The organism is Desulfobulbaceae bacterium DB1, from assembly GCA_001914235.1.
GTDB lineage: Bacteria > Desulfobacterota > Desulfobulbia > Desulfobulbales > SURF-16 > DB1.
This window is the reverse complement of record MQUF01000006.1, coordinates 346,029-397,490: the sequence shown is the minus strand read 5'-3', so window position 1 is coordinate 397,490 and position 51,462 is coordinate 346,029. Positions and strand designations below refer to the sequence as shown.

Genomic DNA, 51,462 nt, shown 5'->3' with positions numbered 1-51,462 from the left:
ATCATGCTGCTTTACGCTGATTTCCGGCGTTTTTCGGGCGCAGGAGTCCCGTCCCGGTGCAATCCGGCTTGTGTCCTCGGCAAGTTCACGGCTTTCGTTTACATACCCGATGCCTCCGGCTCGTCTATTGCCGTAACGGAGCGGCCATGGCCGGTGGCCGGGCGATCATTGTCGCGGCGATCACCATGGCGGCCCCGCAGGCCGGGCAGATGATAGCCGGCCGTTGCTTCAGGTTGCGGACAAGGGCGCGCCATGGCGCGACCCGCAGCACCAGCTGCAGGAAGCGGAGCAGCTTTTTGCTGCATGCATGGAGAAAACCATACGACCTTGCCCGTCGAAACCCTCGGGGCAGCACATGGAGCATAAGCAGGTAGAGGAAGTACTCGCCCTTGACGGTTCGGGTCCGGTCTTCTCCGCTTTTGGCATGGCGATACCGGAAGGTGACCATGCCGTCCCGGCAGTGCAGGATGTCTTTTTCCCGGATAACACCCCGGTACAGATAACGGCCAAGATAGATAAGGGCCTTCTCGCCGTTGCCCGCGTCCTTGCAGTCAACCACCCACTGATCGGGGCAATCATGGGGAACCGGCAGCTTGTTTTCGACCAGGGTCTGGAGCAGCTTCGCCCGAAAGACCTTGGCCATGGCCTTGTGGCTGAAGAGATATTTCCCGGATTTTTCCTTCCACAGCCCGGTTTGCGGGTTGATGCTTGCTCCGGGCATGACAACGTGGATGTGCGGATGATAGTCCAGGGTTCTGGAATGGGTGTGGAGGATGGCGGTGAATCCCGCTGATCCGCCGAGTTTTTTGTCGTTATTGGTGAAGGATTTCAGGAGGTCCTGTACTGCCCTGAACATCAGGGCGTAAACGGTTTTCTGGTGTTTCCACGCCAGATCCCGCATCTGCCCGGGCAGCGTGAAGGTGATCAGGTAGTATTGACACGGCAGTCGTTTGTCAAGCTGGCTTTCCAGCCACTGCCGGCTCTCATGGTTCTGGCAATGGGGGCAGTTTCTGTGGCCGCAGGAATGGGGAATATAGATCCGTTCGCCGCACCGGTGGTCCGAACAACGGGCCAGCATGTGCGGTCCATGCTCGTATCTGCATCGGGCCATGGACTCCAGAGCCTTGATGTGGCCTGACAGGAGATTTTTGTTGTAGGTGCGGAAGAAGCTGTCCCTGAACTTGTTGATGATCGTGGAGAGCAGCATTATTTACGCCCTCCCCATCTGATGTCCAGGGAGTTGACCAGGGAATTGACGGCCAGTCTCGCATTGTTGGCCGTGGTGGAGGTCAGGTGGGTGTATCTGGCGGTGGTCAGGATGCTGACATGGCCAAGGATCTGCTGCAGCTCAAGCAGATCAACCCCGGCCTCCAGCATGTGGGTGGCATAGCTGTGACGCAGGGAGTGGCATGAGATTTTTTTTTATGCCGAGTTGCCGGACAACGGTCTGCATGGTGGTTTGAATGCCGCCCCTGTCCAGGGGCAAATCAACCAGGTGGGCATTTTTCAGACCTCTTTTCCTGCTGGGGAAGAGGAACCGGGGATGCTTGTGCATGGCCCAGAACTCCCGCAGCACCCGCAAGGTCTTGTCTGGCAGCGGCACCAGCCGGTCCTTGTTACCCTTGGCATCACGAATATGGACCCGCATGTTGCCTGCGTCGATGTCGCCGACTGTGAGTCGAATGCCTTCGCCAAGGCGCAGGCCCATGCTGTAGCAGGTAAAAAAGAAGACCTTGTAGCTCAAGGTTTTGGTTGCGGCAAATAGTTGCCCCGTCTGCTCGACGGACAGGATGTCAGGGATTCTGGATGTCTTGGGAGGCTTGATCAGGGGGATATCTTCCCAGGGTTTGTTCAGTACCCCGGAATAGAAGAACTTCAGGCCGTAGAGGTCGAGCTTGACCGCGCTCCAGGAATGCGTGTCCAGGAGTTCCGTGAAATAGTCGAGCAACTGGCCGGAGTTGAGGTTGTCAATCCTGCAATCGAAATAGTTGCCGATACGCCGGATCGCCCTGGCGTAGGCGTCGATGGTCTTGGGCTGCAGACCGCCCAGTTTGAGGCATTTCAGGTGTTTCTGATACTGCTTGTTGAAGAGGGAATCTTGTGGCATGGTGGTGTTCATTGTAACCTCCTTGGTAATAGTTGATGCGGCGGCCTCGCCTTTGCTCCGCCACTCTCTACTTATTACCGTATGCCGTGAGATTACAACATGTTAATGATGGATAAACAAGCTCGCTCGTGACTCGTCTGCCGCGTAGCGGCTTCGTCCAACCAGCTCTTCAAGATGGTTTTGGTAGTTTTCAAGCTCTTCTTCCGCCTTTTCCCGCTCCCCTATTTCCTGACGGAGCCGGGTGTTTGCCGCCTGGAATTGCTGCTGTTTTTCCTCAATGACGCCCAGCATGCTGTTTAATGTGTTCCCAAGATCAGACAGTTCCGAGATGTTGTTTCCGGCGGTAAAGGCTTTGTTGAAACCTTCTTCGGCAATGTCTTTTGCCTGCCGGACAAGGGTGCGAATCGGAGCTGTTACCGACCTGCCTGCCCAATATATCAGTCCGGCCAGAAGACAGGAACAGATAGCGATGAATTTCAACTGACGAGAAAGAAAAGAATGTTCCTTGGCGCGGATTCCCTCTATGGGCAGGCTGTGCTCGACGAACAGGTAGCCGCAAATTTCTCCTTTCTCCAGCAGTGAGTCGCTGTTGTTGTCGTCTCCGATAACGGCCAGGGTAAGATGCCTGTTTTCCTTTACTTCGGAGTTGATCCGTTCTGCGGTGGGAAAGGAGGGGATGGAGATGGGAGAGAGAAAGGGGTTGTCAGGCGGACGCATTTCTCGGGAAACAATAGTGTTGCCGTGCGCATCAAGCAGGGCGATATGGATAAGGGTCGGTTCGAGCTCCTTGCCGCCATGCATGACCCGGCTGAAAAGTTTGACTACTTCCTGGCGGTTGATCTCCGCCTCCGGTTTGAGATCATATTGGATGTTGTCGAAATAAGAGCGGAATATGGGATTGTCCGTCAGCAGCTTTATTTCCCGAATATTGGCGGCAACGGTCTGTTCCGTAACGTCCTTGAGACGATCCGTGAAGATATTCAGGTTGTAGAAAACAATTCCTGAAATGATAACCGCTATCGGCACCAGAGTAACCACATAAAAGCGAGAGGCCAATTTCATTTTTTATTTCTCCAGCCGGTAAGCAGCCTGGGAAAAATCGTACGCGCCATAGACCATCCAGATGAGATCAGGTCTGACGGCGTAATAAGTGTCTTTGACCACCAGCCCGGCAATCGAAAGGCGATCAAGTTCATAGGCGGTGATCTCCTGCCACTTGCGATTGGCCGCGTCTTCACCGTAACTGTGCAGCGCGTCCGCGAACATGATTTTGGTGTTTTGTGCATCCGGATAGTCTTCATCCACCAATGAGACAAAGGATTCCAGGGAAAAGGTATGCAGGTGTGATACATAGTTATGGGGCATACCCCACCCAAAGTCTCCTATCATGAAATCATACTTTTTGAGCAGATGATTGTAAGGGGAGTCGGGCTTGCGGCGTGATTCGAGAATACCGTTGTTGGTGGCCTCGTCGACACGATCAATATTGACCGTTATGCCGATCCGGGCAAGACTGCTTTTGACTATTTTGGCCTCATCAAGGGAGACATCGTCACAGTACATATTAAGGCTGAAAGGTTTCCCGTAACCCGATTCCGTCAAGAGTTTCCTGGCAAGTTCCGGGTTGTAATCGTAATTTCCTAATTCTTCCACCGAACCGGGCAGACCGGGAAAGGCCCATTGATGGTTGACTCGCGCTCGGTCTCGATAGACGATTTTGAGAATCTTTTCATAGTCAATGGCATGCAAAACGGCGCGGCGAACTTTATTGGACCAGATGGGGGTATCCCGTTTATAACCGGTCAGATTAAAGTAGATCCAGCTGATAAGTCCCTGCCCTTTTTTACGAACATCAAAACCCGCTTTTTTGGCGGAGAGAATCTGGCGGATGGGGAGATCGGCAATGGCGTCAAGTTTTCCTGCCAGCAGCTGTTTCAGGCTTTCCTGCTGGTTAAGTCCGAAATGAAAGTCAAGACGATCGATCTTCGGCAGCCTTGCATCCCAGTAGCGCGGGTTTTTTATCATGCGGATCAGGCTGACGTTTCCATGGTTGTCGTACTCAATGCTGTCAACGGCAAAGGGGCCGGTGCCCACCGGATGATGCATGAATGCCTCATCTCCCTGCGCCCGGAGAAGTCCCGGCGGCAGCATGACAAAAAAACGGCTGGAGATGAGGAATATGGAATTGTGTTTCTTGAAATGGATGCGGACCCGGTGGGGATTAAGGATTTCCACCCGTCGGTATTCGGGGATAATCGCCTTGATCCAGTTAAATCCTTCGGTAACCGCAGCCATCCGTTCAAAGGAAAAACGAACGGCTTCGGCATCAAAGGGTTCACCGTTGTGGAAGAAAACGTTTTTGCGCAGGGAAAATTCTATTGTTTGCGGATTGATCCATTGCCACGCGGTGGCAAGCGCTGGAATTAATTCCCCTGTTGCGGCATCTGTTTTCAACAGGCCCTCAAAAAGATTCGGGTTGAGATGAAGCTCCAGATCGCCCTGCACACGATGGGGATCAAGCAGGGGGCCGCCGAGCCGTGATAGGGAAAAACGTACGGGAGGCGTGGGTTTTTCCTGGATTCCGTGGGCGCTCAGGGGGGACAGGAAGATCAGCAACGGCAGGAAATGAGAGAAAAAAAGAAAGAGGACGGAGTTGTAGAGTCGCTTCTTTCTCCCTCGATGGCGGCGAAGCTCGATGTCTGGCAGCAGCTGGGGCATTGGGTTTTCAAATCCTTTTTCTGTCGAGTTGTTTTCAGATTACCAGAAAAAAAATGCCCATGCCAAGGAAATAGAAATGTTCATGAATTGCGGTGGTTGGAATGTTCAGGTGTGCTTGGCTGCCGCAATGCTTTTTGCGGCTGTTTTTCCCCAAGCTCAGGCGCCGGAGTGCCGCTCAGGACATCCAGTTCCTCTTTCTGCAGCCCTTCCGCGGGGGGTTGCTGTTTAGGCGGCGGGGTGAGACGCAGACTGCTTATTTTGCTCATGGTCAATTCCCAGCTTCACGCCTGTTTCCGTCATCAGGGCACCGGTTATCCTCCTTTGGTTGCCGCTTACCGCCTCCAGAAAACCGTTATAGAGTATCCGGTTGATTTCCCTGGGAATGCCGCCGCTGATCCGGTGCACGACGGCAAAAGCATCCCCGGTCAGCAGGTCGGGGGAGGCCCCGCATTTGAGCAGCCGGTATTTGACGAACTGTTCCGTTTCTTCCCGCTTGAGGGGATCAAGCCGGACGGCAAAGGTGATGCGGCCCCGCAGCGAGGCGTAGGAGGGATTCGTCAGCCGGCGTGACAGGCTTTTTTCCGCGACGAGAAGCACGGTCACCAGTTTTTCCTGTTCCGTTTCCAGATTGGACAGGGTGCGCAGGATATGGAGGGCGTCGGCTTTCAGGAAATGGGCCTCGTCAATGACGACAACCAGCCGCTTGCCGTGCTCGTGGAGTGCAAGCGCTGTTTCCTGGAGCTGGGTAAGCCGTTCGTGGGCGCATCTTCCCTGTTTCCGCTCCGGGTCCGCTTCGCAGATAATCCGGCCGAGCAGCATCGCCTTGCCCATGTCCGGGGAGACCGGCACAATCACCGGTTTGAAGCGGGAGGGGTCCAGGTCGCGCACTGCAAGTTGTGACACCAGGGTTTTACCGGTTCCGGAAGCGCCGCTGAGCAGGATGAGGGCGTGGCAGTCCTCGATGCCGATGCGGATTTTGACCAGCGCCTCTTCATGCTGCCTGGTTCGGTAAAAGAGATCGGCATCAAGGGTGTCCTTGAAGGGATTGCGGAAGAAACCGAATTTTTCCGCCCAGCCGGAGGAGCTCATGCCGTTTTCCTCTGCGCTTGCGGGGCCTGTTCCCGGGCCGCGCGGATGAGGTTCAGGTAGCGGCCGAAGGAGGAGCTGCCCTGTCCGTTGGCGCTGCCTCCCTGAAGAAGATTCTGGGCGATGGTTCTGGTGTTTTTGCTCACCCTTGCCTCCGGTCGGTAGACAGAGTGGGGGGTGCGGCGCGCCGCGGCCAGGGAAACGGTGGAGTCTCGCAGGACATAGCCGCCATTGATGACGGTACGGCCGAGAAAATCCCGGGCGCAGGCAACAAAGCGCTGGGCGACGTCCGCCGCCTGCTTGAGATTGCCGGCCATATTGACCACCAGATAAAGCGGGCGTTCGGGCATCTTTTCCTGGTGCAGCACCTTCAACAGTCCGTAGGCGTCGGCAAGGGAGGTGATGTCCGGGGTGATGACAAAGAGAAGTTCATCGGCTGCCATGAGAAAATCCCGCACCGCCCGTCCCATTCCGGCGCCGGTGTCCACGACAATGATGTCGGCCGCTTTTTCAAGCTGCATCAGGGATTCGATAATGCGGGAGCGATCCTGCCGGCTGCTGTCGGCCAGGGCGAGAATGCCGCTGCCGCCGGCAATAATGCCGATGCCTTCAGGCCCGGCTTCGATGACCTCCGCCATCCCCACCTTGCCCCGAACGAGATCCGTCAGGCTGTGACGCGGGGTGATGCCGGCCAGCAGGTGCACATTGGCCAGACCCATGTCGCCGTCAAGCACCACCGTCATTTTGCCCTGCCGTTGAAATTCGATGGCCAGATTGAGGGCAAGGTTGGTTTTCCCTACCCCGCCCTTGCCGGAGGTCACGGCAATGACCCTGGCAAAGCGAACTGCCGGCAAGGGCCGTTCGCTGTTGCCCGACTGGTGGCGGGCGTGGATGGCGGCAAAGGCAGCCTCGCTGGCCGGGGGAAAGAACAGCACTCCTCCCTGCAGAATTTTGGCAGGCAGTTCATCGCCATGCTCGGATTCATAATAACGCAGCAGGCTTTCTTCCAGGCCGGTCCGGCGGACGAGATCGTCTATGGACAACAAGCGGGAGTCCATCACGCCGGTTTTGTCGGAGGGCTTTCCTGGGCCTTTATTGCCCGGGCGATGGTATCCAGCATTTTGTCCAGCATGAAAGGCTTTTTCAGGCAGGCAAATGCTCCTTTTTCCGCCGTTTCCTGGATTTCCGCCATGGAGGCATGGCCGGTTATGATGACCACCGCTATTTCCGGATATTCCTGTTTGATAAATTTCAGCACGGAAAAGCCGTCTTTGCGCGGCATGCGGAGATCAAGCAGGACGGCATGATATTTGTCGTTTCGCAGTTTTTCCACCCCTTCCACCCCGTCATAGGCGCCTTCGGCGCTGTAGCCTGCGGCCTGCAGGGTTTCGCGAACAACGGAGTTCAGCGATTCTTCGTCGTCCACCACGAGAATCCTGTATTTGTTTTCTTCTTCGCTGTTTTCTTCCTTTTTTCTGGTTTTCAGGATTTTTTTCATCTGGCGGAGTCGGTCACTTTTGTCCAAAGGAAGTCGCACCAGAAAGGTCGTGCCCCGCCCTTCAACGCTTTCCACCCGAAGGGTCCCTTTATTGTGTTCCATGATGGTATGGCACACGGCAAGGCCGAGTCCGGTCCCCTCACCTTCCAGTTTGGTGGTGAAAAAAGGATCAAAAACTTTGCCCAGATCTTTCCGGGCAATGCCGTGGCCGGTGTCGCGAACAGACACATCGATGAAGTCCTGGTCGCCGGCGGCCTGGATGGTCAGGGTGCCGCCGTCGGGCATGGCCTGGCAGCTGTTGATGAAAAGATTGAGGAAAACCTGCTCGATCTGCTGCGGATCGACGAGAACCGCGGCAAGTTTGGCGGGCAGCTGGTTGTCAATGGTGATATTGGCAAGGGATTCTCGCGATTCCATCATGCTCAGGGCTTTTTTAATGACATCGACAACATTGATCGGGTCGAATTTCGGCTCAGTGGGCTTGGCAAAACTCATGAGATTGGTAACAACGCTTGCGATGCGCTCCACCTGACCTGAAATTATGTCCAGTCGCTTGGCCGGCTCGGGTTTGTCCGCCATTGACTGTTTCAGCATTCGTTTCAGTAACTGGAGATTCAGCGAAATAACCGTGAGAGGATTGTTGATCTCGTGGGCGGTGCCATAGGCAAGATGGCCCACCGTGGCCAGGCGGTGTGAATGAAAAAGCTGCTGCTGTTTCTGTTCCATTTTGCGGGACGTCTCAGCAAGTTTCCTGGCCTGACGGTTGACGGCCTGCTGGAGGAGAAGACGTTCGATGGCGGTGCCGGCGGCAGCGGCAAAGGCCTCGAAATTCTGCTGCAGTTCGCCGACGCCGTTGCGGATGAAATCCGGACCGCTGCTGAAATCGACCAGCAGCTGGCCGAGCAGCGGCTCCTTGCGCCATCTGGAATTCTTATCCGCCACAAAAAAGGTGGCGAGAAATTTCGATCCGGACATGATGCTGAACATGCGGGACTCGTCGATTCTGCCGTGCACCAGATCATGGGTTGCCTGCTCAAGCCGGTTGGCCGCCTCGATCTCGATGTCGCTTGTCGCATATTTTTTACGCTTGGTCATGTCGGCAAGGGTGGTGGGCAGCTCGATATCGTGAAAGGCATGGGATTCAGCCAGGGAGCCGACAAAGCGATGGGCCTTGGGATCGCGGATCAGGCAAAGACTGCGCTCCACCTCAAAGGCCCGGCAAACGGAATCACAAATGATTTCCGCCGCTTCTTTCAGGGAGAGTTCGGTGTGCAGCCGTTTGTGCATTTCGCAGGTGGCGGCGAGCACCTGGTTGGTGGCAGATAAAACCTGGTTGTTTTCGTCGAGCTGCAGACTCATGCGGCCGAGGCTGGCATTGGCTGAGCGCAGCAGTTGCTGGTATTTTTCTTTGTCCCAGAACCCGAGAATTTTACACACCTCTTCCACCCGGTGATGCACATTCTCCATGATTTCATTGAGATCCCGGGAGGTCAGATGGTGGAGGCGGGCCAGATTTTCCAGGGCGAAATGGAAGTTTTCGTGGCAGACCGGCTGAGAGGTCAGGAAATAGCTGGAACCGACGTTGTGGGTGACGCAGAGGACATCGGCAAAGCGGATGAGCTGGGGCAGGTTATCGTTTTCCGGGGCAATGGTTTCGATAACCGGTTGATGATGCAGCCACATGGAGCGGGTCAGCATGTCCGGGAACCCGTAGCGTTCGCCGATAATCTTGCCGGCATCGACATGATTGAAGCCGGCGATGGCTTGCTCGACATCAAGCGGCAGCAGCTCATTGTCCATGGTGAAGGACGGGTGCTCAATTTCCCGGCATATGCGGGCAAAGCTGTCCGGGAACTGTTGATAGCAGACCAGCTTCCCCAGGTCGTGGATCAGGCCGCAGAGGTAGGCTTCGTCCGGAGAGGGAAAGTCGAGATGATGGGCCAGGGTTTCGGCGGTGGCTGCCACACCGATGGAGTGCAGCCAGAAACGGACAAGTTTATCCTGTTCTTTTGCCGTGGCAGCGGAAAAGCTGTCAAAAATCGATACGGACAGGATAATACTGCGCACCGCATTGAAGCCCGCCGCCGAGATGGCCTGGGGAATGGTGGTAATTTCCCGCCGGGCTCCCACGTGGGCGGAATTGGCATAACGCAGGATCTTGCCGGTAAGCACCTGGTCGTTTTTCAGCAATTCCGCCAGGGAGTCAAATGTAGAACTCTGGCCTTCCATGAGGCGGATCGCTTCCATGGCCACGGAAGGCAGGGTGGGAAGACTGTCGAGGTTGAAAGCGCGTTCCAAAAGGTTTTCCGGCATAATGGACTGGTCAGCTTATCTCAAGAAAAATAAATCAGATGACGATGCCGTCTTCCCTGTCGGCATCGTCAAATTAGTGCTCCACCGACGGTGAAACTATCGCCCGATGCTTCATCCGCCGGCGCATGACTGGTCCTGTTTGCCGCCGGCCGCACCGGCTGCACCGAGGATATACTGGCGGGAAACCTTTACCCGGATATTGTCGGCGATTTCCAGGGTGACCACCGTATCGGTCAGGCCGGTGATCTTGCCGTGCAGGCCGCCGCCGGTGACGACTTCATCGCCTTTTTTCAGGTTGGCGAGAAATTCCTGCTGGGCTTTTGCCTTTTTCTGCTGGGGGCGGATGAGCAGGAAATAAAAGACGACAAAGATGAGGATCATCGGCAGAAAGCCCGTCAGGGCGCTTCCGGCCGGAGGTGCCGCATCGGCAGCATAGGCGAGTGAGGTCATGTGTTACTCCTTCGTTTTTATTATGAAAGCCCGTCCTGGTCCGGAAATTGCCGATGCCGGAGGAGCGGAGTTTCATGGTTCGTTGCAGCCGGCCGGGGTGGGCCGGCTTTGCTGGTTAGGTGAGGGGAAGCGGCTGCTCCCTCCTTTCATAGAACTCTTTTCTGAAAATTTCAAAACGATCATCGCGGATCGCCTTGCGCATATCGGCCATGAGATTGACATAATAATGCAGATTATGGATGGTGTTCAGCAGCGAGGCCGTTATTTCCCGTGCCATGTACAGATGGCGCAGATAGGCGCGGGAATAGTTCCGGCAGGTGTAACAGTCGCAATTTTCATCCACGGGTTTCGGGTCATTATAATAACATGAATTTTTTATAACAAGCTTGCCATGAGATGTAAAGAGCATTCCGTTTCGGGCGTTGCGGGTGGGCATGACGCAGTCAAACATGTCGATGCCCCGATAGACGCATTCCACCAGATCCTCCGGGGTGCCTACTCCCATTACGTATTTTGCCTGATCGTCCGGCAGCAGCGCGGCGGTCTGCCCGGTCATGTCGTACATCACTTCCCGTGGCTCGCCGACACTGAGGCCGCCCAGGGCATAGCCGTCAAAGCCGATGGCGACGATTTCATCCACCGCCCGGGCCCGCAGGTCCGGATACATGCCGCCTTGGATAATGCCGAAAAGAAGCCGGTCCGGTTGTTTCTGCGCCTGCCGGCATCTTTTCGCCCAGCGGCCGGTCAGTTCCGTCGCGGCCTGGGCCTCCTCGCGGGTGGCGGGGTAGGGAATGCAGGTGTCAAGGCACATCATGATGTCCGAACCCAGGGTTTCCTGGACCTCCACCGCTCCTTCCGGGCTGAGAAAATGGGTGGTGCCGTCCAGGTGGGATTTGAAGGTTGCCCCGTCCTCGGTGATGCGGGCCAGTTCCTTCAGGCTGTATATCTGAAAGCCGCCGCTGTCGGTGAGGATCGGTTTGTTCCAGTGCATGAAGGAGTGAAGGCCGCCGAGCCGGCCGATCAGCTCATGGCCGGGCCGGATCAGCAGATGGTAGGTGTTGGCCAGGATGATTTGGGCGCCGATCTCGTGCAGATTTTCCGGGGTCATGCCTTTGACGGTGGCCTGGGTGCCCACCGGCATGAAAACCGGGGTCCTGATAATGCCGTGCGCAGTGCGGAGCTCACCGCAGCGGGCCGGACATTGCGAAGATTGTTCCTTGCGGGTGAATGGTGCGTTCATTGGTGCGCCTGCCACAGTCCGAGCAGTTCCTTGATGCCTTTTTCCGCAAGGTCGGCCAGTCGGTTGAAATCCTCCCGGCTGAAAGCTTTGCCTTCGGCGGTACTCTGGGCCTCGACCCAGCGGCCGTCGCCGGTCATGATGAAATTGGCGTCTGCTTCAGCCCGGGAATCCTCGTGATAATTGAGATCAAGGAGCGGCATTCCGGCGACGATTCCGGCGCTGACCGCGGCCATGGGCAGGATGTCGGGCATTTCTTCCAGTTCCCCGCTTTCCTGCAGCTTGATGATCGCATCCCGCACCACCAGGGATGCCCCGGTGATGGATGCGGTTCTGGTGCCGCCGTCGGCATTGATGACGTCGCAATCCACCCGGATGGTTCGTTCCCCTATTTTGCTCAGGTCAAGCATCATGCGCAGGGAGCGGCCGATGAGGCGCTGGATTTCATGGGTCCTGCCGGATCGTCCCTTGGCTGCCTCGCGCATCATGCGGGTGTTGGTGGAGCAGGGCAGCATGCCGTATTCCGCGGTGATCCAGCCGGTGCCCTTGTCCTTTAAAAAGGGAGGGACGGAATTTTCAATGGTGGCGGCGCAGATCACGTGGGTATTGCCGATTTTAATGAGAAGCGATGCATCCGCCTGGGGCTGGATGTTTCTTTCAATGGAAAACGAGCGGAGCTGGTCCGGGGCACGGTTGTCTATGCGCATTTTTCTTGTTTTTAATTTGTCCTGGTTACAATCAGGAATCGATCCTGATTGCATAAAACGTGATTTATGATAGGGTGCGGCTATTCTATTGAAAGGGAGATTGAAAAATTCCGTTTCCCGCAAGCCGCCAAAAATTTTTGCCAATGTAACCCAAATTGAAAATGAATACGATGAAATCATTCAAATACTGGAAAAGGTATGAGCGTGACGGGCTGGCGATCTTTGTCGACCCCCTGAAACCCGACTGGTTTGTCGCGGGCCGGAAGGCCGACGCGCTGCTTTCCGGCGTGACCGACGAAACGGACCGCAACCGGGATGAACTCACGCGCTCACGGCTTATTTCCTTTGCCGACCGACCCGCAGCCGATGCATACAGGGGGCGGGAGGACGGCCTGAAACTCTCCGCCTTGAAGGAGTGCTGGTTTCACCTCACCAACTCCTGCAACCTGGCCTGCAGCCATTGCCTTTTCAGCGCCTCGCCGGCTGCGCGTCAATCACTTGACTCCGCTGATCTCGCCCGCGGCATCACGGAAGCGCGCGCCCTGGGCTGCACCATTTTCTATTTCACCGGCGGCGAGCCCTTTGTCTATCCGCAATTTGCCTCCATTCTCGCTTCGCTGCTGGAGGATCGGGAGGTGCATGCCGTGGTGTTGACCAACGGTCTGCTCCTGCATGAGCAGGGAGATCTGTTCGACCGCCTTCCCTTGGCAAGGCTGCACTTGCAGATCAGTCTGGACGGCCTGGAAAATAGCCACGATGCCTTGCGCGGCAAGGGCACGTTTGCCCGGCTTTGTTCAACTCTCGCCTTGCTTCGTTGCAAGGAAATATATCCCACCTTGTCGGTTGCGGTCAATCGGGGCAATGTCGGCGATCTTTCCGCCATCATCACTTTTGCGCGCGACACGGGCATTCGCAATATGCACCTGCTTTGGCATTTTGTCCGGGGCAAGGGGAGCCGCGACCAGTTTGTTTCCGCCGGGGAGATCTGGGGCCATCTGCGCCCGGCGTTGGAGCTCGCCGAACGAATCGGCATGACAGTGGATAATGTCGAGGCCCTCAAGAGTCAGGTTTTCGCTTCGCCGGGAACCCGCCATGATCTGAGCAACAGCGGCTGGGAGTCCATTGCCGTGGGGCCTGACGGAGCTATTTATCCCTCTCCCGCCCTGGTCGGGCTTGAGGAGTTGCGCTGCGGGTTTCTCGGCCAAGGGCTTGCTAAGGTGTGGCGGGAAAGTCCTGTTCTCAAAAAGCTGCGGCAGGCCACCCTGGCAGGCAGCGCCTATGAGGAAAATCCCCTTGCATTTTTGGTGGGCGGCGGGGATATTGATCACAGCTACCTGAGCGGCGTGGCTTTCACCGGCCATGATCCCTATGTGGAATTATACAACGAAATGGTCCTCTGGCTCATAGCCCGCCAGGCCCGGCGGTATCCGACGGGGCCGGAGGGAGAGATTCTGCTGAAAATGGGTGATGTCCGTTATGATTGCCCTGACCGGGGCAGCGAGGTGTCGCTCACTCATTGCAATTGTGTCGTTTCCCTGGGTGATGACCGGGGGCATGCCGCGGTGCGGGAGTTCTACGGACGGGCCGCAACCGAAGCCAATGATGATATCGTCAATCCCTTTGCCGCGCAACAGGCGGAGGCGGATTTTATTCCGGCGGTTTCCCGGCAGCGATCTTACGGCTGCGGCAGTCCTGTCCGCGATGCGCTGCTCAAGAAAGGGGACATTGTGGTTGATCTCGGCAGCGGCAGCGGCGTCGAGTGCTTTCAGGCGGCTGAAATGGTGGGAGAAAGCGGCCGGGTGTACGGCATCGACATGACCGATGCAATGCTCGCCCTTGCCCGGGATTCGCAAAAACAGGTGGCCGGCAGTCTTGGCTATGACAATATCGAATTTAAAAAGGGCTTTCTTGAGGCAATCCCCCTTGAAGATGGGATAGCCGATGCGGTTATTTCGAATTGCGTTATCAATTTAAGTCCGGATAAGCGGCAGACGCTGCATGAGGCCTTCCGCATTCTGCGGCCAGGCGGGCGTCTGGTGGTTTCCGATATTGTCACCGATGAACAGATTCCGGTGCGGATTAAAAATGATGACAAGCTGCGGGGCGAATGTCTGGGGGGGGCCATGCAGCAGGAAGATCTGATGGCCATGCTGCGCGCCGCCGGATTTACCGCAATCAGGCTGATCAAACGCTTTCCCTATCGGGTGATCGATGACACCCGTTTTTACTCTCTGACTTTTATCGCATACAAACCGGCGATGGTCGCGGAGGTTGACGTCATTTATCGCGGCCCCTTTGGCGCGGTCTATACGGAGAGCGGGGCCTTGCTGCTCAAGGGTAAGAAATGCCGGGTTGCCTTAGGCGACGTCTTTGCCCTGGATGACTCGGTTTTTATTGTCGATGAGCAGGGTGCGGTTGTCAACATCCGTCAGTCGGGGGGGTGCTGCGATCTGCCGCCGGAAAGTTCCGCGGCGGCTGCCGGCTCATGTTGCCTTCCGACAACCATCGACACGCCAAGGCAGCACAGCGACTGCATGGTCTGCGGCAGCGAGTTGCGCTATTTCACCAGGGAGCGGACCGCCACCTGTCATTATTGCGGTGAACAGAAGGAGGCCAATGCCACCTGTTTCAACGGTCATTTCGTTTGCGACGGTTGCCATCAGGACAAGGGCCTTGCGGTGATCACGAAGATATGCACCGAATCGGCGGTGGAAGACATGATCATCCTGCTGAAGAAAATCAGAGCGCAGTCGGCCATCTCCATGCATGGACCGGAGCATCATGCCATGGTTCCCGGCATTATCCTTTCCGCCTATCGGGCGCGGGGAGGAAAGGTGGGGAAAAATGAAATTCGTACCGCCATAGAGCGGGGGAGCAGGGTGCCGGGCGGGGTTTGCGGTTTCTGGGGCGGGTGCGGCGCGGCGATCGGCGTCGGCATTGCCTTTTCCGTCATCCTGGAGGCCACCCCCCTGACCCCGGCAAAACGGCAAAAGGCCCAGCAGGCGACAGCGAAGATCCTGGAAAAAATTGCGGCATTTCGGGCTGGACGCTGTTGTCAGCGGGAAAGCGTCATTGCCCTGACCGAGGCGGCGCGTCTGTCCGAAGATGTTTTGCCGGTATCGCTTTTGGCCGCGGATACGGTGCAGTGCCGTCAGTATGCAATGAATCGTGAGTGTGTCCGCAAGGCATGTCTGCTTTGGGAAAGCCGGGATACAAGCGCGGAGGCGGGGCCGTTTTTTGCCCTGGTGGGCTGATTATGCCGGAACTGCCCGAAGTCGAGGTCATTCGTCAGGGGCTGCTGCCCCATGTGATCGGTCGTACCGTGCTTTCCATTGCCTGTTCGGACAAAAAGCTGCGGCTGCCCCTGCCCACATCATTATTGCAGCAGTGGGTCCAGGGCGCCGCAATCAACGGTATCGCTCGGCGCGGAAAATATCTGCTGTTTTCCTTTGACAACCGGGCGGCAATGATCGTTCATCTGGGCATGAGCGGCAAACTGGGGATTTTCCCGGCAACGCTCCCCGGCGCCCTGCACGACCACGTTGTTTTCTGTTTTGCCGGCAACATGCAGATGCGCTACAATGATACCCGGCGTTTCGGCTGCATCCAGGTGCTGCCGCCCGGTCGCCTCGAAACATCGGACCCTTTTGCCGCCCTCGGGCGCGAACCGCTCAACGATGATTTCGACGGCGCCTATCTCAAGGAGAAGGCGGCAAAGCGTCTGCAGCCGGTGAAGAATTTTCTCATGGACAGCCGCATGGTTGCCGGCATCGGCAATATTTACGCCAATGAAATACTTTTTTATTGCGGGATTCATCCGACAACACCGGTGGGCTCCATCAGCCGCAAAACGTGGGATGCAATCGCCGAGGCAAGCCGGGCGGTGCTGACCCGCGCCATTGCCCGCGGCGGCAGCACCATCAGTGATTTTGTCAACAGTTCAGGGCAGCAGGGCTATTTCCAGCTGGAGTTGATGGTTTACGGGCGTGACGGGGAAAGGTGCAAGCGCTGTGCGGCGCTCATCGGCCGGCAGGTGATCGGCGGCAGAAGTACTTTTTTCTGCCCCGTCTGCCAGAAATAGTGTGGTAACCGGTTCAGCTGCCGGAAAGGATGTCCGCCAGCAGCGCTGCCGTGTGCTCCAGGGCATCATCCTGCAGGTGAAGGGTGATGGAAAAACGGAGCCGGGATGTTCCTTCCGGGACGGTGGGCGGTCGCACGGCAGTGGCGAAGACCCCTTTGTCGCGCAGTGTTGTCGCGATGTGCATCGCTTTGCCGCTGTCGCCGATCAGCACAGGCATGATCTGGGATGCGCCGATATTTTCAATGTTGTGCCGCCGGAGTGCCTGCCGGAATTTTTCAACCTTGGCAAAGAGGCGGCGGCGCAGCTCCGGCTGCTCCCGGACAATGCGCACGGCGGCAAGGGAAGCGCCGATCACCGCCGGGGGGAGGCCGGTGGAATAGATGAAACTGCGAGCCCGGTTGACGAGAAAATCTTTCATCTCCCCGGAGGTTGCCGCATAGGCCCCGTAGCTGCCCAAGGCTTTGCCGAAGGTGCCCATGGCCACGTCCACTTCCGCGGCCAGGCCCTCTTCCTGAATGATTCCCCCGCCGTTTGCCCCATAGATCCCGGTGGCATGGGCCTCATCGATCATAAGCAGGCACTGGTGCCTGTTTTTCAGTGCAACCAGATCCCTCAAGGGACAACAATCGCCGTCCATGGAATAAAGAGATTCGGCGACAATTAATGCCTCGCCCGTGCCCCGGTGGTGACGGAGGAGGTCTGCCAGGTGGTCCATGTCATTGTGGTGAAAGCGGACGAGCTTTGCCCGGGAAAGACGGCAGCCGTCGTAGATGCTGGCATGGTTGAGCCGGTCGGAGAAAATGACGTCGTTGCGGCCGACAAGGGCCGGGATGATGCCGCAATTGGCCAGATAGCCGCTGCCGAAGAGCAGAGCGGCTTCGCGGCCCTTTAATAATGCCACTTCTTCTTCCAGTTGATGGTGCATGACGAGATCGCCGCTCATCAGACGGGAAGCGCCGGTGCCGCAACCTCCTTGTTCAAGAAAATTCCGACTTGTGGCGAGAACAAGCGGATGGCAGGAAAGGGCGAGATAATCGTTTGACGAGAAATCAAGCACGGGCTGATTCCCTTGACCGGCAAGAGAAACACTGCCGTCCGCTGCCCGCAGCACAGGGGTCAGCCGGCGAAGTTGCCCTTTTTCTCGCCGGTCACCCAGCCAGGCTTTTCTGTTCATATCACCCCCATAAGCGGCGGACGGCGTCAATGAAGAGACGGTCTGTTTCCGGACTGCGTCCCCGCTGGGTGAGATAGCCGCCCACCATCATGCCGTCCGCCCCTGCCATAAAGGCGGTGCCGAGGAAGTCCCCCAAGGCCGACTCCCTTCCCGCAGCCAGCCTCAGGGGTATGTTCGGTAATATCAGGCGGAACAGGGCGATTGCCCGCAGAATTTCATTGATTGACAGGGGGGCAATTTTCTCCATGGGGGTGCCTGGCAGGGGCAGGAGGATATTGAGGGGCACCGAATCGACTCCCAGTTCGGCAAGGGTCCGGGCCATGGAAAGCCGGTCGTCCTCGTTTTCTCCCAGCCCGATAATGCCGCCGGCGCACACCTCGAGACCGGATTCCTGCGCCGCTTTGATGGTATCGACCCGCTGTGCGAAGCTGTGGGTGGTCACCACCCGGGGGAAAAATTCCTTTGATGTTTCCAGGTTGTGATGGTAGCGGGAAAGTCCTGCTGCTTTCAGGTGAAGAAAATCTTCACGGGTGGCCAAGCCGAGAGAGGCGCAGACCGAAATATCGACCTGATCCCGAATTGCTTTGATAATTTCACAGATGCGGGGCAGAAGGGCGGCGGTGACTTCTTTGCCGCTGGTGACGATGGAAAAATGAGTTGCCCCGTCTTCTTTGGCCTGACAGGCGGCTGCAACAATTTCTTCCGCCGGTTTCAGTGGGTAAACCGGGGTCTTTGTCCGGTAATGGGCTGATTGGGTGCAGAAACGACAATCTTCGCTGCAATTGCCGGATTTGGCGTTGATTATGGAGCAAAGAGATATCTTCCCGCCGCGCTGCGCCAGTTTGACATCCAGGGCGCGCTGCATCAGTTCCCGGCAGGAAAGGGTGCGAAGCTGCGCTATGGCGGTTCCGGAGAGCACGGTTACCGTTTCCTTAACCCGAAAACCCCGCCCTTGGCACTTTTTCCGGCAAAAGCCGGACCTCGGCTCTTTTGCCGCGGGGGTCTTCTGGAGCGCCGCTCTTTTTTCTGCGGGATTGGAATATGAAGATCAACAGCGGGTTCTCCGCCGCATGCCTCCTGGTACAGCAGATAAAATTGCAGGTTTTCCTTGAAGTAACTTTTCCTTTTGAGATACGCAGGCCATTTTCCCCCCTCGTTGCCGGCGGCAAAAAGGTTGAGCCGGGCCAGCAGCGCGGCGATCTGCTCCTTGAGCGCACGTTTTATGTTGAGGTGGTCCAGATGCTTTTCCAGCTCGTCCCGGATTTTTCGGGACAAGGAATAGATCTCGCCGTTTTTGAGCTTTTCAGTCATTTCGGGAAAGCATTTTTGTGCCCAGGGGATCAGAAAAAGTCCGAGCAGCAGTCCTTCCGGCAATGGCTGGTCAGTGGCGTGCACACGGTCAATAACGGAAAATAAGCGGCAAAGGAGCTGGAATTTGTCTGATCCCTTTTCGGTGATGACCTCTTCGTAAAAAGGGAAAAGGACGTAAAATAGGCCGCAGTCGACCATGTATTGCAGCCAAGCGCTGCTTGAGCCGCCGCGCAGATCCTTTAACAGTTCGTCTCGAATACGGGAAACCGGACAGAGGAGGAGCTTTTCCTTATGGCGGATGATGGCCTGCCATGTGGCTTGTTCAATGCGAAAGCCGCTGCGGGCGGCATGGCGAACAGCGCGCAGCATCCGGGCCGGGTCCCGGATGATTCTTCTGTCCGGGTCTCCGACAAAGCGAATGATGCTGCCGTCCAGATCCGCCACCCCGCCGGTATAGTCAATGATTGTTTCGTTGTTGATGTCGTAGAAAAGTGAGTTGATCGTCAGATCACGGCGGAAAGCGTCATCCGCTTCGTTGCCGTAAGTGTTGTTGGCCGGCAGGACATCAATTCCGCCTTCGATGTCGTATTCGCTGCGGCATCGGAAAGTCGACACTTCCATGATTTTGTTGCCGGGGAAAAACACCTGGACCAGTCGAAAACGCCTGCCGATGGTCCGGCTGTTGCGGAAGAGTTGCCGTATCTGTCCCGGACGCGCGTCGGTGCTGATGTCGTAATCTTTCGGGGTCTTGCCGAGATAAAGATCCCGGACCCCGCCGCCGACAAGATAGGCGATATGCCCGGCTTCGTGCAGCCGATTGAGTACCTTCAGGGCGTCGCGGTCTATATCCCGGCTGGAAAGGGAGTGCTCATCTTTTTCCACAACAAGTGGGGCGGGTTCCCCTTCAGGGGCAATCGTTTTCAGTGCGCTTTGCGTCATGTCTTATTGGATGAATGGATGGCGGATAGGAAAAACGGGTGTGAAGTTTCTCACGAAGAGTCTTTCTGTTTTGCGCGGGAAAGAGTCCTTCCCTGGACAACCGGCGGACAATGATATGTTCCACCCTTTTGGTCGACATAATATTTCATGGACTTCAGGGTTCTTTATATACGGATTCAGCCTGGGAAACAAACTGATCAAAAACTTCTTTCACCGTCAATATGTCTTTCATTTTGTAGACATTTTCGCCGGTGAAAAAAAGCCCTTCATTATAATCACCATCATGGGCTTTCATGAGTCGTTCGCTGATGCAGTAATGATGGTCACATTTTTTCAGGCATTTGTAGAGGCATTCCTTGACCTTCGGCGTTTCTCCCTGGGCCAGTTTCCGAACAAAAGGCGTGTTGATCGCCCTGCCCGGCAACCCCACCGGTGACGAGGTAAGGACAACATCTTCCTTTTTTGCATTCAGCAGGGTTTGTTTAAATGCGTCGGATACGGAGCATTCCTTGGTAAGGATAAATCGTGTGGCGATTTGCACGGCATCGGCACCGTATTTGTCCATCATTTCGCCCATTTCATAGCCGTTGGTAATGCCGCCGGCGGCAATGAGCGGCACCTTTTTCACCACCTTGCGTATTTCCGGAAAAAGGTCTCGTAATGCCACGTCGGTGCCGAGATGGCCGCCGGCCTCCTTGGCTTCCACGACGATGGCCGCTGCGCCCATTTTCTCCGCCAGTTTGGCAAAAGCCGGCGATGAAACGATACTGACAATGGGTGTATTGGTATCATGGCCGATTTTGAAAATGTCCCGGGAAAATCCCGCGCCGGTGATAATCATGTCAACACCCGCTTCAATGGATCCCATCACCAGGTTGTAGAAGTTTTTCATGGCAAACATGATATTGACGGCAATAATACCCTTTGTCATGCTTTTGGCTTTGCGGATATCCGCCTGAAGCTCTTCAACCGGGAGAGCGGAGCCGCCGATTGTGCCGATTCCGCCGCATTCTGCGACGGGAACCGCAAGGGCTGATGTTGAGACGCGGATTGACATTCCTCCCTGGATGAGAGGCACTGGAGCTGTAAATTGACCTATGGTCAGCGGTGGAAGTTTCATTTCGTAAAATTAAAAACCGTGTTATATGCTCAAGAAGACAATGAATAGTTTGATGGTGACGCGCAAAGCCGTTTCCGCTTTACGGGCACGAACTCTGCGGCATAGGTTCCTATACCGCACGTCAATGCATGTGCGCCGTGCAAGCGGGCGATTTTTACTTCGCCATCCTTCGTTTCGACTTTTTGAGAGTCTTCGGACGATTGCCAAAAAAAATAAAACAAAAGCGACTATGCCGCTCTTGCCTCGATTTGTCAAGAGGAGGGTGATGAATGCTCCTCCGAATATGGTAATTTGATCAAATTATCTTTTCCTTTTTTTAATCCGGTGTGAAATTATGCGTCGATATTCCGCCATTCGTCCTGATCTGATAGGCTTTGATATAGATTGTGTCGTCGCCGACACCATGGAGGCATTTATCCGTCTTTCCCAGGCGGATTACGGCATTGCTGTTTCTCCTCATGAAATTACCTCTTTCCAGGTGCAATCGTGTCTTGCCATGGATGAATCCATTGTAAATGAAATTTTCTCTCGTTTGCTCACTGATCCGGTTGCAAATGGTTTACAGCCGGTTGAACATGCGGTTTCGGTTTTGACACAATTGTCGACTCATGCGCCCCTGACTTTTATTACCGCCCGGCCGCACGCTGAGCCGATCGACAACTGGTTGCGCACGGTTCTGCCCCAGGCGGTTTACGCCAAGAGCCGATTGGTCGCCATGGGCGACCATGACGGCAAGGTGTCCCATGTGAAGCAGATGGGGCTGCACTATTTTGTTGATGACCGGCTTGAGACCTGCCTTGAGTTGGCAAAGTCCGGTCTTTTCCCCATTGTTTTCGATCAACCGTGGAATATCGGCAGGCATGCCCTTGCCTCGGTTGCGAGCTGGATCGGCATTCGAGAAATGGTCGAGGTCCTTGCATATGCCTGAGTCATGCTCTTCTCCGCGATTCCGCAACCCATTGCCCACCGTTGATATCATCATTGAAATCGGGGGCGGCATTGTTTTGATCAAGCGGAAAAATCCTCCGCATGGCTGGGCGATTCCCGGCGGATTTGTTGATTACGGCGAAACGCTTGAGGCGGCGGCGGTGCGCGAGGCAAAGGAAGAAACCGGTCTTGATGTCCAGCTTGTGCGGCAGATGCACAGTTACTCAAATCCCGCCCGTGATCCCAGGTTTCATACGATTTCCACTGTCTTTATCGCCCGTGCCCAGGGAATTCCTCACGCGGATGACGATGCGGCAGAGGCGCGCATTTTCACCGCCGACAATTTACCCGAACTGGTGTTTGATCATCGTCACATACTGGTCGATTATTTTAACCATGTCTTCTGATGTGCGGTTTGACTCCGCCGTTTTTCAGTCCTCCATGATTTTTTCCACATTTCCCCGTTCAGCCACCTTCATCTCGTAAAATTTTCGCAAATACTCATATTTAAAGTTGTCTTTACACCTTGTCTTTGGTATAAAGTTTTTTTCTAAATTGGCTAAGGAGGATTAAGTTTAATGGGAAACAGTGTAACAGAAAACAAACAACATGATGGTTTTGACGCCATCGAAGAAGGCATGAGCTTTGCGGAGCTCTTCAATGACGAGCAATTAAGCGTTGCAAATGTTGGAGATGTCGTTCAGGGGACCATTATCGGATTGACAGACAATTTTGCCGTTATTGATATCGGTGACAAGTCTGAGAGTGAGATTCCGCTGAGCGAGTTCAGGAGCGAAGGCGAAGATGCCGAGGTGCAAATCGGCGATGTGTTCGATGTCTTTGTTGAAAAGCGTGAAGCAGAAGGCGGACTTCGCCTTTCACGGGAAAAAGCCATCGGCATCAAAGTCTGGGAAGATATTGCCAGTATTCAGGAGGCCGACGGCACCATTAACGGCCGTATTGAAAGTCGCGTCAAGGGCGGGCTTTCCGTTGATATCGGCGTACCGGCATTTTTGCCCTATTCTCAGATTGACCTTCGCCCGGTTAAGGATCTGGATAATATGATCGGTCAAACTTATGAATTCAAGATTCTTAAGTTCAACCGGAAGCGTAATAATGTCGTTATCTCTCGCCGTGCAATTCTTGAGGAAGAAAGACAGAAACTTCGTCATGAGATGCGTTCTTCCCTTGCGGAAGGTTCCGTTGTGGTTGGTTCCATTACCAACATTACGGATTACGGTGTCTTTATCGATCTTGGCGGCCTTGACGGTTTGTGCCATATCACGGACCTCTCTTGGGGCCGTGTCTCCCATCCTTCCAAGTTGTTCAAGGTTGGGCAGGAAATTGAGGTCAAGGTTCTTAAATACGACAAGGATACGGATAAGGTTTCTCTCGGTGTCAAGCAGTTGAAAGCTGATCCGTGGTCCACCGTTGAAGATAAATATCCTGTCGGTTCCCGTGCTGTCGGAAAAGTGGTCAGCATTACCGATTACGGTGTTTTTGCCGAGCTTGAAGAAGGTGTCGAGGGTCTGGTTCATGTTTCCGAGATGTCATGGTCGAAGAAGACGCGCCATCCCTCGAAAATTGTTTCCGTCGGCGATGCCATTGATGTTTCCATCTTGAATATTGATGTCGATGCCAAACGAATTTCCCTCGGCATGAAGCAATTGCAGCCCAATCCTTGGGATCTGGTCACGGAAAATTATCCGGTCGGCTCGATTATTGAAGGAAAGATCAAAAATATTACCGATTTCGGTATTTTCATCGGGATCGAGGAAGGCATCGACGGTCTTATCCATGTTTCCGATCTTTCATGGACAGAAAGAATTAAGCATCCATCGGAAAAATATTCCAAGGGCCAGACAATTCAGGCTGTCGTTTTGAAAATTGATCGTGAAAACGAGCGATTTTCACTCGGCATCAAACAATTGACTCCTGATCCCTGGCAGCAGGCCATTGAAAAATATCCTGTCGGCGCCCTTGTTCAAGGAAAAATTACCAATGTGACTGATTTTGGTATCTTTGTCGAGGTTGAAGAAGGAGTCGAGGGCCTTGTTCATGTTTCTGAGATCAGCAAAGACAAAGTCAATACGCCAGTCGGTATGTATAATGTCGGAGACACAATTGAAACCAAGGTTATCAGTGTTTCTGCCAAGGATCGTAAAATCGGTCTTTCCGTTAAGGCAATGTCGGATGACGGTGAAGAACTGAAACTCGAGGATTACAAGAAATTCCAGGCATCATCCGGTCCTTCTACTTTGGGCGACCTGTTGAAGGAAGAGCTTGATAATCAAGAACGTCGGGAAGAAGAATAGTTCACCATTCTTCCGGTTTCTTTTATGTCGCAAGAAAGGTTATTCCGCCAGAAGCACCCACTCATTACAGGTTTTTTTATCCTGGGGATGATCAGTGTTTTCTTCTGGTTTGGAATAACCTTTTTTGTTTCATCGATGAATCGTCATGTTGATACATCAGATTTATTCAGTTCAAATAGTGTTGAGATCGGAGTTGTCCAGCTGAAGGGTGTTATTGCTGATGCTGAAACCGCTATCAATCAACTGTCACGGTTCTCTCGCTCGAAATCGATTAAGGCCATTGTTGTGCGAATCGACAGTCCTGGTGGCGCTGTCGGCGCTTCCCAGGAGATTTTTCACGAGATTTCCAAGGTCAATGCTGTCAAGCCTGTTGTTGCTTCCATGGGATCCGTTGCCGCCTCAGGGGGCTTTTATGCCGCATTGGGGGCTGGAAAAATTCTCGCCAGTCCCGGCACCTTGACCGGCAGTATGGGCGTTATCTTGAAATTTCCCAATCTCGAGCAGATATTTCAGAAAATCGGCTATAAGGACGAGGTTATAAAAAGTGGGGAGATGAAAGATATCGGCTCTCCCAGCAGACCCCTTTCCGTAGCCGAGAGACAATTACTGCAGAATTTGATAGACGAAGTGCATCAGCAATTTATCAAAGACATTGCCGCCAGCAGAAAGTTGGATATGGAGAAAGTGCGCCGGGTCGCTGATGGACGGATTTTTTCCGGTGAAACAGCAAAACAGCTCGGCTTGATTGATGATTTTGGAAATTTTAATGATGCGGTCACACTGGCGGCGAAACTGGCGGGATATGAAGACGCAGTCCCGTCTTTGATTTATCCGGAAGAAGACCGGTTGTCGTTGATGAAGTTGCTTGCGGAGAACAAATTCGGGGCTTTTTTCCGCCAAGCAACCGCGTCACACCCTTTATTGTCCTTTGAATGGTCGTATGGTCATTAACGGTTCTTCCTTCATTAGCATCTTGTAGAATCCTTCCCCTCACGAAATCATCGTAATTAATTGAGTTGCTTCAGGAATTTCACTATGCTTAAACGCGATTTGGTAAATGCCGTTTCTGATCAGATCAACGGTCATTTGAAAAAGGATGTGAATCAGGTTGTTGATATTATATTGGATTCAATTTCCGACGCTCTGCATGACGGCAGAAGGGTTGAGATACGCGGCTTTGGCAGTTTGAGTGTTCGTGAGCGCAAATCAAGAACCACGAAGAACCCCCGAACTTCGGAGGTGATGCATATATCCTCCCGTAAAAGTGTACATTTCACCATGAGTAAATCGATCAAGGAGCCATTGGTTCTTGTTCATAATTCAACTAAAAAAGGGTGAAGATGATCGCTTTCAACCTAAAAAGAGCGCGGTATCTCCCTTGCCGAAACGCAAAATTTCGGGCAACTCCGTAACTAATGAAATGACGCTTGAAGGGGCGGGCGGGGGGCAGGGACTGTCTATGATCAAATCAACCAGGTTGCCCAGATTGTTTTCCACATCATACGCATCCAGTGGGTCTCTTTCCTCCTCGCAGCTTGCCGTCGTTGTCAACAACGGGTTGCCCAGCGAGTTGACCAGATAACGGCAGATGTTGTTGTCCGGCACACGTATGCCGACTGTTTTCTGTTTGGTCATCATGATTTTCGGTACTATTTTCATAGCTGGAAGCACGAAGGTATAGGGACCGGGTAAGGATTTTTTCATCAACTTGTACGCTGTGTTCGAAAGAAAACAGTATTGACTGACATCTTTTAAATCCGCACAAATAAAGCTGAATGGCTTTGCCTTGTCTCTTTTTTTTATCTGGTAGATTTTTTTAACGGCCTTCTGGTTAAAAATGTCGCATCCTATCCCGTAAACCGTATCGGTGGGGTAGGCGATGATCGCTCCTTGCCGCAGCGCTTCAACTGCTTGATCAATGAGGCGCTGTTGGGGATTGTCTGTGTTTATCTGCAATATTCGCATGGAATTTTTGTGCTTTCCTCGGAAGTCAATTATCTTGTTTGCCTTAATTATAACTTATTTTGTGTCTTTTTAAGGAGCATTTTTTCATCCGGCTGCGGTTGTCGTGCCCCACATACTGTTTACTTGTGTCCGGTTACCCCCTCTTTCATCTTATCTCTTTCCCCTTTTTTTTCGGTATTCAAGGGCATGAAAGGATATCCTGTACGATTTCCACGACTTGTCGGTCAGGATCATTGAGCAGACTTTTCAGTGGTTCTCGAGCCTCGTCTGTTCCGATTATTCCGAGAAGTGTCGCGGCATCACCGCGAACATAATTTGTTTCAGACCGCAGTTTGGCACGCAGCGAGGGAATCGCCAGTGGCAGGTCGTGCGGATTGCAGCGGGACAATTCTTCAAAAAGCACTGCCATGCCGATTCGCACCATATATCGCTCATCGCTGATAAGGTCACCGCACAACAGATAGTTCTCTTTATCTTGCCGAAACATAGCGGCAATGTTTTCGATGTGGCCCATTTCGATGAAATCAGCTATTACTTTGATAAAATCTTCTTTGCTGATGTACGTGTCTTTTTTATTTCTCATTTCCGTTTGTTGGCGATAGAATTTTCTATTCATGGTTCCTGTTTCAGCAGGATGGTTCGCTTTCCCGGCCTGCGTTTGGCGGCTCGTCTGAGAAAATTCGGCTGATGTTGCGCGCCAGGTCAGTGAGCCATGCGCAGCAAGCTGAAATTGTTCTGCGAGACTCTATACCTTCTTCGTCACGGCAAGCCAAATGTTTTTCTATTCCATGGGTGTCGGTCTTTGTTTTTTTCTCTTGTCACACCATGCAGAGAATACTTGCATTGTTTTTGTTATCCGTTTAACTAGAATTTAATTCTTTTTTTCTCACGAGGTGTTTTATGTATTCACGAATTTATGTTTTACGATTCCCCAAGGAAACCAGTGACAAGCCGATTATCTGCAAATTAGTAGGTCAGTATGGTGTTGAATTCAATATTCTCAAGGCCACCATCTTGCCGCAACATGAAGGGTTGATGGTGCTTGAGTTGTTGGGGCACAAGAATAATGTCCGGGAAGCACTCGATTATCTTCGTGGTTTCGGCGTCAAGATCGAGTCCTTATCGACCATAATCCGGCGTGATGACGATAAATGTTTTCAGTGCGGCGCCTGTACTGGTATATGCCCCACAGGAGCCCTTTATGTCAGACGGCCGGATATGGCTGTTTTGTTTGACCCTGACAAGTGTACCGGTTGCGGTCTTTGTGTTACCGTGTGTCCGGTCAGAGCGATGGAAGTTTCTTTGCTGCAATCAATGAATTCTCTGCCGTAAATGTTTTATGCTGATTAATGCCGAAAGACTTTCACATCACTTTGTCACCCTGTGTGAAATTGACAGCCCTTCCCGTCGCGAGGCTATGCTTGCCGCCTTTTTGCGGGATCTTTTTGCCGGGATGGGCGCTGATTCCATTTTTGTCGATAATTCATCGCCTCTTACCGGATCTGATACCGGAAATATCATCGTCCGTTTTGCCGGTGGCAGAGACGATCTTGCCCCTGTCTGTTTTAACTGCCACCTTGATGTGATCAATCCCTGTATCGGCGTTAAAGTGCGAAAGATAAATGATGTTTTTTTCAGCGACGGACAAACCGTGCTGGGCGGGGATGACAAGGCCGGCATAGCGGTTCTCATCGAAACGATTCTGAGTTTGCGGGAACAGAATATTGCGTTTGCCCCGCTTGAGCTTCTCTTTACCACCTGTGAGGAGATCGGGTTGCTCGGGGCCAAGGCCTTTGACTGTGGCCTGCTGCGTTCTGTTTACGGGTACGCCCTTGATTCCACCGGTATCGACAACGTTGTTGTCGGTGCTCCCGCCTCTCACGCAATTATTGCCGAAATTCATGGTTTCGCCTCTCATGCCGGTCTGCGGCCCCGTTACGGGATTAATGCAATTCAAATCGCCGCCCATGCTGTGGCCAATCTTCCCATGGGACAACTGGATGATGTTTCCACCGCCAATGTCGGTATTATTACGGGTGGCACCGCGACCAATATTGTGCCGGCATACGTTCGCGTCGATGGAGAAATTCGTAGCCATGATGCCGCAAGATTGCGCCATTACCTTGATTTGTATCGCGAGATCTTTGCCGGGGCGGTCGATGCCTGGCACGATCCGTATCATCTTGTTTCAGTCAAGCCGTCACTTGTTTTCCAGGCACCGCAACAATACCCTGTTATGCGGCTTTTCGACACGAGTCTGCCCGTTATTCGTGCTCGTCAGGCAGCAACCGCTTTGTCCAGATCGCTCGATTTTATTGTTGCCGGCGGCGGCAGTGATGCCAATATATTCAATGCCGCCGGGATCCCTTTTGCCATCCTCGGCATCGGCATGGAACATGTCCACTCAACCTCGGAATCCATCTCGCTCCATCACATGATTCGCACTGCGGAACTTGTTTCTTCTCTTTTAACTTCTTGATATTTAAACAAAATAATCCAATTGTTCCACGTGGAACAATTGGATTGTCGTTTGTCTCGACCTGGGCGAACAAGGGGCAAGTGCGTTTGGGCTATGACGCTGGAAAATCGAAATCAAAAATTGCACTTGTGGAAGACGGGTTGATCCGGTAAAAAAGAATGGAACGCTCGGCGTTGTGTTGGTGTGAACGCGGGGCCATTTGGTGGTTAAGGATAACTTGTTTGGAGTTGAAGGGGTGGGGAGAAATGGCAAGAGGGAAAATTGTTGCATTGGCAAACCAGAAGGGTGGGGTGGGTAAAACGACCACAACAGTTAACCTGGCGGCAGCCTTGGCCAAGATCGGTCATAAGGTGCTGGTTGTTGATTCGGATCCCCAGGGCAATGCATCAAGCGGTCTTGGGGTGAGCGTCAAGGGAATGGAGAGGCATCTGTATCATTGCTATCTTGACAGAGATCAGGTGGTGAAAAGCATCAAACAGTCGAGTTGTCTGGAGAACCTCCACGTCTTGCCGACCCACATCGATTTAATCGGGGTGGAGGTTGAGCTGATGTCAGCCATGCAGCGGGAGCAGTATCTGGCAAAATTGCTGGAACCGCTGCTGGAATCATATGAGTATGTCTTTGTCGATTGCCCTCCGTCCCTGGGACTTCTGACATTAAATGCATTGACAGCAGCTGATTCGGTCATAATCCCGCTTCAGTGTGAATATTTCGCCTTGGAGGGATTGAGTCAGCTTATCCGGACGATTCGTCTCGTCAAGCGCTCCTACAATAAAAGACTGAACATAGAAGGGCTGGTTCTTACCATGTATGACCGGCGCAACAGATTAACATTCCAGGTGGCGAAAGAGGTCAAGCAGCATTTCCAGGAAAAGGTTTACAAGACGGTTATTCCGCGCAATGTTCGTTTGAGTGAATGTCCGAGTTACGGCAAGCCGGTCATGGAATATGACGCCCGGTCGGTTGGGGCGTTGAGCTATATGAATCTCGGCAAAGAGTTTATTAAAAGGCAGGCTGCGTGATGCGCCGGCTGCTGAAGATGAAAGGATTGTCATGAAAAACGGCGATAGATTGGGGCGGGGTTTAGGCTCGCTCTTGTCCGGCTCCCTGGAAATTGACGACGAAAAAAAAGAGTTTTTTCGTTGCCCGGTTTCCTTGATCAGCCCCAACCCGTATCAGCCGCGACGGGAAATGGATGATGCTGCGCTTACGCAGCTGGCTGAATCAATACGGGAAAAGGGCATTCTGCAGCCCCTTGTTGTCCGCGAACTTGAAAGCGATGGTGGTTATGAGCTGATTGCCGGAGAGCGACGGCTGCGGGCAGCGAAACGGATCGGTCTTGACGAGGTGCCGGTCATCGTCAAACAGGCAACTCCGGAAGACAGGCTTGAACTTGCGTTGATTGAAAATATTCAACGCCAGAACCTCAATCCCATTGAGGAAGCGGTTGCCTATAAGCGGCTCATTGATGAGTTTCAACTGACCCAGGACGAGGTGGCGCAGAAGGTGGGCAAGGAAAGATCGACGGTTGCCAATATTATGCGGCTGTTGCAGTTGCCGGACTACGCGAAAACCGATGTTGTCGAAAATCGATTGAGCATGGGCCACGCCAGGGTCATGCTTGCCATAGATGATGCAAATCAGTTCCGGGAATTGCGTGATAGTATCATCAGTCAGGGCTTGTCGGTGCGGCAAACGGAAAAAATTGTCGCCAGTCAAAAGAGCGGGACCGGCAAGAAGGCCGCAGCAAAAAAACAGCAAGGGAATAAACCAATCCCTGAGGCCTATTGTCTGGCCCTTGCTGATGAGGTCGGGAGAATGCTGGGCAGCAAAAGCCGGATTGTCCAGAGTGGGGCGCGGGGAAAAATCGAAATTGAATATTATTCATTGGATGACCTGGAGCGAATCCATAAATTGCTGACTTCGATGCAGAGTGATTTGTGATGAAAATGGTGGTTGGAAAACAATTTGAACAGCAGGTTCCGGTTGATGATATTCGCTGTGTGCGAGATATTTGCACACTGGCGGTGCGAAGCAGGGAGATATGCGCGGCAGCCCGGCCTGGCCAGTTTGTCATGGTGAAGGCGTCAGGCGAACGATGTGATGATCCGTTGCTGCGCCGTCCTTTCTCTGTGCATCGCATCAGCGGCGACATTTTGACCATCATTTTCAAAATTATCGGCCGGGGCACCGACCACTTGTCCCGGATGACGAATGCCGGCACGGTGGATGTGCTCGGCCCCCTGGGGAATGGATTCAGGCTGTCGGAAAAGGCAAAGGTTCATTATCTTGTCGGCGGTGGAATGGGAGTGGCACCACTGCAGTTTTTGGCGGAAACAATCCGGGGGGAAATGGCCGGGGCTCATGTGGTGGCGCTGGTGGGCGCCCGCACGGCCAGTGAATCAGATAATTTCAGGGCGATTTGCGATGTGCCGGATATTGAAGTCAAAATTGCAACGGATGACGGCAGTGCCGGGCATCATGGTTTTGTCACCGAGCTGCTTGCCGCAGATATTGACAAAAAGAAAGAAATGCAGGTCTATTGCTGTGGCCCCCATGTGATGATGCACAAGGTCGCACAGCTTTGTCGCTGTCATGGGGTCAATTGTCAAGTTTCGTTGGAATCGCACATGGCATGTGGAATCGGGGCCTGCCTGGGCTGTGCCGTCAGTGGTGCCGGTGCGGCAAAAGAAAAAAAATATCTCCACGTATGTAAAGAGGGGCCGGTTTTCGAGGCAGAGCAAATATGGGCATGATGAAACCGGAGCTGCGGGTGAAGCTTGGCGGCTTGCCATTAAGAAACCCGATCATGACGGCCTCCGGCACCTTTGGCTATGGGGCGGAATTCGCGGATTTTGTCGACTTGGATGCCTTGGGGGGCATTGTCGTCAAAGGGGTGTCCCTGCATCCCAAAGCAGGAAATCCCCCGCCGCGGGTTGTTGAAACATCCTGTGGAATGCTGAATGCCATCGGCCTGGAAAACGGCGGGGTGGATTCTTTCATTAAAGAAAAAATTCCCTTTTTGGCCAAGCTGCATTGCGCTGTGGTGGTGAATATTTTAGGAGATACGATTGAGGAGTATTGCCGGCTTGCCGAAATATTGAGCGCGGAGGACGGCATTGATGCCATTGAGGTCAATATTTCCTGTCCGAATGTCAAGCATGGGGGCGTCGCATTTGGTACGGATGCCAAAATGGTTCATGCCGTAACAAAAAATGTCTGTGCACACAGCACAAAACCGGTTTTCATCAAGCTTTCGCCCAATGTCACCGATATTGTTTCCATGGCCGTTGCCGCGGAGCAGGGCGGCGCCACCGCGGTTTCACTCATTAATACCCTGTTGGGAATGGCAATAGATGTAAAAACCAGAAAGCCGAAACTCGCCAATGTGGTCGGCGGATTGTCGGGCCCGGCGATTAAACCGATAGCGGTGCGGATGGTCTGGCAGGTTGCCCGGCAGGTGAAAATTCCGGTAATCGGCATCGGGGGAATAGCGACGGTTGAAGACGTCATTGAGTTTTTGTTGGCCGGCGCAACGGCAGTGCAGGTAGGAACGGCGAATCTCGTTACTCCGTCCATCTCCGGGAAGCTGGTTGCCGGGCTGGAAAAGTATCTGGCTGACAATGAAATACCATCAATCGGTCGACTTATAAAAGGGGTTGACGTCTGAAATGAAGGGCCTGTTTCAGAAAATCCTTTTTTACCTGAAAGTCATAGGCGATAAAAGAACTCCGTGGACGGCTCGGTTTTTTGTGCTGCTTGCCCTTGTCTATCTTCTGTTTCCGCAGGATCTTGTCCCCGATATATTTCCGCTGTTCGGATTGATTGACGATGCGACCCTGGCGGCAATTCTTGTCTGGCTCAGCCTGCGTTTTGTCCCGGCCGAGGTTTTAAGAGAAAAAAGAAATGAATAATGCGCACCGAGAAATTCTCCAGGTTATTTATCACAAGTACGATGAATGGCTGCACAAGGAAAAATTTTTCTGCCGGAAAGGCTGTGCCGCCTGCTGCACGAATAATGTGATGGTCAGCGAACTTGAGGCGGAAAATATCATTGACCACATGGTGAACGAGAAAAAAAGTCAGTGGTTTGTTCAGCAATTAGAACGAAATGAAGGGGTTGGAAGAGTAAAAAGAACGACGAACGGATTTGCCCGACTTTGCCTGGGCAAGGAAGCTGCCGGGGATGATGAGGATGCGAACTGGAACATCGGCAGCTGTCCCTTCCTTCACGGGGACATATGCGAAATATACCGGGTCAGGCCGTTTTCCTGCAGAAGTTTTGCATCCCGGACAGATTGCGCTGCGAGCGGAGCATCCACCCTGCCTGAAAGGATTGTGACATTAAACACCGTTGTCATGCAGCTGATTGAACATCTCGGCCAAGGACAAATGTGGGGCAACCTCATCGATATCCTTTTTGTATTGTGTGATGACGCGAAAAACAGCGACTTGCTGAATCAGCTGCGGAAAAAGGAAAGGGTCAAAGAGGCAAAGGCAAAGGTTCTGCGAGCAGAACGAATTCCCGGTTTTTTGTTAATGCCGGGCGAGGAAAATGAGGTAGAGGGACTGTTGCGGACAATTTACCAAGAAAAAATCGGGCAACAATCCATTGCCGATTTTTTACGATGACGGCGACATGATGCTTGGAAAAAAAATAGAACCGCTGATCAACTGGCAAAGCATTGACACGGTCATGCTGGACATGGACGGGACTTTGCTTGATCGTCATTTTGATGATTATTTCTGGGAAGAACATGTCCCTGAGATCTATGCGAAAGAAAATAACATCGATTTTTGGCAAGCCCATGAAGAATTGATGCGGAAATACAAAAGCCGTGAAGGAACCTTGGAGTGGACGGACATTAATTACTGGTCAAAGGAATTGGGCCTTGACATCGCTCTGATGAAATTACGACTGCATCATCTTATACAGGTGCATCCTTATGTCATTGATTTTTTGGAATATTGTCGGAATCTCGGCAAAAAAATTTATTTGGTGACAAATGCCCATAGCAAGACAATTTCCATAAAGATGCAAAAAACGGAAATCGAAAATTATTTTGATAAAATCGTCTGCTCGGAAGATGTCGGGGTGGCAAAAGAAGAACCGCTCTTCTGGGAGAAATTACATGCTTTTATCGAATTCGATAAAAAGAAGTCCCTGCTGGCCGATGATAACGAGCAGGTGCTGGCCAGCGCCGACACATACGGAATCAGCAACCTGATCTATGTGGCAAAGTCGAGCAGCACACGGCCGGTGGTTTATTCCCGCACCTATCCCTCCATTATTTTTTTCAAGGAACTTTTGCGGGAAACAGGTGGGACCGCATCTGAAAACCGGGGCGCGGGATGAAAAGAAGGAATGAACCGGAGTTGATGGATGAGGCCGGCCAGGTTGCCGCCTATGCCAATGCTGATTTTGAGGAGCCGAACAGCCGCTTCCTGGAAATATTCCGTTCAGCCTTTCCGGAAAAACATGTTCAGGGAACAATACTTGATCTGGGGTGCGGGCCAGGAGACATTCTCGTCAGATTTGCCAGGGCGTACCCGGCGTGCGGTTGCCTTGGGGTTGACGGCGCGGGAAAAATGCTCGATTTTGCCAGAAATGCCGTTTCCCGGCAAGGGTTAGGGGAAAGGGTGCAATTCGTTCAGGCGACAATCCCGACCGACAGGCTGGGGGATAATGCATACGAGGTGATCCTGTCCAACAGTCTCCTGCACCATCTCGCCGACCCGGATGATTTATGGCATGCCGTGAAACGGCACGGCAAAAAAGATTGTCGTGTGCTGGTCGTCGACCTGCTGCGGCCTGAAACAGAGGCGGAGGCGAAAGCAATAGTCTGTCGCTATTCCGGAAATGAGCCGGAGATTCTGCAACATGATTTTTTTCATTCACTGCTGGCGTCCTATACCATGAGCGAGGTGGGGCAGCAGCTGCAAAAGGCGGGGCTGAGCCATTTCACCCTGAAGCAGGTAAGCGACCGGCACTGGGCGGTCACAGGCAGTCTTTAAGCGCCCAGTGGAATCAGCTCTATCTCACCCCACACCCCGAGGTGATCATCCTGCACGATGACGACGCCCGTTAATCCAGGCAAGGTTTTTGCTGCCTCGATGGCATGGTGGACAGCGTTTTTCCCTTTCATTTCATTGCCGAGTCGTGTTGCCGCCGCATCGGCTAACGGTGTGGATGGCGCTAAAACGGTTACCGAATCCGCCTGTCCAAGACTGAGGGAATGGCCGATGGTGCCGGATGAGGTACAGATACCGAGCGGCATCATGGCCGGCGAAATTTTGATGCCCACCCTGTTGCTGAGCGGAGAGCTGCCTGCATAAATAGCGACGGAACTGGTCCTCGTTCTGCTCAGGAAGATGTCCCCGCCATTTTCGATGATGATTTCTTTGCTGCAGCCTGATTGTAATATATCGCGGCCGACAAACTCCGCTATTGCCCCGGCCACGGCGGCCATGGGGCCGACGCCGGCATCATGTGCCGCTTTCATCATTGCCTTGACGAGCGGGCAGGCGGTGGGGTCGATCGGCAGGGGAGAGAGGGTGTGGAGAAAAGCGGGGTTTCTGGCAATATACCCTTCCAATTGGGATCTGTAATGCAACACCAGGCGGGTGGCGAGATCACGGACCTCGCAGTCGGCAAGAATGAACAGATCTGTTTCGCAAACGGTGACGCGGGACGGGGTCAAACCTGCGGCGTCCACCGATTGGCGGTAGCTTCTTTCACGGTAAGAAAGGGGATCCGGTTTTTTGTTTTTTTTGCGCTTTGTTTTCATGTATTACTGAAATCCGGAATGGAGAATAGCAAAGGCCTGCTGTCAATTGCCGCGCATTTCGTAAAATTGGCGGGTGCGCGGAACAAGCCTGAAAAAAAATCGACTGATGTCATTATCAAATTATTCACAGGAATTGCTAATACTATTTACCCGGTTTCCGCAACCCGGCTCGGCCAAAACCCGCCTGATTCCGTTATTGGGTGAACAGGGGGCGGCACGATTGCAGCGGCGCATGACGGAATACATGTTTGCACTTGCACGAGAAATCAGGGAAAAAAGAGATGTGGAGGTGCAAGTGCATTATAGCGGAGGGCATGATACGGAGGTGCGGCACTGGGTGCCTGCCGAGTTTCGGCTTCGCCGCCAGTGCAAAGGAGATTTGGGAAAGCGATTGCAGTCGGCCACCAACAACGCCTTTGCCGAGGGATGGGGGAAAATTGTTGTTATCGGAGCCGACTGCCCATATCTCACGGCGGAAATCATGGCCGAGGCGTTTCATCAATTACAGCATGCCGACGTGGTGATCGGCCCGGCCCTTGACGGCGGATACTACCTCATCGGACTCAGGCAACAGGCGAATTGCCTGTGGGAAAATGTGTCTTGGGGGACGGAAACGGTACTGCGGGAAACAAGTGCTCATGCCATAAACAGCGGCCTTTCGCTCGCCTATCTGACCCCACTTGCCGACATTGATCGGCCGGAGGATCTGACGGATTTATTGCAGTCTGCAGCAGCTTTCCCGCAGGTGACCGATGGGTAAGGGGGTGGAGAGCAACGATCTTCCTGCCGTTTCCATCATTATTCCGGTGTACAATGAGGCGGAACGGCTCCCTGCGACACTTGCGGCTCTCAGTCATGAGAAGCAGGTGGAAATACTTGTCGTGGATGGCGGCAGCACGGATGATTCGCCTGGAATCGCAAGCAAACTCGGTGTTACGGTGCTGACGAGCGACAGGGGAAGGGCAGCGCAATTGAATAAAGGGGCCGAAGCGGCAAAGGGCGAGATACTGCTTTTTCTCCACGGGGACACAATCCTGCCTGCCGGCTTTTTCAAGCCTGTCCTGCATGTCATGCAAGGCCATGAATTCGTGGCAGGGGCTTTTCAACTGAGGATTGACTCACTCCGGAGAAATATCCATTGGATTGCTCGATTGGCCAATCTGCGTTCGCGATTGCTCAAGCTTCCCTATGGCGACCAGGGGCTTTTCATGCGGGCGACGACATTCCATGAGCTCGGGGGATATGCTGATCTGCCCATCATGGAAGACTTCAGCTTGGTGCGCAGACTGCGGAGAAAAGGAAAAATCGTGATTCTGGCCGATGCGGTCATCACCTCCGGCCGTCGTTGGGAACGGCTGGGCATTTTGAAAACGACCCTTCTGAATCAGATCGTCATCGCCGGATTTTTACTTGGCGTTTCCCCCGTCCTGCTTGCCAAGCTTTACCGGGGTTTGCAGAAACGTTGAGATGGCGGGCCGGCGGGGCATAAGGTTGTTGCGCAGATCCTGGTCCTTGATAAGGGCAAGCAGCATGCGGGAGCTGTTTTCCAGATAAGGATAGCACAAGGAGTTGCGGAAAAAGGGATTAGCGCCGGAAATAAAAAGAGCAAGTCCCATGATAAGCAGGCAGGAGAGCAGAACGGCTTTGGCCAGGCCCAGGACCCCACCCAGCAATTTGTCAAACCAGCCGAGCAGGGAAAGATTTATTACCTGCTTGAGAAAGAGGCCGAGGAGAATGACGGCCCCGAAAGAGGCGGCAAAGAGAAGCAAATAGGCGACAAAGAATCCTGCCTGTTGATTGCTGATAAAAGGGGTGACGAACCCGGCCGATTCGCCGTAATAGCGACCGGCAATGACAAATCCGATGATCAGCGCGGCGATGGAAGCTATCTGGCGAACAAGTCCTGTCCAAATTCCCCGGGCAAGGAAAATGACGAGCAAAATAATGACAATGGCATCGAGAAGTGACATAGTGGCGATCCGGTAAAAAAAGATTGGACAACGGCTTCAGCCACTATAACCATAAAGATGACGGCCTCACAAAGAAAAAATAAAAACGGCATGATTTGCGATGTAACAGACGATATCAAAGGCGATTGCGACTCCCTGCATGCATGTCCTCGACCATTTTCCATCGTGCTGGTTAATCTCGACCTGTTAGGGCGGCAGGTTGGCGATGACGGCCCGCAAGGCATTGTCGCAACCTGCCTCTCCGACAAGGAAAAAGAAAAATTTTCATTGTTTCGTTATGACAAAAGGAAATTGGAGTGGCTGGGCGGACGAATTGCCGCCAAATACGCTGCATGGCAAATAAGAAAAGGGGGGCAAACTTTTTCCCCCGGCATGATGGATTTTCGCCGGCTGGAAATAGCCGCCGACCAGGCCGGCAAACCCTCTGTTTCCTGGCGGGAGAAGGACCCGGTGAAGCGACAATCCCATATTTCCATATCACACAGCGGCAATTGGGCGGCTGCGCTGTGCTCGACGGTTTCCTGCGGGATTGATATCCAGTATGTCACCCCGACGGTTGAGAGAGTGCGGGAACGATTCGTCACCCCGGCGGAAGATGAGATCGTGCGGCCGATAAGCGAAATTTACGGGAGCCGTACCGCCCTGACCTGCATATGGTCGGCCAAGGAGGCCGTCAAAAAGGCCTGGTGCGGTCCAAGGTTGCCCGGTTTTAACGAGATACGGATCAATGGTCTGCAAAAAGAGGGGAAGGGGATTTTTCTTACGGCAGCCGTTACCGGGAAGGCTGGGGAAAAGCGAACGAGGGTGATGGTGTGGCTGGACCCGTTTGCCGAAGGTGTCCTGGCCTTTACCATGACCGATGAGGAGGAAAATGAAAAAAATCAGTGAGTATATTGCCCAGATACCGCTTTTCAAGGGAATGCGCGGTGATCATTATGATGAACTGGCCATGATCGTGGTCGATCAGGAGGTGCCGCGCGGGAAACTTCTTTTTTCCGAAGGGGATCCCGGGAACGGCTTTTTTGTCATCGTCAGTGGAAGGATCAAGATTTTCAAGTTGTCCATTGACGGGAAGGAGCAAATTCTGCATATCCTGGGGCCGGGGGAACCTTTTGCCGAGGTTGCTGTTTTTACCGGATCGTCATATCCGGCCAATGCCATGGCGCTGGAAAAAAGCCGGCTTTTCTTTTTTCCCCGCAAGGCCTTTGTGGAATTGATCGGAGAGCATCCCTCCCTTGCCATGAATATGCTGGCGACGCTTTCCTTCAGATTGAAGCAATTTACCCATATGATCGAAGCATTGTCCTTAAAAGAGGTGCCGGGGCGGCTGGCTGCCTATGTTCTGCTGGCTGGTGAAAAGGGGGAGGATGACACGAATGTCGAACTTGCCGTCTCCAAGACCCAACTGGCAAGTTTGCTGGGGACGATACCTGAGACGCTTTCGCGGATTTTGACCAAAATGAATAAACAGGGAATTCTTGATGTCGATGGCGGCCGGATAAGGATCCTGAATCGGGAAAAACTCATGGCCCTGGCGGAAGGAGAGGCGCGTCTGGCGTGAGAAGCGGCGAGGAGAAATCGTTCCGCGGCTTATCGTGCGCGACGCCGCAATCTTTTACAGTTCCAGCATGAATTCATATTCGAGTTTGCTTTTGGTAAAATGCTGCAAGGTGTTTTTCAAATCCTGCAGGGTTTCCACCGTAAAATTGATTTCCCAGGCAGTTACGTCCGGTCTCGTGGACAGGGCAATGACCTCGCTTATCTTCATGGCAACCGGCGCGACACTGAGCAGCATGAATATTCTGTTGCGCGGTACGTTTTTGTAAATCAAAAGCGATTGCGGTTTTTCCACCATGGTTTTCTTCAGATTCCAGCGCAGGGCAACAACATCTTCCCGTTGGATTTTGAGGGCATTGAGTTTCGGACACTCCTTTTTGTGGACGGAAAGGCCCCTTTCGCTTAAAAGGCCGAGAAGGCTCTTTTCGATCGGCAGCGGCTGGCAGCATTGGGATAACTTGACGCATTCCGGATCAAGGGTTTCAAGATCAATGCTGTTTAATGCGCCGGTAGGCGGAAGCAGGGTCTGGCGCCCGGCATAAAGTCCGTTTTTGATTTCATAGACAAGTTCTTTCAGGCGAAGATTGCCCTGACCCAAATCCTGGAAAAGCTCGCTGAGATTTTCCTTGCCGAAATATTCAAGGATGTCGGCCGTCTCCTCGTAATCGAGGACGGAAAAAGGAACACCATAGCGTTGCAGCTCCTGTTTTACCAGGGACTTGCCGATCTCCCGGGCAAGCGTCTCTCTTTTCAGGCGGAATAAGCGGGCAAGTTCGGATCGGGCACGAGGTGTTTGGCAGCGCGGCAGAATTTCCGGGTCAAATTTCACAGGCCGTTCCTGGGTATTGATCTGGATTCTGTCGCCGTCTTTTAAAACATGGTCGGCTTTCACCCTTTTTGCCCCGACCGTTGCGGAATTGCAGTGAAGTCCCACTTCGGTGTGTACCTTAAAAGCAAAATCAAGAACGATACTCTGGCTGGGAAGGCAGATGCAGTCGCCGTTTGGAGTAAAGGTGTAAATTTCCTTTTTACCGCTTGCCGCGATCATCTCCCGGTAGGAGAGACTGTCGTCCGTGCCGAGGATGCCGAACATTTCCCTGATTTCCTGCTCAAAGTTCGTCGGCACCGTGCCGAGGGACAGCCATTCGCGGATAATGCCTTTTTTGGCATCATGCACCATCTGCAGGGTTCTGATTTTAAAGAGGTAATTCTGTCCCTTGATGTTGGCCCGGGCATGCAGGCTTTTGTAGCCGGTCGGCTTTGGGTTGGCGATAAAGTCGCGAATCGTGCGGGGGATCGGGGGGAAATGCTGATTGATAATGCCGAGGGCACGATAGCAGGATTGCAGGTCGTCAACCACGATGATGATTTCCAGCGGGTTTTCAATATGCTTGGCCAGCACATTGTCGGCTACATTGTAATACGCCCAGAGTCCTTTGGCCTTCAGGCGGATATCCGCGGAAACCCAAGCCTCTTCAAAGGCGTCTCGTAAGGCGTCGACCACTTTGTTTCCTTCTTCCTGGGTTTCCAGAAAGCGGATATGGGTCAGCACCTTCTGGCTCTGGCGGGGAAACTTGTAGGTCAAGGCCAGGTCATAAAGCTCACGCTTCAAACCGAAAAGACCCATGACCCCGGCCATGGGCGCATAGACACTCAGGGTTTCGTCGGCGATTTTCTGGCGCTTGTGTTTCGGCATGGAAACCATGGTGCGCAGATTGTGGAGTCGGTCGGCCAGCTTGATCAGCATGATTTCGACCCGGGAGGCGGCACTGGAAAATATCTTGCGATGGACTAATTTGTAAAAGGTTTGCCGGTCTCCGGAAAAATGACTGATTTTGGTGCAGCCGTCGACAATGGCCGCCACATGTTTCCCGAAAAGGGAACTGATGATATCGGTGGTTACTTCCGGCACATCTTCAATGGTATCGTGCAGCATGGCGGCAGCCAGGGTGGCGGGATCCTTGACGCCCAGCTCGTCGACCAGGATAAGGGCCACCTGGCAGGGATGGCTGACATAGGCTTCGCCGGATTTCCTTTTCTGGTTCTGATGCGCATCAACGGAAAAAGAAAGCGCTTTCCAGAAAAGGGCGGCCTTGCCCTCCTGACCGCCGATGATTTTTTCCATTTTTCGGCAGTAGGTGGCTATGTCAAATTTGCTGTTGTGCATAGAAAAGATTTTAGATTTGCCGGCTAAAGTGGTAAGGTTTTGGAAGTGATTTTGTAACCGCTTCTTATTATTAAGATAATAACATAAAAAAGAAAAGCGGGAAAACGGATATTTTGGAGAGAACATGGCGCCGAGAAGAACCGCAGGGAAAAAATCAGGTTTCGCCCAGAACCGGAAAAGCAGGCAGAGCAGGAAAAATCACCCGCCCCGCAGGTATGAACCGGTGCGTGAGGGGCGAAAAACAAAAGTGCGCGACGTGATGGAGGATGCCGTTGTCGGCGTGTTGCATTCCCATGGCGACAGGGTTGATATCAAGGATATTATTGCCGAGCTGGCGGAAAATCGCGGACAGCGCAAGGAGATTGAGGCCTTGCTTGAGGATCTGACAGTGCGGCAGCTTGTTAAAAAGCTGGGCAAAAAGCACTATCAACTGGATTCCCGCCATTTCGTGGAAACAACGCTTTCCGTTCATCCCCGCGGCTTTGCCTTTGCCGCGCCGGTTAATGCCTCAACCTCCGTTTCCGGGGCAAAGGATATTTTCATCCCGCCGCGCGACCTGGGCACCGCTCTGCACGGCGATCGCGTCCTGGTGCAGGTCACCGGCAGCCGGCGCGATCGTTTTGATGGTCGGGTTGTCACCGTGCTGGTCCGGGGGGCAAAACAGATTGTCGGCGTTTATTCCGTGCGCGGGGCAAAAGGCTATGTCACCCCGGAAGACGAGCGCTATCCGTTTACCATCACCATCGAGCAGGAAAAAGCGGGCGGGGCGGAAAACGGCGATGCGGTGCTGGTTGAGATCAGTGATTTCGGTTCGGACGGCAGTCCGGCCAGCGGCGCCGTTATCGAGATTCTGGGTGACCCCGATTCCTCTTTGGTGCAGATGAAAATGGTGATTCGCAAATTTGATCTGCCCGATGTTTTTCAGGAAAAAAGCATTGCCGAGGCGGAGGGCTTCCCCGACCGGGTGGAAGTCACCGCCGACCGCACTGATCTGCGCCGGATCTGCCATGTCACCATTGACGGCGAAACCGCCCGTGATTTTGATGACGCCGTTTCGGTCGAAAAAACGAAAAAAGGTTATCGATTGTATGTTTCCATCGCCGATGTCAGTCACTATGTCAGGCCGGGGACGCCCCTTGACCAGGATGCCTGGGATCGCGGCACCAGTGTCTATTTTCCCACCGGGGTCGTGCCCATGCTGCCTGAGAGATTGTCGAACAACCTCTGCAGTTTGAATCCCCATGTCGACCGTTATGCCTTTACCGCAATCCTTGATTTCGACCGAAGCGGCAGGCGACTGGCGGTTCGTTTCGCCAAAAGTGTCATCTGCAGTCAGTACCGGCTGACCTATACCCTGGTGCGGCAGATTCTGGTGGATAAAGATCCCGCTGTCCGGGCCCGGTACAAGCCCCTGCTGACCCCCTTGAAATGGATGGCCGAGCTTGGCATGGAACTGGAAAACCAGCGGATTGCCCGCGGCAGCATGGGTTTTGAAATTCCTGAACCGTTTGTTGAAATCGGCAGTGATGATACGATTTCCTCCATCAGCGTGCGGGAACGGAACCTGGCCCACAAGATCATTGAGGAGTTTATGCTGGCGGCAAACGAGGCGGTGGCGGAAACATTCGCCAATCGCCATTTTGCCGCCATTTACCGCATTCATCAAAGCCCTGATCCGCTGAAGGTTGCCGAGTTCGCCGAATTCATGCAATCCATGGGTTACGAGGTGGGGCGTGACAACTTTGACTCAAAATGGTTTAATCGGCTGATCGCGCAAACCAAGGGCACCTCCCGGCAATATCTTGTCAGCAACCTGATTTTGCGGGTCATGCAGCAGGCGCGTTACTCGCCGGAAAATATCGGCCATTTCGGCCTGGCCGCATCCTTTTACACCCATTTTACCTCCCCCATCCGCCGTTATCCTGATCTCATGGTCCACCGCGCCCTGAAGCAGCTTCTCTGGCAGGATGACAAGCACAGCCGTTTGCCCGTCAACCTCGATGAGGCGGGCGAGTTTCTGTCGAAAAGGGAGCGGGTGGCGGTGGATGCGGAACGGGAGATGCTTGACCGGCTTAAGGTGCGGTATATGGAAAAGAAGGTCGGCGAGAGCTTTGCCGCAATTGTTTCCGGCATAACCTCCTTTGGTCTCTTTGTTGAATTGACCGAAACCATGATCAGCGGCGGGGTGGCGATTGCCGACCTGCCCGCTGACGGATATGAATTTCATGAAAAGCGCCATATGCTGGTGGGCATGAGGAGCGGAAAGACCTTCCAGATGGGAGACGAGGTCATGGTCCGGCTGGTCAGCGTTGATAAAAGGTCGCGGCGGATCAATTTCGTCCTGGAGGATCGGGCCGAAATGCCGGTCTGATCGCCATCCATGCAGCATGTAAAAGAAAAGATGCCGCCGCAGCCAACAGGGCCATCCGGTGATATTGATTTTCGCGGGCAATTATTGTCGAACGCCGCTATTGTCCTTGTGCAGACCAGTTATCCGGAAAACATCGGCGCCGCGGCCCGGGTGGCCTGCAACATGGGAATCAGCCGGATCATTCTGGTGCGGGATGAAATGCCGGACCAGGAAAGAATGCGGAAAATGGCCACTCATCACGCCGGCCATCTGATCGATTCCTTGCAGATTTTCCCCCGTCTTGACGAGGCGCTTTCCTCCTTTCACTGGGTTGTCGGCACCAGCGCCAGGCAGGGGCGGCAGCGCCATTCCCAGGCAAACCCGGAAAAGGTCATGGCGGATCTGGTGCCGAAACTTGAAAACAACCGGGTGGCGCTGGTTTTCGGTCCGGAAGACCGGGGCTTGACCAATGATGATCTGAAATTTTGCAACAGTGTCACCACGATACCCACGGCGGATTTTTCCTCCCTCAATCTGGCCCAGGCGGTTGCCCTTCTTTCCTATGAGCTTTACAGCGGAGTTCTGCAGCTGCACAATGACCGAAAGCCTGCTCCCGTAGCCAAACTGGCCAACAACCATGAAATGGAGGCCATGTACGCGCTTGTCGAAGAAGCGCTGCGGGCCATGAATTTTTTGAAAGATTCCGATTATGCCTACTGGATGCGCAATATCCGCCATTTTCTCGGCCGGATCGGACTGCGGGCCCGGGATGTGAAGTTTGTCGGCGGATTTTGCCGTCAGGTTGTCGCGTTTGGCGAAAAACGGAAGTGAAAAAGATAATGACCGAAGAGCGAAAGGATTTACGCCGGAAAATACTGGGCCTGCGCGAGGCGCTTGATCCCCTGCTCAGAGAGGAAAAAAGCAGGAGTATCCATGAAAAACTGCTGACCATGGATGCTGTCCGGCGGGCTGCCTTGATCATGGTTTATGTCAATTTCCGCAGTGAGGTTGCAACGTTTCCTCTTTTTGCAATGCTCCGGCAACGAAAAATTGCGGTCTGCGCGCCCTTGACCATGGTCGCGGAGCGGCGGCTGGTACCCTATCAGATCAGTGATCCCTTGCGGGATTTGCAGCCGGGCTATTGCGGCATCCCCGAACCTGATCCGGCCAGGCTTCACCCTGTTGATCCGGCTGAGATTGACGTGGTTCTGGTGCCGGGCTCCGTTTTTGATGGCCGGGGCGGCCGGCTTGGTTACGGGGGAGGCTATTACGACCGTTTTCTGGCGGCCGAAGCGTGCCGGGCAACCCGTATCGGTCTTGCCTTTGAAGCGCAGGTGGTGGAAGCGTTGCCGCTTCTGCCCCATGACCAGCACCTGCATTATCTGGTCACGGAAAAAGAAATACGAAAAACAGCGGAATAACGAGGGAAATTATGCGAAAAACCGCGATCATGAAAAACGACCTTTTTTTGGAGCATCAACCGGGCAATGACCATGTTGAGTCACCGGAAAGGTTGCGCGTTATCTATGAACAGCTCGAAAAACCAGGCATCAGAGACAATTTCCAGTTTCCTGATTTTCAGGCGGCTGATCATGACATCATCGGCCTCAACCACAGCGATGAGCATATTGCCAGGGTAGCGGCAACGGCCGGCAAACGATTTGACCTGCTTGATCCGGACACCACCACCTCGCCTAAATCCTATGATGCGGCCTGCCTGGCAGTCGGGGCGGTGGTTGAAGGGACGCGGCTGGTTGCGGCCGGTGAGGTGGACAATTGTTTCGCCCTGGTCCGTCCACCGGGGCATCATGCGGAAAAGGGATACGGCAAGGGCTTCTGCCTTTTTAATAATGTGGCGATTGCCGCCCGCTATGCCATCCGGAATCTGGCGATGAAGCGGGTGCTGATCGTCGACTGGGACCTGCATCACGGGAACGGGACCCAGCACAGCTTTTACACTACGGACGAGGTTCTTTATTTTTCCACCCACCAGTATCCCTATTACCCGGGAACAGGCTCCCTGCTGGAAACGGGCGAAGGGAAGGGGGAAGGGTATACCGTCAATGTGCCGTTGCCCGGCGGCCAGGGTGATGAAGAGTTCGCTCAAATCTTCAATACGCTGCTTGTCCCTTTGGCCCGGGCCTATCAGCCGGAAATGATACTGGTCTCCGCCGGATTTGATATCTACAAGGCCGATCCGCTGGGCACCATGAAGGTGACGATTGACGGTTTTGCCTATATGGCCCGTGTCCTGCTGGATTTGGCGGATGAACTCTGCCGCGGCAGATTGCTTGTCACCCTGGAAGGCGGCTACAATGTTGCCGGGCAGCGCGATGGGGTGCTGGCAGTGCTTGCCGAAATGACCGGCAAACGATTTCTCGGGGACGAAAAGTTCCGTTTGTTGCGTCGGACCACGGCGCCTGTTCCCTCCCTGGAGAATGCACAAAAAATTGCAAAAACCTTTTGGACCCTGTAGAGTGGCTGCGGTGTGCTCTGTTTTTTCACGCCTGTTTTCATGCATTATTGACGTGTACTTTCGAGGGGAAATTTTTTGGTATTATCGGCGCGGCTTCATAATTCATCGCTGACCCAGACAAAAATTCTCATGGCTGACGACGATCCATTGGTTCGGGATGCGGTCATGAAAATTCTTGAACTTTTCGGCTATCAGGTTTTAGCCGTTGAAGACGGCCGCGCCGCCCTTGACGCGGTAACGGATGAAATAGACGCCATCCTTCTGGATATCAATATGCCCGGCCTGAACGGCTTTGAGACCATTCAGGCGCTTAATAAACGAAAACTGGATATCCCGGTGCTTTTTCTCACCGGGGCGGGATCCATGGAGTATGCGGTGAAGGCGATTAACCTCGGCGCCTATGACTTTATCCCCAAACCAATCGAGGATCTTGACCTATTTGATGTCAAAATTCGGCGGGCCGTTGAAAAACGAATGTTTCTTCGCCGGGAGAAAACCTATAAGCAGAATCTGGAAAGTGAAGTCAAAAAGAAAACAAAGGAACTGGCGGAAAAGAATCTGTTGCTGAAAAAATACAGTCACCATCTTGAAATATCGTCGGTCAACACCATTATTACCTTGAACACCGCCCTTGAGGAGAAAGATCAGTACACGGCAGGACATACCAAACGGGTTACCGAGTACTCCAAATTGATCGGCAAGGCCATGGGGCTGCCCAAAGGGGAAATTGATGTGTTGAACCGTGCCTGCCAGCTGCACGATATCGGCAAACTTGTCATTGATGTCAGCTGCATCCAGAAAGCGGGCCCTTTGACCGACGAGGAGTGGCTGCTGGTCAAGAAACATCCGGAAATCGGGGAAAACATCATCAAGCCGCTGAACTTTCTCGAAAGGGAAGGTGAGATCGTCAGGCATCATCATGAGCGCCTTGACGGCAGGGGCTATCCGGATGGGCTGCGAGGAGATGAAATTAATTTGCTGACCAAGATTGTCACGGCGGCCGACAGCTTTGACGCCATGACCTCCAAGCGCAGTTACAAGGTCAACATGACCATGGCGGAGGGGGTCAAGGAGCTGCGGGATCATTGCCGGAGGCAGTTTGACCCCGTGGTGGTGGAGGCTTTTGCCGATATCCTTTCCCAAAGAAAATTTGATTAGATTGCGTGCAAAAATATGAATATTTCCAAGGAAGAAGTTGCCAAGGTGGCCCATCTGGCCCGGCTTGATCTCTCGGAGCAGGAAGTTGAAGCAATAACCGGCCAGCTTGACCGGATACTCGGCTACGTTGCCAAGCTCAATGAAATCGACACCACGGACGTGACGCCGACAACCCACGCCCTGGCCGTGCATAATGCCTTCCGGGATGATGTGGTGCATCCCTCTCTGCCCCGGCAGGAGGCCTTGGCCAACGGACCGCGCCAGAACGGCGAGGCCTTTGTCGTCCCCAGGGTCATTTAAGAAAAGAGAACCCGGTTTACAAAATATATCTGGAAATACGGCACCTCGCCGGTTTCCAGATTTTGTTTTCCGACCAAGGAGAACACCTCTGTTGTCAGGTGAGGAATATATGGATTTACATGCTTTGACCATACATGAATTACACCAACTTTTTACCCGCAAGGAAACATCGCCCCTCCATGCGACACAGGCGGTCTTTGACCGTATTGAGCAGGTGGAGGGGCGGGTTGGCGCTTATATCAGCTTGAACAGGGAAAAAGCCTTGCAACAGGCGGATGAGGCCGGCAAAAGACTTGATCGGGGCCAAGGCGGCCCGCTGTGCGGCATTCCTCTTTCCATCAAGGATGTTATCTGCACCAAGGGTCTGCGCACCACCGCCGGTTCCAAAATTCTCGAGACATTTATCCCACCCTATAATGCCACGGTTATCAACAAGCTGGAAGAGGCGGGGGCGGTGATTATCGGCAAGACCAGCATGGATGAATTCGCCATGGGTTCGGCCAATGAAAATTGCGCCTTTGGGGTGCCGGCAAATCCCTGGAAGGCTGATTTTATCTGCGGTGGGTCAAGCGGCGGTTCCGCGGCGGCGGTAGCGGCCGATGAGTGCATTGCCTCCCTTGGCTCGGATACGGGCGGCTCCATCCGGCAGCCGGCATCGCATTGCGGTGTGGTCGGCTTAAAGCCCACCTATGGTCGCGTTTCCCGTTTCGGTTTGCTTGCTTATGCCTCTTCCCTGGACCAGATCGGCCCCTTGACCAAGGATGTACGGGACTGCGCCCTGATGCTGAACGCCATCAGCGGCTATGATGGAAGTGATTCGACCTCGGTGAACCGGCCGGTGCCTGATTACTGCGCCGCCCTCACGGATGGTCTGCGCGGAATGACCATCGGCATCCCGCGGGAATATTTCGGCGAGGGGCTTGATCCGGAGGTGGAGAAGTCGGTGCACGGGGCTCTGGCCAAACTGCGGGAGGCCGGCGCCGAAGTTGCCGATGTCTCGCTTCCCCATACCGAATATGGGGTTGCCGCCTATTATATCATTGCCCCGGCGGAAGCAAGTTCCAATCTGGCCCGGTATGACGGCGTCAGGTACGGCCTCCGCGACATGGAGGCTGATCTGCTGATTGAGATGTACAAGAAGAGCAGGTCCCGGGGCTTCGGCGATGAAGTGAAGCGGCGGATTATCATGGGGACCTATGCCCTTTCCTCCGGCTATTATGACGCCTATTACAAGAAGGCCTCCCAGGTCCGTACCCTGATTGTCGAGGACTACGGAAAGGCCTTTTCCCTCTGCGATGTGCTGGTCTCGCCGGTAACGCCCACCCCGGCCTGGAAAATCGGTGAAAAGAGCCATGATCCTCTCAGCATGTATCTTTCCGATGTGTTGACCATCCCGGCCAACCTGGCCGGAATTCCCGGCCTTTCGGTGCCCTGCGGCATGAGCCGGGCGGGGCTGCCGATCGGCCTGCAGATGCAGGCGGCTCATTTTGCCGAGGAAAAATTGCTGCGGGCGGCGTACAACCTGGAGCAACGGCTTGATCTGGTCGGTAAAAAACCGACTTTATAATATCCATTCAACATCCGACGCACGCTAATGAAACTTTCAGTCAATAAAAATATTGAAACACTGATTCCTTATCCTCCCGGCAAGCCCCTGAAGGAACTGGAGCGGGAATACGGCATTACCGGGTCCATTAAAATGGCCTCCAATGAAAACTCCCTGGGGCCTTCGCCCAAGGCCCTGGATGCCATTCGCCGGAACCTGGTCAATCTGCACCGCTACCCGGACGGCAGTTGCTATTATCTTGCCGCGGCCCTTGCCGAAAAGCTGCGGATACAGCCGTCCGAGCTTGTTTTCGGCAACGGTTCCAATGAGGTGATCGAGCTGTTGGTGGGGGCCTTTGTCAGCGCGGGCGACGAGGTCATCACAAGTCATCCATCCTTTCTGGTTTACCAGACCATGGTCCAGGCCCGAAGCGGGGTGAATATCGTGCTGCCGCTCAAGGATATGGCCCATGATCTTGATGCCATTGTCGCCGGGGTGACCGCAAAGACCAAGTTGATTTTTCTCGACAACCCCAATAATCCCACCGGATCGGTTTTTGGCAGGGAAAAGTTTGAGGCGTTTCTCGCGCAACTGCCGGAAACGGTGATTGTGGTGCTCGATGAGGCGTATGTGGATTTTGTCGATGAATCCGTCCGGCTTGATGTGCGCCGTTATATCCATAATCCGGTGCCGGTGGTTGGTTTGCGTACCTTTTCCAAGGCCTATGGTCTGGCCGGATTGCGGGTCGGGTACGGTATCATGGACGCCGGGATCGCCATGTATCTGCATCGGGTCAGGCAGCCTTTTAATGTCAATGAGCTGGCTCAGGTGGCGGCGCTTGCCTGTCTGGAGGATGACGATCATTACCGGAAAACCCTCGCCATGACCCATGACGGCATTGCCTGGCTTTCCGCCGCGATTGAAAAGCTCGGCTGCCGGGTTTTCCCCACCCAGACGAATTTTTTCCTGGTTGATGTCGGGTCTGACTGCAAGGCGCTGTATGAAAAGATGCTGCGCACCGGGGTTATCGTCCGCCCCATGAGCGCTTACGGATATCCGAATTTCATCCGCATAACGGTCGGCACCGGGGCGGAAAATGAGCGGCTGGTGAAAAGTCTGGCCCAATGTCTAGGCGCCGCGACGAAATAACCTGTCGAAGTGAAGATTTCGTTACGGCGCGTCTGCCGTCATTGATGGCGGCTCGGCGTATTTTTTACAATAATGCTTCTTAGAAGCAAGAGGTTGCCCATGCAGGACATTATCACCATTGACGGCCCTTCGGGCTGCGGCAAGAGCACCATCAGCAGGCTGATCGCTGCCCGACTGGGTTATACCTATCTTGACACCGGGGCAATGTATCGCGCCGTGGGCTACAAGGCGATGCAAACGGGAATCAGTTTGGAAGACGGGCCGGCGCTCGGTGCATTGCTTGACGGCATGGACCTGCGGCTCGCCCCCGGTGACGGGGATACCAGGGTCATTCTTGACGGGGATGATGTCAGTCTGGCAATTCGTACCGCGGAAATGGGATTGGTGGCCTCAAAGGTGTCCGCCTTGCCGGTGGTGCGGCAACGGTTGACTGAAATGCAGCGGCGGCTGGCGGAACAGGGCCGGGTCGTTGCTGAAGGACGGGACACCGGCACCGTGGTTTTTCCCGCGGCCGGGCATAAATTTTTCCTTGATGCGGCCCCGCAGGAAAGGGCCCGGCGCCGGAGCCTGCAGTTGCGGGAAAAAGGCATGGCGGCGGATGAGGAGCAGATCCTTGCCCAGATCCTGAAAAGGGATGCGGACGACAGCAGCCGCAGTCTCGCCCCCTTAAAAGCCGCCGATGATGCGGTTATCATCGACACATCTGCCCTCAGCATCGAGGAAGTGGTTTCGCGTATGCTGGAAAAGGTTGAAAAACAGCAGGAAAAGATCCAGAATAAATTTTAGCTGTTGCATCGATTGCCTGGTTCTCCTTCAATTCCACCGAGGTGTGGCCACATGACGAAATCTCGAGTTCTGAAACGCCATCATCTGATTTATTATCTGGAAGTCTTTGACCTTGAAACCAATGGACTTCTCGGGCATCTTGTCGATATCACCACCCGGGGGATTAAACTCGTCAGTAAAGAGCGTCTGCCGCTCAACAAGACCTTTATTCTCAAATTGATGTTGCCGGAAGGCTATTTTCAGGAAAAGGAAATCCATTTTGAAGGGAAAAGCCTGTGGTCCTCCAATGACATTAATCCGGATTTTTTCGATACCGGTTTCGAGGTTACCAGTCTTTCGCTGGAAGAACGAAAAATTCTGCGTAAGTTGATCGAACAGATCGGGTTTAATGATTGATGCAGCCGGGTGATCCGCGGCCGTTTTTTTCAGGTTCGCGTGTTTTTTCGTTACCCTTGATAACCACCTGAGGGGAGGATCCTCTCCCCGCTTCCCAAATCGCCCATTGCCGCTCCCCTCCCTTTTTGAAAAAAGGTTTCCTCAGAGGATACTTATTGACAAAAAAACAGCTGTCGTCTGTAATCGGGAATAGCTATAGTAGTTTTTGAGTCATTGGAAATGGGGAGTCGTTACGAAATACCGGATCGGGTGACGGTTATTTGGTGATGGTTCCTTCTGCCGCTCTGGGCATTCAGCCGGCCGTGTTGGTGACCGCCACGGCTTTACCCCGGGAGTTTCATGCATGGATATCCACCAACTGCGTATATTTGTTTCTGTTTATCGCAACAGGA

At 53.6% G+C, this 51,462-nt stretch carries 52 protein-coding genes (1 of these 52 cut by a window edge); 32 read left to right on the top strand and 20 right to left on the bottom strand.

The window, feature by feature from the left end; all coding sequences use genetic code 11:
• Window positions 1–124: 124 nt before the first annotated feature.
• The 11 genes from BM485_08570 to BM485_08520 form a co-directional block, all read right to left on the bottom strand.
• On the bottom strand, window positions 125–1,207 hold the full coding sequence (locus BM485_08570; GenBank protein OKY75750.1) for an IS91 family transposase: 1,083 nt from the start codon (window positions 1,205–1,207) through the stop codon (window positions 125–127).
• Window positions 1,207–1,377 (bottom strand): hypothetical protein, encoded by a 171-nt coding sequence (locus tag BM485_08565; protein OKY75749.1) that lies wholly within the window; start codon window positions 1,375–1,377, stop codon window positions 1,207–1,209. Before BM485_08565 ends, BM485_08570 begins: the two co-directional genes overlap by 1 nt.
• A complete protein-coding gene (locus BM485_08560; GenBank protein ID OKY75748.1) occupies window positions 1,358–2,119 on the bottom strand; it encodes a recombinase in 762 nt (253 codons plus the stop codon). The genes BM485_08565 and BM485_08560 overlap by 20 nt, the downstream gene beginning before the upstream one ends.
• A gap of 90 nt (window positions 2,120–2,209) precedes the next feature.
• Window positions 2,210–3,169, bottom strand: coding sequence for a hypothetical protein (locus BM485_08555; GenBank protein OKY75747.1), 960 nt, complete (start codon window positions 3,167–3,169; stop codon window positions 2,210–2,212).
• Window positions 3,170–3,172: 3 nt separating this feature from the next.
• On the bottom strand, window positions 3,173–4,825 hold the full coding sequence (locus BM485_08550; GenBank protein ID OKY75746.1) for a hypothetical protein: 1,653 nt from the start codon (window positions 4,823–4,825) through the stop codon (window positions 3,173–3,175).
• A gap of 225 nt (window positions 4,826–5,050) precedes the next feature.
• Window positions 5,051–5,914, bottom strand: a complete 864-nt coding sequence (locus tag BM485_08545) for a hypothetical protein (protein ID OKY75745.1) — start codon at window positions 5,912–5,914, stop codon at window positions 5,051–5,053.
• Window positions 5,911–6,804: a hypothetical protein gene (locus tag BM485_08540; GenBank protein OKY75799.1), complete on the bottom strand. Its 894-nt coding sequence runs from the start codon at window positions 6,802–6,804 to the stop codon at window positions 5,911–5,913. Before BM485_08540 ends, BM485_08545 begins: the two co-directional genes overlap by 4 nt.
• Before the next feature lie 164 nt (window positions 6,805–6,968).
• Window positions 6,969–9,722 carry a hypothetical protein gene (locus tag BM485_08535; GenBank protein ID OKY75744.1) on the bottom strand — a complete coding sequence of 918 codons (2,754 nt, stop codon included), beginning with the start codon at window positions 9,720–9,722 and terminating at the stop codon, window positions 6,969–6,971.
• A gap of 111 nt (window positions 9,723–9,833) precedes the next feature.
• Window positions 9,834–10,172, bottom strand: coding sequence for a preprotein translocase subunit YajC (locus BM485_08530; GenBank protein ID OKY75743.1), 339 nt, complete (start codon window positions 10,170–10,172; stop codon window positions 9,834–9,836).
• 115 nt (window positions 10,173–10,287) lie between these two features.
• Window positions 10,288–11,412: a tRNA guanosine(34) transglycosylase Tgt gene (locus tag BM485_08525; protein ID OKY75742.1), complete on the bottom strand. Its 1,125-nt coding sequence runs from the start codon at window positions 11,410–11,412 to the stop codon at window positions 10,288–10,290.
• The gene (locus BM485_08520; GenBank protein OKY75798.1) at window positions 11,409–12,116 is read right to left on the bottom strand and encodes a ribonuclease PH; all 708 of its coding nucleotides are present in this window, start codon (window positions 12,114–12,116) and stop codon (window positions 11,409–11,411) included. The genes BM485_08525 and BM485_08520 overlap by 4 nt, the downstream gene beginning before the upstream one ends.
• A gap of 170 nt (window positions 12,117–12,286) precedes the next feature.
• Here BM485_08520 and BM485_08515 point away from each other — a divergent pair, with 170 nt between their 5' ends.
• Both BM485_08515 and BM485_08510 read left to right on the top strand, forming a co-directional pair.
• On the top strand, window positions 12,287–15,370 hold the full coding sequence (locus BM485_08515) for a radical SAM protein (GenBank protein OKY75741.1): 3,084 nt from the start codon (window positions 12,287–12,289) through the stop codon (window positions 15,368–15,370).
• Window positions 15,371–15,372: 2 nt separating this feature from the next.
• Complete coding sequence (locus tag BM485_08510; GenBank protein ID OKY75740.1) at window positions 15,373–16,197, top strand: DNA-formamidopyrimidine glycosylase; 825 nt, start codon at window positions 15,373–15,375, stop codon at window positions 16,195–16,197.
• Window positions 16,198–16,210: 13 nt separating this feature from the next.
• Here the strand turns inward: BM485_08510 and BM485_08505 are convergent, their stop codons facing one another.
• The 4 genes from BM485_08505 to BM485_08490 form a co-directional block, all read right to left on the bottom strand.
• Window positions 16,211–17,371 carry an 8-amino-7-oxononanoate synthase gene (locus BM485_08505; GenBank protein ID OKY75739.1) on the bottom strand — a complete coding sequence of 387 codons (1,161 nt, stop codon included), beginning with the start codon at window positions 17,369–17,371 and terminating at the stop codon, window positions 16,211–16,213.
• 1 nt (window position 17,372) lies between these two features.
• Complete coding sequence (locus tag BM485_08500) at window positions 17,373–18,290, bottom strand: biotin synthase BioB (GenBank protein ID OKY75738.1); 918 nt, start codon at window positions 18,288–18,290, stop codon at window positions 17,373–17,375.
• Between the two features lie 2 nt (window positions 18,291–18,292).
• Window positions 18,293–19,621 carry a hypothetical protein gene (locus BM485_08495; protein OKY75737.1) on the bottom strand — a complete coding sequence of 443 codons (1,329 nt, stop codon included), beginning with the start codon at window positions 19,619–19,621 and terminating at the stop codon, window positions 18,293–18,295.
• 154 nt (window positions 19,622–19,775) lie between these two features.
• A complete protein-coding gene (locus BM485_08490) occupies window positions 19,776–20,741 on the bottom strand; it encodes a 2-nitropropane dioxygenase (protein OKY75736.1) in 966 nt (321 codons plus the stop codon).
• 334 nt (window positions 20,742–21,075) lie between these two features.
• Between BM485_08490 and BM485_08485 the strand changes: the two genes are divergently transcribed.
• The 5 genes from BM485_08485 to BM485_08465 all read left to right on the top strand — a co-directional run bounded on the left by BM485_08485 (window position 21,076) and on the right by BM485_08465 (window position 25,321).
• Complete coding sequence (locus BM485_08485) at window positions 21,076–21,669, top strand: hypothetical protein (GenBank protein ID OKY75735.1); 594 nt, start codon at window positions 21,076–21,078, stop codon at window positions 21,667–21,669.
• Window positions 21,662–22,075: an NUDIX hydrolase gene (locus BM485_08480; protein OKY75734.1), complete on the top strand. Its 414-nt coding sequence runs from the start codon at window positions 21,662–21,664 to the stop codon at window positions 22,073–22,075. Before BM485_08485 ends, BM485_08480 begins: the two co-directional genes overlap by 8 nt.
• A gap of 171 nt (window positions 22,076–22,246) precedes the next feature.
• On the top strand, window positions 22,247–23,983 hold the full coding sequence (locus BM485_08475) for a 30S ribosomal protein S1 (GenBank protein OKY75733.1): 1,737 nt from the start codon (window positions 22,247–22,249) through the stop codon (window positions 23,981–23,983).
• 24 nt (window positions 23,984–24,007) lie between these two features.
• Window positions 24,008–24,934 (top strand): hypothetical protein, encoded by a 927-nt coding sequence (locus BM485_08470; protein ID OKY75732.1) that lies wholly within the window; start codon window positions 24,008–24,010, stop codon window positions 24,932–24,934.
• A gap of 84 nt (window positions 24,935–25,018) precedes the next feature.
• The gene (locus BM485_08465; GenBank protein OKY75731.1) at window positions 25,019–25,321 is read left to right on the top strand and encodes an integration host factor subunit beta; all 303 of its coding nucleotides are present in this window, start codon (window positions 25,019–25,021) and stop codon (window positions 25,319–25,321) included.
• A gap of 12 nt (window positions 25,322–25,333) precedes the next feature.
• Here BM485_08465 and BM485_08460 read toward each other — a convergent pair whose 3' ends face one another.
• Together BM485_08460 and BM485_08455 are read right to left on the bottom strand one after the other, a co-directional pair.
• Window positions 25,334–25,948: a threonylcarbamoyl-AMP synthase gene (locus BM485_08460; GenBank protein OKY75730.1), complete on the bottom strand. Its 615-nt coding sequence runs from the start codon at window positions 25,946–25,948 to the stop codon at window positions 25,334–25,336.
• Window positions 25,949–26,126: 178 nt separating this feature from the next.
• The gene (locus tag BM485_08455) at window positions 26,127–26,531 is read right to left on the bottom strand and encodes a hypothetical protein (GenBank protein ID OKY75797.1); all 405 of its coding nucleotides are present in this window, start codon (window positions 26,529–26,531) and stop codon (window positions 26,127–26,129) included.
• Between the two features lie 317 nt (window positions 26,532–26,848).
• On the opposite strand from BM485_08455, the gene BM485_08450 reads away from it, so the two are divergent.
• The 10 genes from BM485_08450 to BM485_08405 all read left to right on the top strand — a co-directional run bounded on the left by BM485_08450 (window position 26,849) and on the right by BM485_08405 (window position 34,442).
• Window positions 26,849–27,280: a (Fe-S)-binding protein gene (locus tag BM485_08450; protein ID OKY75729.1), complete on the top strand. Its 432-nt coding sequence runs from the start codon at window positions 26,849–26,851 to the stop codon at window positions 27,278–27,280.
• A 7-nt stretch (window positions 27,281–27,287) separates the two neighbouring features.
• Window positions 27,288–28,427: a hypothetical protein gene (locus tag BM485_08445; protein OKY75728.1), complete on the top strand. Its 1,140-nt coding sequence runs from the start codon at window positions 27,288–27,290 to the stop codon at window positions 28,425–28,427.
• Between the two features lie 245 nt (window positions 28,428–28,672).
• A complete protein-coding gene (locus BM485_08440) occupies window positions 28,673–29,449 on the top strand; it encodes a chromosome partitioning protein ParA (GenBank protein OKY75727.1) in 777 nt (258 codons plus the stop codon).
• 25 nt (window positions 29,450–29,474) lie between these two features.
• Window positions 29,475–30,371, top strand: a complete 897-nt coding sequence (locus tag BM485_08435; protein ID OKY75726.1) for a chromosome partitioning protein ParB — start codon at window positions 29,475–29,477, stop codon at window positions 30,369–30,371.
• Window positions 30,372–30,376: 5 nt separating this feature from the next.
• On the top strand, window positions 30,377–31,183 hold the full coding sequence (locus BM485_08430; protein OKY75796.1) for a hypothetical protein: 807 nt from the start codon (window positions 30,377–30,379) through the stop codon (window positions 31,181–31,183).
• Window positions 31,180–32,097 (top strand): dihydroorotate dehydrogenase B catalytic subunit, encoded by a 918-nt coding sequence (locus BM485_08425; GenBank protein ID OKY75795.1) that lies wholly within the window; start codon window positions 31,180–31,182, stop codon window positions 32,095–32,097. Before BM485_08430 ends, BM485_08425 begins: the two co-directional genes overlap by 4 nt.
• 1 nt (window position 32,098) lies before the next feature.
• Window positions 32,099–32,341, top strand: a complete 243-nt coding sequence (locus tag BM485_08420; protein ID OKY75725.1) for a hypothetical protein — start codon at window positions 32,099–32,101, stop codon at window positions 32,339–32,341.
• Window positions 32,334–33,059, top strand: coding sequence for a hypothetical protein (locus BM485_08415; GenBank protein ID OKY75724.1), 726 nt, complete (start codon window positions 32,334–32,336; stop codon window positions 33,057–33,059). Before BM485_08420 ends, BM485_08415 begins: the two co-directional genes overlap by 8 nt.
• Before the next feature lie 10 nt (window positions 33,060–33,069).
• Entirely contained in the window at window positions 33,070–33,783 is a 714-nt protein-coding gene (locus BM485_08410) for a haloacid dehalogenase (protein OKY75794.1), read from the top strand.
• A complete protein-coding gene (locus BM485_08405; GenBank protein ID OKY75723.1) occupies window positions 33,780–34,442 on the top strand; it encodes an SAM-dependent methyltransferase in 663 nt (220 codons plus the stop codon). Before BM485_08410 ends, BM485_08405 begins: the two co-directional genes overlap by 4 nt.
• Here the strand turns inward: BM485_08405 and BM485_08400 are convergent.
• Window positions 34,439–35,215 (bottom strand): hypothetical protein, encoded by a 777-nt coding sequence (locus BM485_08400; protein OKY75722.1) that lies wholly within the window; start codon window positions 35,213–35,215, stop codon window positions 34,439–34,441. The genes BM485_08405 and BM485_08400 overlap by 4 nt on opposite strands.
• Window positions 35,216–35,321: 106 nt before the next feature.
• On the opposite strand from BM485_08400, the gene BM485_08395 reads away from it, so the two are divergent.
• A complete protein-coding gene (locus BM485_08395; GenBank protein ID OKY75721.1) occupies window positions 35,322–35,975 on the top strand; it encodes a hypothetical protein in 654 nt (217 codons plus the stop codon).
• Window positions 35,968–36,681, top strand: coding sequence for a glycosyltransferase (locus BM485_08390; protein ID OKY75720.1), 714 nt, complete (start codon window positions 35,968–35,970; stop codon window positions 36,679–36,681). The genes BM485_08395 and BM485_08390 overlap by 8 nt, the downstream gene beginning before the upstream one ends.
• Here BM485_08390 and BM485_08385 read toward each other — a convergent pair.
• The gene (locus BM485_08385; GenBank protein OKY75719.1) at window positions 36,622–37,185 is read right to left on the bottom strand and encodes a hypothetical protein; all 564 of its coding nucleotides are present in this window, start codon (window positions 37,183–37,185) and stop codon (window positions 36,622–36,624) included. The two genes, BM485_08390 and BM485_08385, sit on opposite strands and share 60 nt — an antisense overlap.
• 57 nt (window positions 37,186–37,242) lie before the next feature.
• Here BM485_08385 and BM485_08380 point away from each other — a divergent pair, with 57 nt between their 5' ends.
• Both BM485_08380 and BM485_08375 read left to right on the top strand, forming a co-directional pair.
• Window positions 37,243–38,073, top strand: a complete 831-nt coding sequence (locus BM485_08380) for a hypothetical protein (protein OKY75718.1) — start codon at window positions 37,243–37,245, stop codon at window positions 38,071–38,073.
• The gene (locus BM485_08375; protein ID OKY75717.1) at window positions 38,057–38,746 is read left to right on the top strand and encodes a transcriptional regulator; all 690 of its coding nucleotides are present in this window, start codon (window positions 38,057–38,059) and stop codon (window positions 38,744–38,746) included. Before BM485_08380 ends, BM485_08375 begins: the two co-directional genes overlap by 17 nt.
• A 54-nt stretch (window positions 38,747–38,800) precedes the next feature.
• On the opposite strand, the gene BM485_08370 is transcribed toward BM485_08375, so the two are convergent.
• Window positions 38,801–40,909, bottom strand: a complete 2,109-nt coding sequence (locus BM485_08370) for a GTP pyrophosphokinase (protein ID OKY75716.1) — start codon at window positions 40,907–40,909, stop codon at window positions 38,801–38,803.
• Window positions 40,910–41,033: 124 nt separating this feature from the next.
• On the opposite strand from BM485_08370, the gene BM485_08365 reads away from it, so the two are divergent.
• The 11 genes from BM485_08365 to BM485_08315 form a co-directional block, all read left to right on the top strand.
• Entirely contained in the window at window positions 41,034–43,280 is a 2,247-nt protein-coding gene (locus BM485_08365; protein OKY75715.1) for a ribonuclease R, read from the top strand.
• Window positions 43,281–43,310: 30 nt separating this feature from the next.
• A complete protein-coding gene (locus tag BM485_08360) occupies window positions 43,311–44,090 on the top strand; it encodes a hypothetical protein (GenBank protein ID OKY75793.1) in 780 nt (259 codons plus the stop codon).
• A gap of 8 nt (window positions 44,091–44,098) precedes the next feature.
• A complete protein-coding gene (locus BM485_08355) occupies window positions 44,099–44,680 on the top strand; it encodes a 5-formyltetrahydrofolate cyclo-ligase (GenBank protein ID OKY75714.1) in 582 nt (193 codons plus the stop codon).
• Window positions 44,681–44,691: 11 nt separating this feature from the next.
• The gene (locus BM485_08350; protein ID OKY75713.1) at window positions 44,692–45,735 is read left to right on the top strand and encodes a histone deacetylase; all 1,044 of its coding nucleotides are present in this window, start codon (window positions 44,692–44,694) and stop codon (window positions 45,733–45,735) included.
• Window positions 45,736–45,864: 129 nt separating this feature from the next.
• Complete coding sequence (locus BM485_08345) at window positions 45,865–46,893, top strand: cyclic di-GMP phosphodiesterase response regulator (GenBank protein ID OKY75792.1); 1,029 nt, start codon at window positions 45,865–45,867, stop codon at window positions 46,891–46,893.
• Between the two features lie 15 nt (window positions 46,894–46,908).
• On the top strand, window positions 46,909–47,193 hold the full coding sequence (locus BM485_08340) for an asparaginyl/glutamyl-tRNA amidotransferase subunit C (GenBank protein ID OKY75712.1): 285 nt from the start codon (window positions 46,909–46,911) through the stop codon (window positions 47,191–47,193).
• Between the two features lie 109 nt (window positions 47,194–47,302).
• On the top strand, window positions 47,303–48,760 hold the full coding sequence (gene gatA, locus BM485_08335) for an aspartyl/glutamyl-tRNA amidotransferase subunit A (GenBank protein OKY75711.1): 1,458 nt from the start codon (window positions 47,303–47,305) through the stop codon (window positions 48,758–48,760).
• Window positions 48,761–48,787: 27 nt separating this feature from the next.
• Window positions 48,788–49,888 (top strand): histidinol-phosphate transaminase, encoded by a 1,101-nt coding sequence (locus tag BM485_08330; GenBank protein OKY75710.1) that lies wholly within the window; start codon window positions 48,788–48,790, stop codon window positions 49,886–49,888.
• 72 nt (window positions 49,889–49,960) lie between these two features.
• On the top strand, window positions 49,961–50,674 hold the full coding sequence (locus BM485_08325) for a cytidylate kinase (protein ID OKY75709.1): 714 nt from the start codon (window positions 49,961–49,963) through the stop codon (window positions 50,672–50,674).
• A gap of 51 nt (window positions 50,675–50,725) precedes the next feature.
• A complete protein-coding gene (locus tag BM485_08320; GenBank protein ID OKY75708.1) occupies window positions 50,726–51,070 on the top strand; it encodes a hypothetical protein in 345 nt (114 codons plus the stop codon).
• A 343-nt stretch (window positions 51,071–51,413) separates the two neighbouring features.
• A protein-coding gene (locus BM485_08315) for a hypothetical protein (protein OKY75707.1) crosses the window boundary here: on the top strand, window positions 51,414–51,462 show its beginning. 848 nt of this gene lie beyond the right edge of the window; the window shows 49 of its 897 coding nt (coding positions 1–49); the start codon lies at window positions 51,414–51,416; its stop codon lies beyond the right edge, outside the window.

Bases quoted from the DNA above. Each gene is read 5' to 3' on its own strand.
- BM485_08390 (OKY75720.1), top strand. From the start codon at position 35,968: ATGGGTAAGGGGGTGGAGAGCAACGATCTTCCTGCCGTTTCCATCATT.
- BM485_08535 (OKY75744.1), bottom strand. From the start codon at position 9,722: ATGCCGGAAAACCTTTTGGAACGCGCTTTCAACCTCGACAGTCTTCCC.
- BM485_08380 (OKY75718.1), top strand. From the start codon at position 37,243: ATGACGGCCTCACAAAGAAAAAATAAAAACGGCATGATTTGCGATGTA.
- BM485_08325 (OKY75709.1), top strand. From the start codon at position 49,961: ATGCTTCTTAGAAGCAAGAGGTTGCCCATGCAGGACATTATCACCATT.
- gatA (OKY75711.1), top strand. From the start codon at position 47,303: ATGGATTTACATGCTTTGACCATACATGAATTACACCAACTTTTTACC.
- BM485_08395 (OKY75721.1), top strand. From the start codon at position 35,322: ATGTCATTATCAAATTATTCACAGGAATTGCTAATACTATTTACCCGG.
- BM485_08405 (OKY75723.1), top strand. From the start codon at position 33,780: ATGAAAAGAAGGAATGAACCGGAGTTGATGGATGAGGCCGGCCAGGTT.
- BM485_08510 (OKY75740.1), top strand. From the start codon at position 15,373: ATGCCGGAACTGCCCGAAGTCGAGGTCATTCGTCAGGGGCTGCTGCCC.
- BM485_08530 (OKY75743.1), bottom strand. From the start codon at position 10,172: ATGACCTCACTCGCCTATGCTGCCGATGCGGCACCTCCGGCCGGAAGC.
- BM485_08475 (OKY75733.1), top strand. From the start codon at position 22,247: ATGGGAAACAGTGTAACAGAAAACAAACAACATGATGGTTTTGACGCC.
- BM485_08460 (OKY75730.1), bottom strand. From the start codon at position 25,948: ATGCGAATATTGCAGATAAACACAGACAATCCCCAACAGCGCCTCATT.
- BM485_08565 (OKY75749.1), bottom strand. From the start codon at position 1,377: ATGCTGGAGGCCGGGGTTGATCTGCTTGAGCTGCAGCAGATCCTTGGC.
- BM485_08430 (OKY75796.1), top strand. From the start codon at position 30,377: ATGGTGGTTGGAAAACAATTTGAACAGCAGGTTCCGGTTGATGATATT.
- BM485_08415 (OKY75724.1), top strand. From the start codon at position 32,334: ATGAATAATGCGCACCGAGAAATTCTCCAGGTTATTTATCACAAGTAC.
- BM485_08515 (OKY75741.1), top strand. From the start codon at position 12,287: ATGAAATCATTCAAATACTGGAAAAGGTATGAGCGTGACGGGCTGGCG.
- BM485_08560 (OKY75748.1), bottom strand. From the start codon at position 2,119: ATGAACACCACCATGCCACAAGATTCCCTCTTCAACAAGCAGTATCAG.
- BM485_08520 (OKY75798.1), bottom strand. From the start codon at position 12,116: ATGCGCATAGACAACCGTGCCCCGGACCAGCTCCGCTCGTTTTCCATT.
- BM485_08480 (OKY75734.1), top strand. From the start codon at position 21,662: ATGCCTGAGTCATGCTCTTCTCCGCGATTCCGCAACCCATTGCCCACC.
- BM485_08330 (OKY75710.1), top strand. From the start codon at position 48,788: ATGAAACTTTCAGTCAATAAAAATATTGAAACACTGATTCCTTATCCT.
- BM485_08375 (OKY75717.1), top strand. From the start codon at position 38,057: ATGAAAAAAATCAGTGAGTATATTGCCCAGATACCGCTTTTCAAGGGA.
- BM485_08570 (OKY75750.1), bottom strand. From the start codon at position 1,207: ATGCTGCTCTCCACGATCATCAACAAGTTCAGGGACAGCTTCTTCCGC.
- BM485_08505 (OKY75739.1), bottom strand. From the start codon at position 17,371: ATGAACAGAAAAGCCTGGCTGGGTGACCGGCGAGAAAAAGGGCAACTT.
- BM485_08420 (OKY75725.1), top strand. From the start codon at position 32,099: ATGAAGGGCCTGTTTCAGAAAATCCTTTTTTACCTGAAAGTCATAGGC.
- BM485_08450 (OKY75729.1), top strand. From the start codon at position 26,849: ATGTATTCACGAATTTATGTTTTACGATTCCCCAAGGAAACCAGTGAC.
- BM485_08355 (OKY75714.1), top strand. From the start codon at position 44,099: ATGACCGAAGAGCGAAAGGATTTACGCCGGAAAATACTGGGCCTGCGC.
- BM485_08345 (OKY75792.1), top strand. From the start codon at position 45,865: ATGGCTGACGACGATCCATTGGTTCGGGATGCGGTCATGAAAATTCTT.
- BM485_08550 (OKY75746.1), bottom strand. From the start codon at position 4,825: ATGCCCCAGCTGCTGCCAGACATCGAGCTTCGCCGCCATCGAGGGAGA.
- BM485_08365 (OKY75715.1), top strand. From the start codon at position 41,034: ATGGCGCCGAGAAGAACCGCAGGGAAAAAATCAGGTTTCGCCCAGAAC.
- BM485_08485 (OKY75735.1), top strand. From the start codon at position 21,076: ATGCGTCGATATTCCGCCATTCGTCCTGATCTGATAGGCTTTGATATA.
- BM485_08410 (OKY75794.1), top strand. From the start codon at position 33,070: ATGCTTGGAAAAAAAATAGAACCGCTGATCAACTGGCAAAGCATTGAC.
- BM485_08465 (OKY75731.1), top strand. From the start codon at position 25,019: ATGCTTAAACGCGATTTGGTAAATGCCGTTTCTGATCAGATCAACGGT.
- BM485_08425 (OKY75795.1), top strand. From the start codon at position 31,180: ATGATGAAACCGGAGCTGCGGGTGAAGCTTGGCGGCTTGCCATTAAGA.
- BM485_08445 (OKY75728.1), top strand. From the start codon at position 27,288: ATGCTGATTAATGCCGAAAGACTTTCACATCACTTTGTCACCCTGTGT.
- BM485_08555 (OKY75747.1), bottom strand. From the start codon at position 3,169: ATGAAATTGGCCTCTCGCTTTTATGTGGTTACTCTGGTGCCGATAGCG.
- BM485_08455 (OKY75797.1), bottom strand. From the start codon at position 26,531: ATGAGAAATAAAAAAGACACGTACATCAGCAAAGAAGATTTTATCAAA.
- BM485_08545 (OKY75745.1), bottom strand. From the start codon at position 5,914: ATGAGCTCCTCCGGCTGGGCGGAAAAATTCGGTTTCTTCCGCAATCCC.
- BM485_08400 (OKY75722.1), bottom strand. From the start codon at position 35,215: ATGAAAACAAAGCGCAAAAAAAACAAAAAACCGGATCCCCTTTCTTAC.
- BM485_08340 (OKY75712.1), top strand. From the start codon at position 46,909: ATGAATATTTCCAAGGAAGAAGTTGCCAAGGTGGCCCATCTGGCCCGG.
- BM485_08320 (OKY75708.1), top strand. From the start codon at position 50,726: ATGACGAAATCTCGAGTTCTGAAACGCCATCATCTGATTTATTATCTG.
- BM485_08350 (OKY75713.1), top strand. From the start codon at position 44,692: ATGCGAAAAACCGCGATCATGAAAAACGACCTTTTTTTGGAGCATCAA.
- BM485_08495 (OKY75737.1), bottom strand. From the start codon at position 19,621: ATGACGCAAAGCGCACTGAAAACGATTGCCCCTGAAGGGGAACCCGCC.
- BM485_08440 (OKY75727.1), top strand. From the start codon at position 28,673: ATGGCAAGAGGGAAAATTGTTGCATTGGCAAACCAGAAGGGTGGGGTG.
- BM485_08360 (OKY75793.1), top strand. From the start codon at position 43,311: ATGCCGCCGCAGCCAACAGGGCCATCCGGTGATATTGATTTTCGCGGG.
- BM485_08470 (OKY75732.1), top strand. From the start codon at position 24,008: ATGTCGCAAGAAAGGTTATTCCGCCAGAAGCACCCACTCATTACAGGT.
- BM485_08370 (OKY75716.1), bottom strand. From the start codon at position 40,909: ATGCACAACAGCAAATTTGACATAGCCACCTACTGCCGAAAAATGGAA.
- BM485_08385 (OKY75719.1), bottom strand. From the start codon at position 37,185: ATGTCACTTCTCGATGCCATTGTCATTATTTTGCTCGTCATTTTCCTT.
- BM485_08525 (OKY75742.1), bottom strand. From the start codon at position 11,412: ATGAACGCACCATTCACCCGCAAGGAACAATCTTCGCAATGTCCGGCC.
- BM485_08490 (OKY75736.1), bottom strand. From the start codon at position 20,741: ATGAAACTTCCACCGCTGACCATAGGTCAATTTACAGCTCCAGTGCCT.